The 57,671-nt window shown below is 55.5% G+C and carries 40 protein-coding genes, 1 rRNA gene and 1 pseudogene (1 of these 42 running past the window's edge); 15 read left to right on the top strand and 27 right to left on the bottom strand.

Annotated elements, in window-relative coordinates:
* Positions 1–1,274, top strand: partial view of a metallophosphoesterase gene (locus tag EQG79_RS15175; protein WP_129602335.1) — the 3' portion only. It extends 1,066 nt beyond the left edge of the window; only the last 1,274 of its 2,340 coding nucleotides appear in the window; the start codon falls outside the window, past its left edge; its stop codon occupies positions 1,272–1,274.
* 9 nt (positions 1,275–1,283) lie between these two features.
* On the top strand, positions 1,284–2,159 hold the full coding sequence (eboC, locus tag EQG79_RS15170) for a UbiA-like protein EboC (RefSeq protein WP_129602333.1): 876 nt from the start codon (positions 1,284–1,286) through the stop codon (positions 2,157–2,159).
* Positions 2,160–2,359: 200 nt separating this feature from the next.
* On the opposite strand, the gene EQG79_RS15165 is transcribed toward eboC, so the two are convergent.
* The 11 genes and pseudogenes from EQG79_RS15165 to EQG79_RS15120 all read right to left on the bottom strand — a co-directional run bounded on the left by EQG79_RS15165 (position 2,360) and on the right by EQG79_RS15120 (position 27,141).
* A complete protein-coding gene (locus EQG79_RS15165; protein ID WP_077921657.1) occupies positions 2,360–2,791 on the bottom strand; it encodes a BrxA/BrxB family bacilliredoxin in 432 nt (143 codons plus the stop codon).
* Between the two features lie 72 nt (positions 2,792–2,863).
* Positions 2,864–3,178, bottom strand: coding sequence for a DUF59 domain-containing protein (locus EQG79_RS15160; RefSeq protein ID WP_077921656.1), 315 nt, complete (start codon positions 3,176–3,178; stop codon positions 2,864–2,866).
* A gap of 11 nt (positions 3,179–3,189) precedes the next feature.
* Positions 3,190–3,618: a SufE family protein gene (locus EQG79_RS15155; RefSeq protein ID WP_129602331.1), complete on the bottom strand. Its 429-nt coding sequence runs from the start codon at positions 3,616–3,618 to the stop codon at positions 3,190–3,192.
* A 3-nt stretch (positions 3,619–3,621) separates the two neighbouring features.
* Complete coding sequence (locus tag EQG79_RS31635) at positions 3,622–3,765, bottom strand: hypothetical protein (RefSeq protein WP_394343315.1); 144 nt, start codon at positions 3,763–3,765, stop codon at positions 3,622–3,624.
* A 59-nt stretch (positions 3,766–3,824) separates the two neighbouring features.
* Complete coding sequence (locus EQG79_RS15145) at positions 3,825–4,031, bottom strand: hypothetical protein (protein ID WP_129602327.1); 207 nt, start codon at positions 4,029–4,031, stop codon at positions 3,825–3,827.
* 18 nt (positions 4,032–4,049) lie between these two features.
* Positions 4,050–5,288 carry a cysteine desulfurase gene (locus tag EQG79_RS15140; RefSeq protein WP_077921653.1) on the bottom strand — a complete coding sequence of 413 codons (1,239 nt, stop codon included), beginning with the start codon at positions 5,286–5,288 and terminating at the stop codon, positions 4,050–4,052.
* Positions 5,289–5,422: 134 nt separating this feature from the next.
* Complete coding sequence (gene sufD, locus EQG79_RS15135; RefSeq protein ID WP_077921652.1) at positions 5,423–6,748, bottom strand: Fe-S cluster assembly protein SufD; 1,326 nt, start codon at positions 6,746–6,748, stop codon at positions 5,423–5,425.
* Between the two features lie 70 nt (positions 6,749–6,818).
* Positions 6,819–7,577, bottom strand: a complete 759-nt coding sequence (gene sufC / locus EQG79_RS15130) for a Fe-S cluster assembly ATPase SufC (RefSeq protein ID WP_077921651.1) — start codon at positions 7,575–7,577, stop codon at positions 6,819–6,821.
* Positions 7,578–8,016: 439 nt separating this feature from the next.
* A complete protein-coding gene (locus tag EQG79_RS31025) occupies positions 8,017–10,233 on the bottom strand; it encodes a putative Ig domain-containing protein (protein WP_165358908.1) in 2,217 nt (738 codons plus the stop codon).
* Between the two features lie 54 nt (positions 10,234–10,287).
* Positions 10,288–11,094: pseudogene (locus tag EQG79_RS31630) on the bottom strand (immunoglobulin domain-containing protein); the annotation flags it as partial.
* Positions 11,095–12,609: 1,515 nt separating this feature from the next.
* A complete protein-coding gene (locus EQG79_RS15120; protein ID WP_165358907.1) occupies positions 12,610–27,141 on the bottom strand; it encodes an SdrD B-like domain-containing protein in 14,532 nt (4,843 codons plus the stop codon).
* 1,024 nt (positions 27,142–28,165) lie between these two features.
* On the opposite strand from EQG79_RS15120, the gene EQG79_RS15115 reads away from it, so the two are divergent.
* Positions 28,166–28,867, top strand: coding sequence for a LytR/AlgR family response regulator transcription factor (locus EQG79_RS15115; protein ID WP_077921649.1), 702 nt, complete (start codon positions 28,166–28,168; stop codon positions 28,865–28,867).
* 361 nt (positions 28,868–29,228) lie between these two features.
* On the opposite strand, the gene EQG79_RS15110 is transcribed toward EQG79_RS15115, so the two are convergent.
* From EQG79_RS15110 to EQG79_RS15080, 7 genes are all read right to left on the bottom strand, one after another.
* Entirely contained in the window at positions 29,229–29,921 is a 693-nt protein-coding gene (locus EQG79_RS15110; RefSeq protein WP_077921648.1) for a hypothetical protein, read from the bottom strand.
* A 79-nt stretch (positions 29,922–30,000) separates the two neighbouring features.
* Positions 30,001–31,077: an aminotransferase class V-fold PLP-dependent enzyme gene (locus tag EQG79_RS15105; RefSeq protein WP_077921647.1), complete on the bottom strand. Its 1,077-nt coding sequence runs from the start codon at positions 31,075–31,077 to the stop codon at positions 30,001–30,003.
* Positions 31,078–31,184: 107 nt separating this feature from the next.
* Positions 31,185–33,119 (bottom strand): phosphoglycerate dehydrogenase, encoded by a 1,935-nt coding sequence (gene serA, locus EQG79_RS15100; protein WP_077921646.1) that lies wholly within the window; start codon positions 33,117–33,119, stop codon positions 31,185–31,187.
* Positions 33,120–33,122: 3 nt separating this feature from the next.
* Complete coding sequence (locus EQG79_RS15095; RefSeq protein WP_077921645.1) at positions 33,123–33,494, bottom strand: HepT-like ribonuclease domain-containing protein; 372 nt, start codon at positions 33,492–33,494, stop codon at positions 33,123–33,125.
* Positions 33,487–33,774, bottom strand: coding sequence for a nucleotidyltransferase family protein (locus EQG79_RS15090; RefSeq protein ID WP_077921643.1), 288 nt, complete (start codon positions 33,772–33,774; stop codon positions 33,487–33,489). The genes EQG79_RS15095 and EQG79_RS15090 overlap by 8 nt, the downstream gene beginning before the upstream one ends.
* Positions 33,775–33,781: 7 nt before the next feature.
* On the bottom strand, positions 33,782–34,771 hold the full coding sequence (locus EQG79_RS15085; protein WP_077921641.1) for a YheT family hydrolase: 990 nt from the start codon (positions 34,769–34,771) through the stop codon (positions 33,782–33,784).
* Between the two features lie 290 nt (positions 34,772–35,061).
* Complete coding sequence (locus EQG79_RS15080; protein WP_077921639.1) at positions 35,062–36,867, bottom strand: acyl-CoA dehydrogenase; 1,806 nt, start codon at positions 36,865–36,867, stop codon at positions 35,062–35,064.
* Between the two features lie 151 nt (positions 36,868–37,018).
* Between EQG79_RS15080 and EQG79_RS15075 the strand changes: the two genes are divergently transcribed.
* Together EQG79_RS15075 and EQG79_RS15070 are read left to right on the top strand one after the other, a co-directional pair.
* Positions 37,019–37,552: a DUF2911 domain-containing protein gene (locus tag EQG79_RS15075; RefSeq protein WP_129602321.1), complete on the top strand. Its 534-nt coding sequence runs from the start codon at positions 37,019–37,021 to the stop codon at positions 37,550–37,552.
* A 216-nt stretch (positions 37,553–37,768) separates the two neighbouring features.
* Complete coding sequence (locus tag EQG79_RS15070) at positions 37,769–38,635, top strand: hypothetical protein (protein WP_129602319.1); 867 nt, start codon at positions 37,769–37,771, stop codon at positions 38,633–38,635.
* 5 nt (positions 38,636–38,640) lie between these two features.
* Here EQG79_RS15070 and EQG79_RS15065 read toward each other — a convergent pair whose 3' ends face one another.
* Complete coding sequence (locus EQG79_RS15065; protein WP_129602317.1) at positions 38,641–39,546, bottom strand: SDR family oxidoreductase; 906 nt, start codon at positions 39,544–39,546, stop codon at positions 38,641–38,643.
* 111 nt (positions 39,547–39,657) lie between these two features.
* Here EQG79_RS15065 and EQG79_RS15060 point away from each other — a divergent pair, with 111 nt between their 5' ends.
* Positions 39,658–41,616: a sialate O-acetylesterase gene (locus tag EQG79_RS15060; RefSeq protein WP_129602315.1), complete on the top strand. Its 1,959-nt coding sequence runs from the start codon at positions 39,658–39,660 to the stop codon at positions 41,614–41,616.
* Between the two features lie 75 nt (positions 41,617–41,691).
* On the opposite strand, the gene EQG79_RS15055 is transcribed toward EQG79_RS15060, so the two are convergent.
* The 3 genes from EQG79_RS15055 to yidD all read right to left on the bottom strand — a co-directional run bounded on the left by EQG79_RS15055 (position 41,692) and on the right by yidD (position 42,852).
* Positions 41,692–42,093, bottom strand: coding sequence for a DUF4174 domain-containing protein (locus EQG79_RS15055; RefSeq protein ID WP_236648752.1), 402 nt, complete (start codon positions 42,091–42,093; stop codon positions 41,692–41,694).
* Positions 42,094–42,161: 68 nt separating this feature from the next.
* Entirely contained in the window at positions 42,162–42,539 is a 378-nt protein-coding gene (locus EQG79_RS15050; RefSeq protein ID WP_077921631.1) for a co-chaperone GroES, read from the bottom strand.
* Positions 42,540–42,642: 103 nt separating this feature from the next.
* A complete protein-coding gene (gene yidD, locus EQG79_RS15045) occupies positions 42,643–42,852 on the bottom strand; it encodes a membrane protein insertion efficiency factor YidD (protein ID WP_206445598.1) in 210 nt (69 codons plus the stop codon).
* A 98-nt stretch (positions 42,853–42,950) separates the two neighbouring features.
* On the opposite strand from yidD, the gene lgt reads away from it, so the two are divergent.
* Positions 42,951–43,784: a prolipoprotein diacylglyceryl transferase gene (gene lgt / locus EQG79_RS15040; RefSeq protein ID WP_129602311.1), complete on the top strand. Its 834-nt coding sequence runs from the start codon at positions 42,951–42,953 to the stop codon at positions 43,782–43,784.
* 166 nt (positions 43,785–43,950) lie between these two features.
* A complete protein-coding gene (locus EQG79_RS15035) occupies positions 43,951–44,568 on the top strand; it encodes a transposase (RefSeq protein ID WP_129602309.1) in 618 nt (205 codons plus the stop codon).
* 107 nt (positions 44,569–44,675) lie between these two features.
* On the opposite strand, the gene EQG79_RS15030 is transcribed toward EQG79_RS15035, so the two are convergent.
* Both EQG79_RS15030 and EQG79_RS15025 read right to left on the bottom strand, forming a co-directional pair.
* Positions 44,676–45,611 (bottom strand): carbohydrate kinase family protein, encoded by a 936-nt coding sequence (locus EQG79_RS15030; RefSeq protein ID WP_077921624.1) that lies wholly within the window; start codon positions 45,609–45,611, stop codon positions 44,676–44,678.
* Positions 45,612–45,680: 69 nt separating this feature from the next.
* The gene (locus EQG79_RS15025; RefSeq protein WP_077921623.1) at positions 45,681–47,066 is read right to left on the bottom strand and encodes an MFS transporter; all 1,386 of its coding nucleotides are present in this window, start codon (positions 47,064–47,066) and stop codon (positions 45,681–45,683) included.
* 122 nt (positions 47,067–47,188) lie between these two features.
* Between EQG79_RS15025 and EQG79_RS15020 the strand changes: the two genes are divergently transcribed.
* Entirely contained in the window at positions 47,189–48,625 is a 1,437-nt protein-coding gene (locus tag EQG79_RS15020) for a BamA/TamA family outer membrane protein (RefSeq protein ID WP_129602307.1), read from the top strand.
* A gap of 244 nt (positions 48,626–48,869) precedes the next feature.
* On the top strand, positions 48,870–50,834 hold the full coding sequence (locus EQG79_RS15015) for an SPFH domain-containing protein (protein WP_129602305.1): 1,965 nt from the start codon (positions 48,870–48,872) through the stop codon (positions 50,832–50,834).
* 54 nt (positions 50,835–50,888) lie between these two features.
* Here EQG79_RS15015 and EQG79_RS15010 read toward each other — a convergent pair whose 3' ends face one another.
* On the bottom strand, positions 50,889–51,344 hold the full coding sequence (locus EQG79_RS15010) for a DUF2147 domain-containing protein (RefSeq protein ID WP_077921618.1): 456 nt from the start codon (positions 51,342–51,344) through the stop codon (positions 50,889–50,891).
* A 126-nt stretch (positions 51,345–51,470) separates the two neighbouring features.
* On the opposite strand from EQG79_RS15010, the gene EQG79_RS15005 reads away from it, so the two are divergent.
* Positions 51,471–52,064 (top strand): hypothetical protein, encoded by a 594-nt coding sequence (locus EQG79_RS15005; RefSeq protein WP_077921616.1) that lies wholly within the window; start codon positions 51,471–51,473, stop codon positions 52,062–52,064.
* A 70-nt stretch (positions 52,065–52,134) separates the two neighbouring features.
* Here EQG79_RS15005 and EQG79_RS15000 read toward each other — a convergent pair whose 3' ends face one another.
* Together EQG79_RS15000 and EQG79_RS14995 are read right to left on the bottom strand one after the other, a co-directional pair.
* Positions 52,135–53,205, bottom strand: coding sequence for a branched-chain amino acid aminotransferase (locus tag EQG79_RS15000; protein ID WP_077921614.1), 1,071 nt, complete (start codon positions 53,203–53,205; stop codon positions 52,135–52,137).
* 105 nt (positions 53,206–53,310) lie between these two features.
* The gene (locus tag EQG79_RS14995; protein ID WP_129602303.1) at positions 53,311–53,862 is read right to left on the bottom strand and encodes a cob(I)yrinic acid a,c-diamide adenosyltransferase; all 552 of its coding nucleotides are present in this window, start codon (positions 53,860–53,862) and stop codon (positions 53,311–53,313) included.
* A 150-nt stretch (positions 53,863–54,012) separates the two neighbouring features.
* Here EQG79_RS14995 and EQG79_RS14990 point away from each other — a divergent pair, with 150 nt between their 5' ends.
* From EQG79_RS14990 to EQG79_RS14975, 4 genes are all read left to right on the top strand, one after another.
* Positions 54,013–54,522 carry a hypothetical protein gene (locus EQG79_RS14990; protein ID WP_077921610.1) on the top strand — a complete coding sequence of 170 codons (510 nt, stop codon included), beginning with the start codon at positions 54,013–54,015 and terminating at the stop codon, positions 54,520–54,522.
* Positions 54,515–55,729 carry an S-adenosylmethionine:tRNA ribosyltransferase-isomerase gene (locus EQG79_RS14985; RefSeq protein ID WP_129602301.1) on the top strand — a complete coding sequence of 405 codons (1,215 nt, stop codon included), beginning with the start codon at positions 54,515–54,517 and terminating at the stop codon, positions 55,727–55,729. The genes EQG79_RS14990 and EQG79_RS14985 overlap by 8 nt, the downstream gene beginning before the upstream one ends.
* 94 nt (positions 55,730–55,823) lie before the next feature.
* Entirely contained in the window at positions 55,824–57,122 is a 1,299-nt protein-coding gene (gene tyrS, locus EQG79_RS14980; protein WP_077921606.1) for a tyrosine--tRNA ligase, read from the top strand.
* A 434-nt stretch (positions 57,123–57,556) separates the two neighbouring features.
* Positions 57,557–57,671, top strand: a 16S ribosomal RNA gene (locus EQG79_RS14975); the annotation flags it as partial.

The raw sequence follows: 57,671 nt of genomic DNA, 5'->3' as shown, positions 1-57,671 counted from the left end.
ACGATGGCTCGCCTGCTTCCTGCCCGATTCTGACCAAAGGCATAGGAACGGTCTATGTCGTCAACGGTTCGGGGGGCGCGCAGGGTGGCGTATCGCCCGATTACCCGCACAAAGGAATGGTAGCTGGCTACCGGGGCGATACCTGGGGTGGGTCTATGCTGCTCGACCTGAACGACAATCGGCTCGATGCGCAGTTCATAGCGTACGACGGTTCGGTGCAGGATAAATTCACCATTCTGAAGCAGGTGAATAAAACCGCCACGCTGACCACCGAGTTTGCCGATACGCTCCAGCTGGCGGCTTCATGGCCCGGCGATTCGCCGGGAGCTTATCGATGGACCAGTGGACAAACGAGCCGGAGTATTCGCTACGTAGCCGATAGAGCCGGTACGTTTCCGCTCACGGTCAGCGACGACAAACAATGCCTGGCCGATCAGTTTACCATAACGGTGCCACAGCCGCCCCGGCTTACCGCGGTCCTGTCCGGAATAACCACGGCCTGTGTAGGCACTGTTCTGCCCGTGACCGCAACGCCCGAGAATACGACCAAGGCGAACGGCTGGCAGTACGATGTGCTGCTTTCCGACGCGGCCGGGAATTTTGCGGCTGAACAGGTGGTTGGATCGGGAACCCTCAACGCGCTTCGGGCTACCCTGCCGACATCGCTACCGGCCGGGGCGGGCTATCGGCTCCGGGTGCGGCCGCGCGGCATTTCCTACGCTACGCTGATTGCCAGTCCGGCCTTCGCCGTGCGGAGCCAGCCAACCGTCAGTCTGGGCGGTTCGGCCACGGTTCTGGCTGGCGAACCGGCTTCACTCACCCTTGCTTTTACCGGCGATGCGCCCTGGCGAGGGGTGCTGTCGGATGGCACCGCCTTCACGGCTACAACCAGCCCGTTTCTGGTGTCGGTAAAACCGATGCAGTCGAACACCTATACGGTCAGATCTGTCGAAAATGTCTGTGGAGCCGGTACAGCGGCTGGTCAGGCCACGATTACGGTATTACTGCCAACGGCCACGCAATCGGTGATCGACAGTCGTTTACGGGTTTATCCTAATCCGGTTCAGGACCGTGTGATCGTAGAATGGCTGCCGGGCCGGCAACAGGATGTAACTTTGAGCCTGATTGACGGGCAGGGGCGCGTCGTATATCAGAAACGAGTTGGCCAGGCGGCTTCGTTTACTGAATCAGTTCTTCTACCGGCGGCAGGGGTTTATCTGCTATCGGTACAGGCTGGTCAGGAAGTACGTACCCAAAAGGTCGTTAAACAGTAAAGACTATCGATGTTTCGCGCTTTTTTGAGCCTTACCCGTCCAGCCAATCTGGTTACGGCTATCGCGGATGTGCTGGCTGGTATGGCCATTGCCGGTTATTTTCTGACCTCGGCGCCTGACCCGGCTCCGGTTGGCTGGCTTTGTCTGGCCACGCTGGGCCTGTATGGGGGAGGAGTTGTTTTTAACGACGTTTTCGATGCCGAGCTGGATGCCGTTGAACGTCCCGAGCGGGCCATTCCGAGTGGGCTGGTCAGCAAGTCGGCGGCTACGGGATTGGGAGCTGCGCTGCTGGGGCTGGGGATCGTTACTGCGTTCCTGGCCAATCAAACGGCCGGATTGATCGCCGTTGGCATAGCGGTAGCCTCGCTGGTTTACGATCGGTTCGGGAAACACCATACGCTGCTGGGTCCGTTGAATATGGGGCTCTGCCGCGGATTGAACCTGCTGCTGGGCGTAAGTATCTTCCCTGAGCAGCTGGGCCCCTGGGCCTGGGTCGGTCTGGTACCGGTAGCTTATATTGCCGCTATCACCATGATCAGCCGGGGTGAAGTTCATGGCGGCAAGTCCGGAACGATGCGGGCGGCCGGGTTGCTCTATGCACTGGTTATTGGCTGCGTTGCTGCGCTGGCGCAACAGCGCGGCCAGTTAGGTACGGCCCTGCCGTTTCTGCTGTTGTTCGGGTACTATATTTTCCCGCCCTTATGGCGAGCCGTCCGGAACCCGATAGGCCCCAATATCGGTATGGCCGTCAGGGCCGGGGTGCTATCGCTGATTGTCATGAATGCGGCCTGGGTGGCGGCTTTCGCATCGTTTCCGCTGGCCATGCTGGTGTTCTGCCTGCTGCCGCTTTCCCGCCTGCTGGCTAAGGTGTTTGCGGTGACCTAGGCGTTTTCGTCCACCCCTGTTCGTGGTCGCAGACCCTAACAGTGGGTGGGCGAAAACGCCTAGGTCACAGCGACGGATTGTCTCCCGGTTGACGTCACTACCATCCCCAAACCATCAGACGCAAAAACTCCGGTTTGGGAAGCAGAGCCAGCAGGCACAGTCGCTTCCAAAACCGGAGTTTATAGTATTGTAACCTATGCTTAGGCGTTGGCCGGTGTGCAGAATTCTTCCAGCGCCATTTCGAGGTGCTGCGCAATCATTTGCGCTGACCGGCCTTCGATGTGGTGCCGCTCGATGAAATGTACCAGTTCGCCATCTTTGAAGATACCGATCGCGGGCGACGATGGCGGGTAGGGGAGCAGGTACTCCCGCATCCGGGCGGTAGCATCAACATCGCCACCGGCAAAAACGGTTACCAGCTGATCCGGTTTTACGGTGCTGGCGGCCAGGGCTGCTTTAACGCCGGGACGAGCCGCACCCGCTGCGCATCCGCATACCGAGTTAACGACCACCAGCATGGTCCCCTGTTGATTGGTCAAAGCCGCGTCAACGTCGGCAGCAGTCGTCAGCTCCTGAAACCCAACGCTGGTCAGGTCTTCCCGCATGGGAACAAGCAAATGAGGAGGATACATAAGTAAGTGTACAGTTTTAGTTTACAGTTTTGTTAACAGCTACGGCCCGAAGCGCCATGGTTGGTCGTTGGTTTACATAAAGCCCAGTTCCAGCTTCGCTACTTCAGACATTAGCTCGGTAGAGTAAGGCGGATCAAAGGTAAGCTCAACGCTCACATCGTTTACACCCGGCACTGACCGAACTTTTTCTTCTATCTCGCCCGGTATAGACCCGGCCGATGGGCACGAGGGCGAGGTCAGCGTCATCAGGATATAGACGTTGTTGACCGGAAATATCTTGATATCGTAGATGAGTCCCAGCTCGTATACATCGACCGGAATTTCGGGGTCGTATACGCCTTTGAGGGCCAGGATGATCTGTTCTTTCAGTGCTGCTTCGTCGTTCATGGGTTTACCCGTCAGGCGGTTTGGTTCGCGTAGGTACGTCCGTATGCTTTCATGCGCTCGATCATGGAGGCCAGCCCGCCCGCCCGTAATGAGGTGATCAGGTTGCCCATACCGACGCGCGGAATAAAGTAAAGGTCGGCATTGGCCACATCTTCGGGTTTTTCGCCTGAGAGTACCCGGATCAGCAGGCCAACCAGCCCTTTCGATATCTGGGCCGTTGGTTCGCTGTCGCCGTAAAAATAAAGTCGGTTGTCTTTTAGTTCGGCATCGACCCACACCTTCGACTGACAGCCCATGATCCGGTTCTCATCCGTTCTGGCCGATTCGGGCATGGGTGGCAGCTTTTTGCCGAGGTCAATGATGTATTGTGTCTTGTCCAGCTGGTCATCGAACAAGTCAAATTCTTCGATAATCTCGTCCTGTTTCTCGTTGATGGTCATTGGTTACAGTTTTCCTAATGGTTGCAGCATTGAACGTATACTAACAACAGTAATTGCTTTGTTTTGAAACGTATATACAATTCGATACTGACCTGCACATATCTCCCGAATGAATGAACTATTAAATTCAGGTACAATCCGGCCCATCTCGGGAAACCTGATTAGCCTGTCTGACTTACGCTCAACCTCATCGGCCCATACGAGTGTTACTTCTTCCATGAACGGATTTCCTGCATAGCTTCTTTATGCGGAGTAGTCTGACCACGTTCTGCCTGACTAATTCCGTTCATCACACTCTGAATAAACAGAATGTGTTCTATTAACGCATCCGCTGACACGTGCTCTGGTAAGTCTTTAAAACTGTCCAGAACCTGAGTCTTACTCAGCAAGGTTCCGGTTGCGGCTGTTGTCATATGACTGGCATTTAATGATCACAACATCATTTTCTGTACCCGGCGCAGACCCACGATGAGCCGGTCAACTTCGTCTTTCGTGTTGTAAACGGCAAACGAGGCCCGCGTAGTTCCGGCAATGCCGAAACGCTGCATCAGGGGCTGGGTACAGTGGTGACCCGTCCGAACGGCAATGCCCTGCTGGTCCAGAATGACGCCCGTATCCTGGTGGTGAATGCCATCCATTACCCATGACACGACGCCGATTTTTTCTTTGGCCTGACCAATGATGCGCAGCCCGTCGAGTTCACTCAGCTGCTCGGTAGCGTACTGAAGCAACTCGTGTTCATGGGCCGCAATGTTCTCTTTGCCTAAGCCTGCCATATACTCCAGCGCCGTTTTTACCGCAATCACATCGGCAATGTTGGGCGTACCGGCCTCGAACTTGTAGGGAATTTCGTTGTAGGTAGTTTTGGCGAAGGTAACTTCCTTGATCATTTCGCCCCCGCCCCGGTAGGGTGGCATGGCGTCGAGGAGGGCTTTTTTGCCGTACAGTACCCCCATGCCGGTCGGACCGTACAGCTTGTGGGCCGAAAAAACGTAAAAATCGGCGTCGAGCGCCTGCACGTCGAGATCGATATGCGACGAAGCCTGCGCGCCGTCAATCAGCACGACGGCGCCAACCTGGTGGGCCATGTCGATGATGGTTTTGACGGGGTTGATCGTTCCCAGTGAGTTGGACACGTGTACGCAGGAAACGAATTTGGTACGCGCCGAGAGCAGCTTCTCGTACTCCTCCAGAATCAGTTCGCCGTTATCATCGACCGGGATCACTTTCAGCACGCAACCGCGCTCTTCGCAGAGCATCTGCCAGGGTACAATATTGGAGTGGTGCTCCATGGTCGAGATGATGATTTCATCCCCTTCGCCCAGAAACCGGCGGCCATAAGTCTGGGCAACCAGATTGATGCCGTCGGTAGTGCCGTAGGTAAAGATGATCTCTTCCCAATGTCTGGCATTCAGAAACTGCTGGATAGCCCGGCGCGACGCTTCAAAAGCGGCCGTAGCCTGCTCGGCCAGGTGATGAATACCCCGGTGAATATTGGCATTGTAGCCTTCGTAATACTGGGTCAGGGCATCGATGACCGGCCGCGGTTTCTGGTTGGTTGCCGCGTTATCGAAATACACCAGCGGCCGACCGTTGACCTGTTGATCGAGGATCGGAAAGTCCTGCCGGATTTGCTGAATATCGAGGGTTGTAACGGGAGCCGATTGCATAAGCATTGCAAGATGGGTTGTACTAAAACAACAAGCCAGATGGGGGAAAGGTGCTTTAAAAATGATGAATGATGAACGATGACTGATTTTTATCAAACCGTTCACCATTCATCATTCACCACTGGCTAATACGCTTACTTTCCCAGCTTCTGGGTTACCACGTTTTCGAGGTACTCGCGGATGGGTTGAATTTTAATCTGGCTCAGCACATCCTGCGAGAATGCGTAGAGCAGCAGGGTGCGGGCTTCATCTTTCGGAATACCCCGCGAGCGCATGTAGAACAGGGCTTCGTCGTTCAGCTGGCCGGTCGTGGTGCCGTGTGAGCACTTTACGTCGTCGGCAAAAATTTCGAGCTGCGGCTTCGTATTCATCGATGCGCCCGGTGCCAGCACTACGTTCTTACACGACTGGTAGGCATTGGTCTTCTGGGCGTCGGGCCGAACGTAGATTTTTCCGTTGAAGACACCCGTACCATTATCGTCCAGAATACCTTTGTAAAGCTCGCTGCTGTATGAATTGGGCATGGCGTGATCAACCAGCGTATGGTTGTCGACATGCTGTTTTCCGTTTGGCATGTACAGGCCGTACATAAAGGCTTCGGCATGCTGGCCGTTGAGCACGATGTTCAGGTTGTTCCGAACAAAGTTGCCATTGAGGGTAACAGTAGCCGAATAAAAGTGGGTATTGTCGGTCTGGTTAACCTGGGTGGTACCGATATGATACGACTGCTCGGTTTCGTTCTGCACTTTGTAGTATTGCATCCGGGCGTCGCGCTCGAGCACGATTTCCGTCACTACGTTGACAAAGCTGGCCCGATCGCCCAGGGTCCGGTACGACTCGGCCACGGTGACCTCGGCATTTCGGCCTACCAGAATAAGGTTTCGGGGCTGAGACGCAATATTCTTCTGGCGCCCATCGGTAATGAAGCGCAAAATAATGGGCTGCTCAACGGTAGTATTGTCCGGAATCCGGATAACGGCTCCATCGGTGGCCAGGGCCGTGTTCAGTGCCGTAAAGGCGTTGTCCTGATAATCGGCATAGCGGGCGAAGTGGGAGCCAATAAAATCGGCGTCGGCCTTTAACGCATCGGCTAGGCTGGAGATCTGAACCTGACTGGCGGGGCTAACGATCCGCGACAGTTCCGGATGGTACTTGCCGTTGACGAAGTACAGAATATTGCCATCGAGATTGGGAATTTCCAGCGAAGCCAGATCGTCGCTGGTGATGGGGCTCTGTTCATCAAGCTCGAAAGCCTCTTTAAACAGCCCGCTCACGTTCGAGTATTTCCATTCTTCGTGCCGGATTGTCGGAAAGCCCAGCAGGTCGAACTGTTTCAGCGCAGCCCGCCGAACCTGGTGCACGGGGGTCCGGGACTCGCCGTTCATGCGCTCTTCGTTAGTCTGAAAAGCCGCCAGCAGCTGGTCTTTAAACTGATTGTATGATGAGAAAGAAGGATTCATTGTGTTAATGATGAATGATGAACGACGAATGACAGATGACAGCTAGGCATCATTGATCATTGATCATGGATCATTGGTTTACTTCAGCTTCGGCTTTGATCCAGTCGTATCCTTTTTCTTCCAGTTCCAGCGCCAGTTCTTTGGGGCCCGACTTCACGATGCGTCCTTTGTAGAGTACGTGCACGTAATCAGGTACGATATAATCGAGCAGACGCTGGTAGTGGGTGACGACGATGGTTGACCGCTCGGGCGACCGCAGCTGGTTAACCCCCTCGGCCACAATACGGAGCGCATCGATATCCAGACCCGAATCGGTTTCGTCCAGAATAGCCAGTTTGGGTTCCAGCATGGCCATCTGAAAAATCTCGTTCCGTTTCTTTTCACCACCCGAGAACCCTTCGTTAAGCGACCGGCTCAGCAGCGACTGATCGATGTTGACCAGTTTCATTTTTTCCTTCATCAGCTTCAGAAACTGAACGGCATCGAGCTGATCCTGACCCCGATGTTTCCGAATTTCGTTCATGGCTGTTTTCAGGAAGTTGGTCGTGCTGACGCCCGGAATCTCAACCGGGTACTGAAATGCCAGAAATATACCTTCGGCAGCCCGCTCTTCGGGGGCCATTTCCAGGAGGTCCTGCCCTTCAAAAAGTACGCTGCCACCTGTTACTTCATACTCTTCACGGCCAGCCAATACCGAAGCCAGCGTACTCTTACCGGCGCCGTTGGGTCCCATAATGGCGTGAACCTCACCGGGATTGACCTGCAGACTTAATCCTTTTAATATTTCTTTTTCGCCAATCCTGGCATGTAAATTACTGATGGATAACATAATAGGTTGGTTCGTGTCAGCTCAGATGAAGCCGCAAAGTTAACAGACTGATTGGTATCTGTCCTGGTAGCTTAACAAAATCAGGGAGTTAAAAGTTGACGCTCCGCTCAGATAGCCCCAAAAGATCAGGGTCATATCTGATCTGACTGTATTCTGGTAGTGACAAAGAGCTGTTAAACGAGATACAGGTACGCATCAGCCCTAATTTCCCGGTTAGTGTTTGAGGGCGGTAATAGTTTTAAAACTCCCTCCATGTGTTGACGTCCAGTAAGACGTTGTCGGATAGGTTGTAGTCCTGCACCTTCTTGATAAACCCTTGAAGAGAGAGCGTAGGTTGTCAAACAGTCACTACTTTAAAAATTAAATACGAAAAGCGGTGTCAGGTTCTCCCAGCACCGCTTTTCGTATTAGCGAGTATACATGTATTTGGCCTAATTCTTTACCTATCTCCAATGCGGGCCCCTCGCTTGGTTTGTTTGATCACAAACGGGCTGCACACATCCGGTGGGCAAGTACAAGCTGTACTGCTTAGCTGCACCGTCACGTCCTGATAACAACCCGACCCGTTGTAGACCCGCACCGTGTACGAGGCCGACGAAACCGGATTGGCCAGGGTGTTGACGATCACCCCGCTGGCCGGAATCCCCTTAGCCGCCCCCGACAGCGACGCGGCCGGGTTGAAGCTCGCCCCCGCCGAGTACTGGTAGGTATAAGCCGGCTGGAAGCCCCTCAGCACGATCTGGCCGTTGGCCTGGGCCGTGGCGCCCACACAGGTGGCGGGCAGAGCCACGGCCTGGAAGGTGGGCAGCGTATCCTCTTCCACGATGAAGGGGCAGCAGCTGAAGTCAGGACACTGGCCAGCGGTGTTATCGACGGCCAGGCTGTAGCTGCCGGGGCTGCTCACATCCAGGACGTTGGTGGTGGCCCCCGCCATGACCAGGCCATCTTTGTACCACTGGTAGCTGGCCCGGCCCGGGGCTACCGTCAGCCGGAAGGTGTAAACTTCACCCACACACACCTTCACCGGTACGCTGGTACAGACCGTAGCGGTGTCACCAGGTATGGAGGTCTGGTTGTAGAGGATGCCACTGCTGTCGACGCGGGCCTGTAGCGTGAGGCTCAGGCTCTGTCCGGCGCTGATGGCGGCTACTGACCAGTAGCTGACCGGAACACCCGGGGTGAAGCTCGTACCCGTCGGCACGGAGGCCGATCCAGCGACGTAGCTCAGGCCTGTTGTAGTGGAGTCCTTGACCACCACGTTGGTGGCGGTGGTTGGTCCTACGTTGCTCAGCACCAGGGTGTAGGTCAGCACATCGCCTAGTTTGGCCCGGCTGGCGCTGACATACTTGTCGACCACTAACCGCGTACCCGCAGGCTGGGAGCAGGAGCCTGGGGCGGTGTAGGTGGCACTGGCACTGGCGCAGCCGCTGAGGGTAGCCACCAGGTTATGGGTTGTCCCATCGGAGGGCAGTCCCGTCAGGCTGAAGGGCAGGCTGGTGGTGGCGCTGGTGGCCGTCAGGGTAGTGCTGCGCAGGCCGTCGGAGACAGTGATCGTACCTCCGCTGGTGTTGTTGAGGATGCGCAGGCTACCGTTGAGGGTATAGGTGTTGGTAGCGGTCTGGCACAGGCCTGGGGAGACAGTCATGGTGAGAGCACAGACGGGGTTTGGCTCGACGTCGAGGACGGTGAGGGGCAGGGTAGCCGAGCAGCCGTTGGTGTCGGTGACGCGGAGGCTGATGGTGAAGCTGCCGGTGGCGGTGGGTGTTCCGGCGATGCGTCCCGTTGCAGCATCGAGGCTGAGTCCTGTGGGGAGCTGTCCGGCTGCGAGGGTGAAGGCATATGGGAGTGTGCCGCCGGTAGCGGTGATGGTCTGGCTGTAAGCCGTACCGACGCGGGCGTTGGGCAGGCTGGAGGTAATAACCTCTACGTTACAATCAGGCGTGCAGTCGCTCGGATTGATAGTTACCTGCTCATCTGTGTAGCAGTCATTGGTCGCATTATATACACGTACTGTATATGCCTGGGGCATAGTTGGGTTATCCAGATTATTCACAATTACCCCGCCCGGAGGAATGACCGTCGGCGTCGACGGTATCCCTACATCGAAGGTATCACCTTCAGAATACTGGTAACGAGCGCCTTCAGGAAAGTCGGAAAGAATAATTTGAGCATCGTCATTGATTACTGTTCCTGTCGAGTCGCATGTTGCTTCAACGCCTATTGCTGTCAAGGTGGGAGTATCGTTGACCGTGAGCCTGATGTTGATCTTCTCGACAGAGGTACAGCCAGTGGTGCGGTCGAAGGTCTCGACCTGGAAAGTGCCGGGTCCGGTGGGGGTGAAAGCAGTGGTGTCCGAAGCCACGGGGTTGCCCTCCGCATCGTACCAGTTGGCGGCCTGCCCGGCTCCTACACTGACGGTGAGGGTGGGCAGGGGGTCGCTGGCGCAGATCGTCTGGTCCCCGCCCGAGGTGGGCGGGTTGAGCGGTGGGCAACTGCAGTCCTTTTGAGCAGTGACTGTCGTCGTACACCCATTTAATGTGGCAATTAAGGTAACAGTTTCTCCATTGGGAATGTCCGTTATTGTGTTGCCCAATACCGTTCCTTTGTCAGTCGTAACTGTACCATTGCTGGTAAAATTTACTGAATAGGTTGTCAAATCTGCCGAGCAATTTGTTGCGGTAACTGCTAACGTAGGTTTGGGTCGAATTGTAGCCGTAACGGCATCACGACTACTTGTGCAGCCCGTTGACAGTCTACAGTTTACATAATAGGTGGAAGTGGTTGTTAGATTAGAAATCGAATAGATAGCTCCTGTCTTCAATACAGTACCTCCGGATGGTGCCGAATACCAGGTAAGCGTACCGCTGGTACAGCCGGTTGCTGTGAGGCTTACAGGACCGGGACCGCATCGAGCTATGTCAGTACCCGTTGGAGTTGCCGGGATTGGATTGATAATTGCCTGGGCTGGATCGCGATTACTCTCACAAGTTCCGACTTTGCAGCTTACATAGTAGGTCGAGGTGGCAGCTATGGATGGTGTGGTAAAGGTGGAACCTGTCGCCACGGGTGAGCCACCACTGGCCGCTGAATACCAGTTGTAAGTCCCGGAGCAACCACTAGCTGTCAGGGTAACCGGGCCGCTTCCGCAACGCGCAACATTGTTGGCAACCGGAGTGGCGGGTGTTGGACAACCGCAGCAACCCAAAACGACAATATCGTCTAAATCCCAGATTTCCTGGCTGGCACTACTGTTCGTACTTTGATAAGCTGTAATCTGAAATTCATACGTTACCGCCGAAGACCCATCTGTCGTTTGTGTCGGAAACCCATCGGTTCCGGAACTGTACTGTACCCAGGCTGAGCTGGCGGGGGGGGTTCTGTAATCCGTCCAGGGCTGTTTATTCGTATTTTTTTGAGCTCCTGTCCAGATAATACTTCCATTTTTCAACAACCGAACCCGATAAAATTCGGGTTGATTATTTGCTACGAAGCTACCCCCTGATTTGGTGCGATCCATCGTGATTTGCCAGAACGACAAACCATATAAGTTAAAGGGTTTACCAGCCGGTACGTTAATCCGTAAGGTCATGTATCGCGAAAAGGCAGTGGCTCTATCCCAGGTGCCGGTACATATTGACTTTGGTGCTGAACGCACCGGACCATAATCTCCACTAATATCAGAGGGGTTCGAAGTGCTGTTGTATATCGAGTTGGACCCTCCATCATTTCGGAAAAGAGTCAACGTAGCGCAGCCGGAATAAGCCCCGCCTGTTGGGGCTATATTCGACGTAATCTGCTCGTCACTGGCGTTACTAAAATTCCAGACTCCCAGCTGGGTAGTGGGGGCGCATGTCTGTCCTGAACTTATCAAACTGCTCAGTAACAGCGAAAAACAAATTAGTGCTCCGCTTTTTGCTGTTAAGGATGGCTTGGGAGATGGGATCCGTTTATAGGTTGACAGACTTAATTTTAAAAGAAGTTCGTCGGTAAAATTTTCCGTTCTCATCATGTAGGGGTTCGTATAGTTGGGGTAAGCAAACGCCTTCTCTGACTACTATTCGTTTTCTGATAGGCAGTTCATTCAATTGACGAGGGTAAACCGTTTGGTTTCAGAAAGCTTCCAGACTCAAAGGCTAAAAGTCGATCTGAAAAGCAAAATCTCCCAGGCTGGACACCCGTTCGTCAGAGATAGGTCAGGCCAGAAAAAGTATTTCCTTTTGGGTGATTCAGACTCGAAAAGAATTAGGAAGACAAGCAAATCGGTCAGCACTAGCTGGTCGCTATGGCTAATCAGACTGCGCTGAGAATACAGGCGGCCTGCCTATACCACACAAGATGACTTGATGGGTGGCTTACAAAAGGCAGAAGTACCTTTCAATATCTTCAGGAATACAATCTGGCGACAGATCAGTCCGTTGATCCCGGGAGGTGGAGAAGGCGTTACTGAGCCAGCGAATACATACTAATACCAACTGCCATGTCAACAGAATAAAAAACGGATAATAACCGTACCGCCACTGTCTAAAGCAGAAGGTGAAATTTGATGAACTACTGTGTAGCGGGGTAGCGCGGGTAAACAGTACTAGCATAATCTGTAGCTGATCTGGTTCGATATCCTTAACCAGCACATAAGACAGGCGAAGACAACAAACGGCACATCAACAGATACAAATGCTTTGCTTATTTCTGCAGGAAAGATATTGTCGGGGACAAACGGCTAATATTGGGGGGTAATCCGCGGGGGTGATGAAAGGCAACCAGAAGATTTATTTGTGGCTTTCCTTAGATGAAAATTCGCAAAAAGTGCGCCAAACTATTATTTTATCAAGCCGGTCCAGCCTAGTCTCTATGTTCTCTAAAGACTGTTATGAACCAGGCCTCTACTCTTAAAATGAATATAGAAATAAATTGAACCAGGCGCAGGATCTCCTGATACAAAGAATGCTTAGATGGCTTCCGGTACAAAATAAAAAACCCGTAACTACGAATTAGCCACGGGTTTTTTATCAGATGAATCAGATTCTCGATTCGCTTACTTATCTCCAATACGGGCCCCTCGCTTGGTTTGTTTGATCACAAACGGGGTGCACACATCCGGTGGACAAGTACAAGCTGTACTGCTTAGCTGCACCGTCACGTCCTGATAACAACCCGACCCGTTGTAGACCCGCACCGTGTACGAGGCCGACGAAACCGGATTGGCCAGGGTGTTGACGATCACCCCGCTGGCCGGAATCCCCTTAGCCGCCCCCGACAGCGACGCGGCCGGGTTGAAGCTCGCCCCCGCCGAGTACTGGTAGGTATAAGCCGGCTGGAAGCCCCTCAGCACGATCTGGCCGTTGGCCTGGGCCGTGGCGCCCACACAGGTGGCGGGCAGAGCCACGGCCTGGAAGGTGGGCAGCGTATCCTCTTCCACGATGAAGGGGCAGCAGCTGAAGTCAGGACACTGGCCAGCGGTGTTATCGACGGCCAGGCTGTAGCTGCCGGGGCTGCTCACATCCAGGACGTTGGTGGTGGCCCCCGCCATGACCAGGCCATCTTTGTACCACTGGTAGCTGGCCCGGCCCGGGGCTACCGTCAGCCGGAAGGTGTAAACTTCACCCACACACACCTTCACCGGTACGCTGGTACAGACCGTAGCGGTGTCACCAGGTATGGAGGTCTGGTTGTAGAGGATGCCACTGCTGTCGACGCGGGCCTGTAGCGTGAGGCTCAGGCTCTGTCCGGCGCTGATGGCGGCTACTGACCAGTAGCTGACCGGAACACCCGGGGTGAAGCTCGTACCCGTCGGCACGGAGGCCGATCCAGCGACGTAGCTCAGGCCTGTTGTAGTGGAGTCCTTGACCACCACGTTGGTGGCGGTGGTTGGTCCTACGTTGCTCAGCACCAGGGTGTAGGTCAGCACATCGCCTAGTTTGGCCCGGCTGGCGCTGACATACTTGTCGACCACTAACCGCGTACCCGCAGGCTGGGAGCAGGAGCCTGGGGCGGTGTAGGTGGCACTGGCACTGGCGCAGCCGCTGAGGGTAGCCACCAGGTTATGGGTTGTCCCATCGGAGGGCAGTCCCGTCAGGCTGAAGGGCAGGCTGGTGGTGGCGCTGGTGGCCGTCAGGGTAGTGCTGCGCAGGCCGTCGGAGACAGTGATCGTACCTCCGCTGGTGTTGTTGAGGATGCGCAGGCTACCGTTGAGGGTATAGGTGTTGGTCGCGGTCTGGCAGAGTCCCGGGGATACGGTCAGGCTCAGCGAGCAGACCGTGCAGGCGACCGGCGCGGTGTAAACCGTGCTGGCCGAGAGGCCGTTGAGGCTGGCCACCAGCGTGTGGCTGGCCGCGTCGCTGAGACCCGTCACACTCACCGTGGCCGTGGCCTGCCCCGCCGTCACGCTCACCGTGCCGATGCTGACACCGTTGTCGGTGATGGTCAGCGTACCGGCACTGGCACCCGTCAGGCTGACCGTAGCGGTGGCCGTGTAGTTGTTGGTGGCCGAGTTACACACCGGACCACTCGTCAGGGTGATGCTCATGGCCGGTACCACGTAGAAGCCTGCGTCCAGAGTCGGGTTGGTCTCCCCCGAAGTCAGGCTCACTACCTGAGTAATGCCGCCCACTGGATCGCTATCGGTCGCGTCGTTGCCCGCGTTAGGCGTGGTGGCCGTGTAGCCCGTCGGGCTGGTGAAGCTCACCGAGTAGGGCACCCCTGGGGTCAGACCCGTGAAGCTGTAGAGGCCGCTGGCATCGGTGGTGGTGGAGGCCACCAGGGTGCCGTTGCTGAGCAGGGTGACCGTCACGTTTGGCAGGCCGGGCTCGCCACTGTCCTGCTGGCCGTCTTTGTTGACATCGACAAAGACCTTGTCGCCCAGCGACGCGGGCTTGTAGTAGCCCATGTCGACGGTGGTGTTGTTCTCGTTAGCCGTCAGGTTGTAGACCCCCGTCAGGCCGGTGGCGGGTGCCCCATCCGAGTCGAGGGCGTCATCACTGCCCGTGTTCTGGCTGGTGGCCGTGAAGCCGGCCGGGGCGGTGAAGCTGACGCTGTAGGGCACCCCCGGGGTCAGGCCGGTGAAGCTGTAGAGCCCACTGGCGTTGGTGGTGGTGGAGGCCACCAGCGTACCCGAGGAGAGCAGGCTGACGGTCACGCCGGGGATGGGCTTGTCGGCGGGGTCCTGCAGACCATTGGCGTTGACATCCTCGAAGACATAGTCGCCCAGACTGGCTTTGGGTGCCACTGTACACGAAGCCGGTGCGGTGTAGGTCACACTGGCCATGCTACAGGCCGTCGCACTGCTCATGACCATGACGGTGTGCACCGCCCCGTCTGAGTTGAGCCCGGCCAGCGTATAGCTCACCGGCCCGTCACCGGTCAGCGTTACTATCGTCTGTGCCGTTCCATCGGTGATGGTCAGCGATTGGGTGGTGGCGTTGTTGACCGCCGTGTTGGTGGCCGATACGCTACCCGTTACGGTGTAGGTGTTGGTGGTCGTGTTGCAGCTGCCGGGGGTGGCCGTGGCCGTCAGGGAGCAGACCGGTGCGTTGCCCACGGTGATGGTCAGGGGCTGGCTGTCCGAGCAGGACTTGGCATCACTCACGGTGATGGTGAAGCTGCTGGTCGTAGCACTGGTGGGTGTGCCGCTGATCTCACCCGTGGTGGGGTTGAGCGTCAGGCCCGCTGGCAGGCTACCCACTGCTGTAAAGCTGTAGGGGGCGGAGCCGCCCGCGGCCGTCAGGGTCTGGCTGTAGGTGGTGCCGACCTGCCCGTTGGCCAGGGCCGTGGTGGTCAGGCTGGTCGAGCAGACCGTGCAGGCGGCTGGCGCGGTGTAGACCGTGCTGGCCGAGAGGCCGTTGAGGCTGGCCACCAGCGTGTGGCTGGCCGCGTCGCTGAGACCCGTCACACTCACCGTGGCCGTGGCCTGCCCCGCCGTCACACTCACCGTGCCGATGCTGACACCGTTGTCGGTGATGGTCAGCGTACCCGCCGTGGCGCCCGTCAGGCTAACTATGGCGGTGGCCGTGTAGTTGTTGGTGGCTGAGTTACACACCGGACCACTCGTCAGGGTGATGCTCATGGCCGGTACCACGTAGAAGCCCGCGTCCAGGGTGGGGTTGGTCTCCCCCGAAGTCAGGCTCACTACCTGAGTAATGCCGCCCACCGGATCGGAGTCGGTCGCGTCGTTACCCGAGTTGGGTGTGGTGGCCGTGTAGCCCGTCGGGCTGGTGAAGCTCACCGAGTAGGGCAGGCCCGGGGTCAGACCCGTGAAGCTGTAGAGGCCGCTGGCATCGGTGGTGGTGGAGGCCACCAGAGTGCCGTTGCTGAGCAGGGTGACCGTCACGTTTGGCAGGCCGGGCTCGCCACTGTCCTGTTGACCGTCTTTGTTGACATCGACAAAGACCTTGTCGCCCAGCGACGCGGGCTTGTAGTAGCCCATGTCGACGGTGGTGTTGTTCTCGTTAGCCGTCAGGTTGTAGACCCCCGTCAGGCCGGTGGCGGGTGCCCCATCCGAGTCGAGGGCGTCATCACTGCCCGTGTTCTGGCTGGTGGCCGTGAAGCCGGCCGGGGCGGTGAAGCTGACGCTGTAGGGCACCCCTGGGGTCAGGCCGGTGAAGCTGTAGAGCCCACTGGCGTTGGTGGTGGTGGAGGCCACCAGCGTACCCGAGGAGAGCAGGCTGACGGTCACGCCGGGGATGGGCTTGTCGGTGGGTTCCTGAATACCGTTGGCGTTGACATCCTCGAAGACATAGTCGCCCAGGCTGGCCGTCAGCACGTAGAAGCCCGCGTCCAGGGTGGGGTTGGTCTCCCCCGAAGTCAGGCTCACTACCTGAGTAATGCCGCCCACCGGATCGGAGTCGGTCGCGTCGTTACCCGCGTTAGGCGTGGTGGCCGTGTAGCCCGTCGGGCTGGTGAAGCTGACGCTGTAGGGCAGGCCCGGGGTCAGACCCGTGAAGCTGTAGAGGCCGCTGGCATCGGTGGTGGTGGAGGCCACCAGAGTGCCGTTGCTGAGCAGGGTGACCGTCACGTTTGGCAGGCCGGGCTCGCCACTGTCCTGCTGGCCGTCTTTGTTGACATCGACAAAGACCTTGTCGCCCAGCGACGCGGGCTTGTAGTAGCCCATGTCGACGGTGGTGTTGTTCTCGTTAGCCGTCAGGTTGTAGACCCCCGTCAGGCCGGTGGCGGGTGCACCATCCGAGTCGAGGGCGTCATCACTGCCCGTGTTCTGGCTGGTGGCCGTGAAGCCGGCCGGGGCGGTGAAGCTAACGCTGTAGGGCACCCCTGGGGTCAGGCCGGTGAAGCTGTAGAGTCCACTGGCGTTGGTGGTGGTGGAGGCCACCAGCGTACCCGAGGAGAGCAGGCTGACGGTCACGCCGGGGATGGGCTTGTCGGTGGGTTCCTGCAGACCATTGGCGTTGACATCCTCAAAGACATAGTCGCCCAGACTGGCTTTGGGTGCCACTGTACACGAAGCCGGTGCGGTGTAGGTCACACTGGCCATGCCGCAGGCGGTGGCCGAGGAGAGAACTGTCACCGTGTGAACGGCTCCGTCTGAGTTGAGCCCGGCCAGCGTATAGCTCACCGGCCCGTCACCGGTCAGCGTTACCACCGTCTGTGCCGTTCCATCGGTGATGGTCAGCGATTGAGTGGTGGCGTTGTTGACCGCCGTGTTGGTGGCCGATACGCTACCCGTTACGGTGTAGGTGTTGGTGGCCGTGTTGCAGCTGCCGGGGGTGGCCGTGGCCGTCAGGGAGCAGACCGGTGCGTTGCCCACGGTGATGGTCAGGGGCTGGCTGTCCGAGCAGGACTTGGCATCACTCACGGTGATGGTGAAGCTGCTGGTCGTAGCACTGGTGGGCGTGCCGCTGATCTCGCCCGTGGTGGGGTTGAGCGTCAGGCCCGCTGGCAGGTTACCCACTGCTGTAAAGCTGTAGGGGGCGGTGCCGCCCGCGGCCGTCAGGGTCTGGCTGTAGGCGGTGCCGACCTGCCCGTTGGCCAGGGCCGTGGTGGTCAGGCTGGTCGAGCAGACCGTGCAGGCAGCTGGCGCGGTGTAGACCGTGCTGGCAGCCAGGCCATTATTCAGCGTAGCTACTACTGTGTGGCTGCTGGCGTTGCTGATGCCCGATACCGAGAAGCTGGCTGTGGTCTGACCCGCCGAGACGGTGATGGTGGTCAGGCTAGTGCCGTTGTCGGTGATGGTCAGCGTACCGGCACTGGCGTTGGTCAGTGAGACGGTACCTGTAGCAGTGTAGTTGTTGGTCAGGCTGTTACAAACCGGCGTGCCGACTACCACACTCAGGCCCACTGTACACGAAGCCGGGGCCGAATAAATAGCACTGGTCGTGCCACAACCGGCCAGACTCACCGTGACCGTGTGGCTGGTGCCATCCGATACCAAGCCCGTCAGTGAATAAGCAATACTAGTCGTCGTAGCTGATACCGGCAGGCTTACTGTCTTGCTACCGTCGGAAACAATCACGACGTTACCGGAAGGGTTACTCAGGCTGATGCTGCCCGATACCGAATATTGGTTAGTTGCCGAGTTACAAACTGTAGGCGTTGCTGTAGCCGTCAGGCCGCAGGGGCAGCTCACCGTTGTTGTTGCGGTAGTTGAACAGCCTGTAGCATCGGTCACCGTCAGCGAGTATATCCCGTTCATAGCCTGTGTTAGCACACCGTTGGCCTGGGCGTCAACCACGTTGACCTTCCAGCCCATGTTGTCGTGTACATCGCAGTTATAATAAATCAAGTCGGGGGTAGCGGCCGTTGGTGTAAAGGTCAGTGAACCAGATGTTACACCCACAGTGATATTCTGGCTGGTATTGGCAAAGCCCCCCACCGGACTAGTCGTAAAGACGAACGGATGGCCTGGAGTATTAACGGTAAAGGTATAGGTAACACCCCGTACCAAGGTCAGTTCTTTACCCTGAATACCGTCAATGGCCAACCCCATCGTCGATCCTACGCCGAAATAGGGATGAGTAGCGTCTTTAGTAACGACCGCGACACCCATTGTTGGTCCGGCGTAGCTGTAGCTGAATGGGCTTGTTCCGCCCGTAACGGTTGGAGTAATGGTAGCACCGGTGCTGGTGCAAACGGCATTAGCCACCGCCGTCAGCGAGCAGACCGTGCAGGCGGCTGGCGCGGTGTAGACCGTGCTGGCCGAGAGGCCGTTGAGGCTGGCCACCAGCGTGTGGCTGGCCGCGTCGCTGAGACCCGTCACACTCACCGTGGCCGTGGCCTGCCCCGCCGTCACGCTCACCGTGCCGATGCTGACACCGTTGTCGGTGATGGTCAGCGTACCGGCACTGGCACCCGTCAGGCTAACCGTGGCGGTGGCCGTGTAGTTGTTGGTGGCCGAGTTACACACCGGCGCGCTGGTGAGCGTCACACTCATGGCCGGTACCACGTAGAAGCCTGCATCCAGGGTGGGATTGTTTTCGCCCGAGGTCAGACTCACCGGTGCGGTGAGGCCGTTGACCGGATCGCTGTCGGTCGCGTCGTTACCCGCGTTAGGCGTGGTGGCCGTGTAGCCCGTCGGGCTGGTGAAGCTCACCGAGTAGGGCAGGCCCGGGGTCAGACCCGTGAAGCTGTAGAGGCCGCTGGCATCGGTGGTGGTGGAGGCCACCAGAGTGCCGTTGCTGAGCAGGGTGACCGTCACGTTTGGCAGGCCGGGCTCGCCACTGTCCTGTTGACCGTCTTTGTTGACATCGACAAAGACCTTGTCGCCCAGCGACGCGGGCTTGTAGTAGCCCATGTCGACGGTGGTGTTGTTCTCGTTAGCCGTCAGGTTGTAGACCCCCGTCAGGCCGGTGGCGGGTGCACCATCCGAGTCGAGGGCGTCATCACTGCCCGTGTTCTGGCTGGTGGCCGTGAAGCCGGCCGGGGCGGTGAAGCTGACGCTGTAGGGCAGGCCCGGTGTCAGGCCGGTGAAGCTGTAGAGGCCGCTGGCGTTGGTGGTGGTGGAGGCCACCAGCGTACCGCTGTTGAGCAGGCTGACGGTCACGCCGGGGATGGGCTTGTCGGCGGGTTCCTGCAGGCCGTTGGCGTTGACATCCTCGAAGACAAAGTTGCCCAGGCTGGCCGTCAGCACGTAGAAGCCTGCATCCAGAGTCGTGTTGGTCTCCCCCGAGGTCAGACTCACTGGTGCGGTGAGGCCGTTGACCGGATCGGAGTCGGTCGCGTCGTTGCCCGCGTTGGGCGTGGTGGCCGTGTAGCCCGTCGGGCTGGTGAAGCTCACCGAGTAGGGCACCCCTGGGGTCAGGCCGGTGAAGCTGTAGAGGCCGCTGGCATCAGTGGTGGTGGAGGCCACCAGGGTGCCGTTGCTGAGCAGGGTGACCGTCACGTTTGGCAGGCCGGGCTCGCCACTGTCCTGCTGGCCGTCTTTGTTGACATCGACAAAGACCTTGTCGCCCAGCGAGGCCGGGCGGTAGTAGCCCATGTCGACGGTGAGGTTGTTTTCGTTGGCCGTCAGGTTGTAGACCCCCGTCAGGCCGGTGGCGGGTGCACCATCCGAGTCGAGGGCGTCATCGCTGCCCGTGTTCTGGCTGGTGGCCGTGAAGCCGGCCGGGGCGGTGAAGCTGACGCTGTAGGGCACCCCTGGGGTCAGGCCGGTGAAGCTGTAGAGTCCACTGGCGTTGGTGGTGGTGGAGGCCACCAGCGTACCCGAGGAGAGCAGGCTGACGGTCACGCCGGGGATGGGCTTGTCGGTGGGTTCCTGAATACCGTTGGCGTTGACATCCTCGAAGACAAAGTTGCCCAGGCTGGCAGTGGCCTGCACTGTCACACTCGCCGTGGCCGTGGCTGTACAGCCCGATCCATTGCTGACAACCACCGTATAGGTATACGTACCCGCCGTAGCTGGTGCGCTTACTGTACGGCTGGCGACCGTAGTGGCGGTGGGGCTACTGATGCCTGAACCGCTCCAGGTATAGGTCGTACTGCCAGGGGTAGTGTTGCTGGCCGAGACACCTAGTGTAATGGTTGCATTGGCAGTTACAAGGTTGGGCGCGGCCGTAGCCGATACACTGGTGGGCGTTACGCACGGACACGTATTCGTTACCGCAATAACGGCGCTGCCTGAATAACAATCGGCGGGAGACGGTGCTTTTTCAAATAAGTAATAGGTGCCTACACCCACGACCAGGTTGGTCACCTGCGTGCCGGAAGCCCGGTTGGGCGTGGTGTACCACTCCAGCGTATAACCCGTCTGCGAAGGGTTACCCTGCGCCGTAGCCAGGTCAAACGTCTTCGTTACGCAGTCGACCGAGGCCGAAGCGGCAATAACGGGGGTTTGCGGATTACCCACATTCACCGTTACCTGCACGGTGTCCTGGCAACCAAGGTTGTCGGCCAGTACCACAAAATAATCAGTCGTCGAAGCCGGCGTGACGGCCGTCGGGGTCGATACCGCTACCCCGCCCGGATACTGGTCGCGATACCACTGCTGCCCCGTGAAGGTAGAGTAGTTCGGAATCAGTGCCGTGAGGTTTACCGCCGTGACAGGGGCGCAGACCGTGGCCGTGCTGACATCCGAAAGACTCGGACCAGGGTTCACAACCACCGTTACCTGCTCGTCGGCCTGGCATCCGGTGGCGGTCTCCGTATAGACCAGCTGATAGGTAGTTGTTACCGCCGGGCTAACGATAGGTCGCGATGACGATGCGTTCGTAATGGTATTACTGAGCGTTGTTGGATTTACCGCTGCCCACGAATAATTATACGTCGTTGGCGCATTGGTAACCCCAAGCTGAACGGAACTTCCTTTACAAATCGTCTGTGGCAAACCTGTTAGGTTCGTCTGGAAATTAGGCACCTTCACCACTACATCATCGGTAATGGAGCAGCTACCATTGGTAGCCGTCAGCCGGTAGACGTACGTACCGGGTACTGCCGAGGATTGATTGAACGAGGCCACGGCTCCGCTGGTGGTGCTGAGGTAGCCCAGCATCTGCGCCGACGTCATGGGCGAGGCAATGGCCGTTGGCGATGAAGGGGTTGTCGTGCTGGCTGAATAGGCTAGTGCCGTCCAGGTAATTGTTCCTGAGCCGGACGACCCTAGCTGAACGGCCGGGCTGCCCGGACACCAGCTTTTATCGGCACCGGCATTGAGCGCAAGGCCTGCCGGCGGATTGACCGTCACCGAAGCTGTTTGAATACAGCCCGATGCGCTGTTCCGGCGCGATACCGTGTAGGTTGTCGGAGCCGTGATCAGGCCAACCCAGGGCCGGGCTGTATTACCTCCGCTATAGGCGGTAGTCAGGCCGCTATTGGTAAAGAGTCCTGTGCTGGGCGTCCATGTATAGCTATAGCCAGTTAAGGCTGTCTCGCCAATCTGAAGATACGGTGAGGTACAGTTGGCCGTCAGCGGACCACCCAGATTAATGGCTGGGTTGCTATCATTGATGGTAAACGTAGCGGTTACGGAGCCGCAGGTCCCTTTTGTTTTGGTCAGCAGGAACACCACCGGCCCGGCAAAGTTGGCAGGCAGGGTCACCGTTGGCCGCAGGGCCGTGGTGGAGCTCAACCAGGACACATCGGCCGTACCACTCTGAACGGTCCACAGGTAGGTAGACCCCGCATCGGAATCAAAAAAGGGTCCTATAGCAAACGACGAGCCGGCACAGGCACTATAGCTGGCGCTGGCCAGGGCAGCAGGGGCCGTCGTGGTGGTATTCACATTCACCGAATGAACAGCCTGACAGCCAGACTCTACGTCCGTTATCGTCAGGGTATAGCTCAGTGTAGCCGGTGGCGTCGGTACGTTCGGTACGGCCAGATAGGGCTGGGCTACCGTACTGTTGGGCGTTCCAACGGGGAAGTTCAACCCGGCCGTCGGATTCCACGAGTAGGTAATAGCCGTATTGGAGGCCGGTGAGCCAAGTTGCACCAGCGAACCGGGGCAAATATTGTTCTGAACGCTTCCGGCATTGGCAGTCAGCACATTTACTTTCACGTTCAGCGTATCTTTTGCAATACAGCCGGTGGCGGGGTCCTGCACCTGCACGATATAAGCGGTAGTACCGGCCGGATTCACCGTTGGGAACGGCGAGGTCGTGTTGGTCATGCTGGCCGGTGTGGAGCCATTCAGCCCCGTCCAGGTCCAGTTGAAGGCCGAGTTGGGTGCCTGCGTATAATCCAGGCCGGAAAGCGTATAGGGTCCCGCGTTCCCTGCGGTACCAAACCGAACCCCCGGAGAAGCAATGCTACAGATACTGACATCTTTAACGCCGATAACGGGTAAGGCGTTGCGGCCGGAGAATACCTGAAGCCGGGCAAAACACGATACCGGGCCATTGCCTAAATCGATGGTTTGCGTTACTTCATACACCACCACGTTGTTGCCCGACCATCCCCAGGTGGCATCGTCGAAATCGACAATGACCGAGGTGGGGTGAGGACCGCTGGCCGAAATAGCGGCTCCTTTTACGCCGTTGTTGCTGACAAAAAGTCCTCGGGGAGCCGTATTGGCGGGCTGGATGGTGCCATTTACGCTGTATGTACGCCAGGTATAGGTAGCACCCTGGAGGGGCGACACACTCATAAGAGTGGTTGGTGTGCTACAGGCTCCGTTCGTTCCTTTCAGCGAAGCCGTCGGAATGGGGCAGGCAGGTCCCTGACCACAGCAGGGTATGTACACCCGTACCGTATCGACCGTATAACAGGTATTCGGGAAGGGCAGATAAGAAGCCCGTAATTCATAATCGATGTAGTAGCCCGTGCTGCCGTTTGCCGAGCAAAGCGGGAATTTGGCGTTCAGGAACTTGTTGGTACCAACCTGTTGTCCGAGCGCATCCATACCAAAGGCCGCATTGGCTTTCAGTGACGACAGGCCCGCACTGAAATCTGTGCCAATAGCCGTCCACTGAAAATATTGTCCGGTGGTTTCGGGGGCACCCACGGCATCACGTGTGCCGGTTGTACAACCATCGCCAATGAGGTCGTTACCGGCCGATGCAAAGCCAAGCGCTACATCGGTTACAGTCTTCGTTGTTTCGTAAATACAGCCATCGCTCAAACGCAGAGCCGTAAAGGTATAGGTTGTCGTACCGATCGGGAAGCCGCCACTGATTACCCCTGGGTCGAAGGTAGGATTAAAGGCCTGGGCATTGTCCAGGCTCGTTGCCGGTACCCACTGGAATGCATAGCCCGATGGAGCCGTACCGGTCATTCCGATACTGACGGGGGCGTCGTCCTGGCAAACGGTCAGGCTGGACAAGGTCGTTAAGGCGGTACTATGCGGAGTAGCCGCCGTTACCGTTACTGTGGTACCGGGTGCGCAGAAGGCCGCATCGGTTTTCACCTTCACCTGAAGGGTATAAACACCGGCTGTGGTCACTACCGGATTAGCCAAACTGGAAGTAAATCCACCGGGGCCTGTCCAGCTGTAATCAAAGTCCGGATTTACCGCCGGTGGCCCAAGTACTGCGGTGGTCGATGTGCCGGGGCAGAGCGCTACCGATGCAGCGGTACCGGCGCTGGCAACTTTTGGCGCAATGGCCACGAAGGTTTCGCGCCGGCAGCCTCCGGCATCAATAACAACCAGCCGGTAAAATCCGCTGCCTGTTACGCCCGACCCGATGGAAGCCGCAAAACTCGAAGCCGCAACGCCCGAACCGCTGGCCGGACTGATGGTGGTGCTGCTCACGGGTGCGTAGCCATCGTACCACTGCCACGATACATTACCCGATGCTCCCGACAGTGTAATGCCCATGTTGGTGGTCGTGCCGGGGCAATAGTAAACCGGCTTGGTAGGGGCATTGATGCTGAGGTTGAACGTACCGGTAATGGTTGCTGTGGCCAGATTGGAAATGCTGAGCGTATCGCAGCAGAAGCCGATAATCAGACGGCGGTAATCTACCGTACCGGCGGCTGGCTCCGGTGAGGGCTTATACACATCATACGTACCGTTGCCGACGTTTGTCCAGGCACCGCCGTTGATGCGCTTCTGCCACTGGTAGCTAAACGCGGGCGACTTTGGCGTTGGGTGTGCAGATAAGGCACCATCGATGAGGATATTGGGCAGGTTGTCTGTAGCCGATGAGCCACTACCGCTCTGGTAGGTGGGCGTAGCGCCCAGAATAGGCCCATCATTGGGGTTCTGCCAGATGGCCCCGCCTATGCAGAAGGTATTGTTGCCAGCCGCAAAATTCGGGATGGTGTTATTGTTGGGTACTGGCTCATGAAATACCAGCAGGGCGACATCAGTCCCCCCCCCGTAGGTAGGCTGAAAAACCGATTTCTGGCTATTTGTAGCCTGGTCCCGATAGGTGGGCGTGATGGGGGTTTTATTTTGACTTGAAGCCTCTATGGTTATATAGGCTTCACATTTGTCGTTGACAAACAGAGCAATACCGTTCGTTGAAATATCTTTGGATAAGGCCGTACCATACAGTACGCTGGCACCCGAAGGCGAAAGGACATAATATTCGGGATGACGCTCACTGCTGGTAATTGGCAAAATTGCGCCCGGCGTTACAGGGTGATACTGATTCAAATAAAAATTACCCCCCCAGGTAACAAAGTGAATATTCCCCTTTTTGTCAATGGCTATTTCAGGGTCCTCAAAGTTATCGACCGGCATCGCCCCCGGCATCAGGGTGACGAAGTTGTATTTGGGGCTAAGGTCATACGGTATCTTAACGATGTACGTCCCGTAGAAGTCACCCAGCCGAAGCGAAGACGAGATGGGTGTTATTTCGTTGAACGCGTCGGTATTCGACACCTTCTGCAACAGCCCTGTGTTGTTATTGATTTCATAATATACCGAACTTGTTACATATACGTTGCCCTGCGCATCGGTTGCAATTTCGGTTGCAAATGGACCAAATGTAGATGCTGTACTAATGATTGGATTTATGTAAGAGCCGTATAAAAATGTACCGGATGGCGAGTACTTAGCCACGTAACGATAGTCATTATTGGTTGTCGGTACGGTGGGTTGAACCGCATTCGAAGAAATAAGCGGATTCTGGGTTGATTCTGTTATACCAACCGCCCAGAGATTGCCATCTTTATCACCGGCTATATCAGTAAATCCATAACCATTCGAAGGCACAGACATTGCCAGGCCAGCAGCCCCGGCCACATTGGTGTTTATACCAAAAATTACGCTACTCCCCGAGGTGCTACCAGCCGTAAGCGGAAACCCGGTACTTCCGTAAGAAGCATAGTACACCGTTCCGTTGTTCAGTACCAGAGTATTCGCCGAGTTACTCTGATCGCCATCAGCACCAGAGCTGCCCAGATATGTACTATACTTGAGTGTAGTGCCGGTGCTGTTCAACCGAAGTACAAACAGATCGAACCCTCCGTTGTGGGTAGCGTCGTAGGCAGCGGTGCTGCCGTTGGTCGGGAAGTTGGGGGAGTTCGTTACCCCGGCCAGATACACATCCCCTGCGGCATCGGCCGAAACAGCAAAGCCCTTATCAATACCGCTACCGCCCAGGTAGGTACTCCATACTATACTCGTTCCGTCTTTCTCGATGCAGGTAACATAGGCATCCTGCCCTCCGCCATATACCCTACCCAGGGTATTGGGGAAGTTAGTCGATCCCGTATAGCCTGAGACGTAGATACGGCCGGTGGTCGGGTGTACGTAAATACTAAGGGAAATGTCCAAGTTGGTTCCACCCAGAAACGAGCTCCACTTCAGGGCGATGGGGTCGATCACCAGCGCTACGGCCGGGTCATATGCTTCCAACTGGAAGCTTACCTCACCGTCTTTCACTACATAGGCAGCCGCCACCTCGACACGCTTACCATTAATCGTCTGGTAGGTGTACGGCTTTCCTTTCTGGAGCGTACCAAACGGTGTCGTAAAGGCGAGTTCGCCCTTGTCGGTCACGTGCAGGTCGGTCACGCCCGCCATGCGGAAGCGGATCTGAGCGGGGTCAGCACCGGGCTGCACCACAAAGTCGTATTTTAGGGTACCGTTGTCTCCTTCGTAGAAATCGGCCCGAATACCCGTCCAGATGTTTTCGTAGTTGAGTTTCTGGAAGTAGGTCACATCAGAAAAGGCACCCTCGCTGGTGATGTAGTTTACCGTACCATGCTTGCCACCCACGCGCCCGGCGGGCAGTAAGGCCACCTCCGGATTGGGGTTCACAAACTGAATTGCGTAGCCAGCCTGCGTACTGTCTTTGGTCCTGGCACTCCGCACCACCGACCGAATTTCAGTCGGCGTGAAGAAGTAAGTGGCCTGCGCATCGTTTGCCCGGTAGCGCACCGATGAGTTGGCTACCTGCCCCTGGTTTTGTTCAAATTTAAGCAGGGCGCGTTCGCGGGTCATCGTTTTACCGACCCGCTGCCGGGTTGCGTCGCTCGGCTGGTTGGCCAGTGGCTTCAGCCCGGTTTGATTTCGAGCCAGCAGCGGTGCGTTTGACGTCGTTGTATGAAGTTGGGCCTGTAGTTGCTCCGGTATGAGCAGCGCACAGAACGCAATAAATAAAGGCAGTGAAAGCCGCCAGCTGACCCTATGCAGTCTGAAAAAACTCAGACTATGGCCAGTGTTTTTCAGTCGTTGGGTAGCCAGATTATGCTGGCTGTTTCTACAGCCTACCAGCATCAGCAGCCAGCCGAGCATTGATAGTAGCACCCGGTTTAGGGATTGCCCTACGTTTATTATGCTGAAGCCCGGCGAAAGCCACCGCCAGAACAGAACAATGAATCTGGTAAAATTTCGCATAGTTATTGAGATGTTGAATCGGGGGGTATAGCGTAATGAAGGCCGAGTATCCGCATGCAGTCGGGGTAGGCGACCTGGTTGCCCTGGGGGACTTTCTATAGCCCTATGGGATGAATTAGCTGGATATCGCCAGGTGGCTGGTTGGGGCTTGGAATAAGAAACCGGCGGTGCCGAATGCGTAGACAATAGCTTCATGTAGCCAAAAAGATTTGTGCATCACGGATGGAAGTCCCGCGGCAGACTGACTGCCACTAATGCAAGCAAAAATGAAGGCACTCGCTGCAGTTTGCAGGAATGTGGTGATGAACAGCAAAAAATGGTGGACAATCGTAGGTCGAGATAAGACAAGACCGTAGAATCTGGTCAATGAATGGAGTAGGCAAGTCGATTTGCAAAGGATTTGCCAAAACCGAAGGGCTGGAAGCTCCCGTACCTGACGAATCAGGTCAATGAATAGGTTTACTTTTTTTACAGAAGCGCTGTATCACGTATATACGTAAGCGGTATAGAGAAAGCTCTCCGTTTCATTCGGGCAGGCACGCGCACTCTATGATATTTGTTTATCGACAATAAGCTATTGGAGGCTTTAATCCCTATAAACTATGCTTTCTCCCTAAGCCTTCCCGCAGTACTTTCAGTCTCTTTCTCGAAGCTACCAGCTTTTTTTCGGGAGTAGAGCGGCAGTAAAACCGATTGCTGAAAACAGGCTTTCAATAAAGTTGCTGAAGGATAAGTGACAAAATATCAAGACAGGTGTCTTATAGCGTATGCTTCCGATTGACTGTAATTTCCTGCAAAAGAGTACGTATGAGCAGGTGCCAGGCCGTATCGATGGTTATTTCGCCAACCGGGAGTGATCGGCGTTACGATTTACTGTTCCTTTCTGAGAATCAATACGTAGGGGTGTTAATTCTTTTTCTATATGAAAGCGTCCAGATCGGCTTCCATTCTGTTGGTTGAAGATGATATCGTTGAGGGTATCTGGCTCAGGCAAACCGTAGAAGCTATGGGATTCTCGTCCCCTTTTCTTGTACACTCTACCGACCTGGCAAAGGAGGTGATCAGGCACCATCAGCCCCAGCTCATTATCTGCGATCTGTTTTTCGACAAGTTGCCGAAAGGGCTAATGTTGTTGCAGGAGTTTGCCGAACGGGGCAGTCAGTTTATCATGATTACCAGTTCCATCGACGGATCGTTTTATGAAAAGACCCGGTCTATTGGAGTTGGCGCTCATCTCGTCAAACCGTTTCATCCGATCACACTTCAATCAACGATAGACACTGTATTGACAAGCCTGCCGCAACTCCCATCGACGGAGAAAACGCATCTGTTTATCCGAGGAGCACAAAACAAACAAGTGCGGGTAGATTTTCAGGATATCATGTATCTGTATTCAGAAAGAAACTACACCTTTATTAAGACTATACACGGACGACATACCATCAAGCGGTCACTCAGTAAAATGCTCGGTGGGTTGGACTCCCGCTTCATACGGGTACATAATAGCTACGCTGTTAATATAGATTATCTCAAATCAGTGGCTGCATCGACCCTGCTTGTTGATAAAGACGTTGTGCCGATTGGCCGGTCGTATCGGAAAAACCTGAGCGGTCTGATCAAATAAATTCCTGTATTTGATAGAATCCCGATATGAATACCGGCGCCTATTGGATTTAGTGACGCCGGCATAAATGTCGGGGCTATTCATGAATCCAACCAATTGGGATCTGGATCGATATATGATAAATGACAAGCCCCGGCATTCATGCCGGGGCGTTTTTATAGGCAAATGAATTCTCCGGTATGAATACCGGAGCTATTCATAAATATAACAAGTTGAGATCTGGACCGTTGGCCAGCAAATGAGTAGCCCCGGTCTATGTACCGGGGCTACTCATCAATCTAAACAACCGAAATCTGGACCGATATCAGATGAATAAATAACCCCGGTATTTATGCCGGGGTCTTGTTGTAAAAATTGATTTCTACCGATTGCGCTGGCCGCGGCCGCCGAACTGGCCAAGATAATAGTTGACGCCAACCTTAAGCCGACCGCCCCGTCCCTGGCTGGCGGTAGGGTCGATCCGGTTGTAGAAGTTGCCTTCGTACGAAATTTCGGCCCCCAGTCGGCGGAGGATCCAGGCCATAGCGCCGATCTCCAGACCGACGCTGGTGTAGCGCGATTTTTCATTGGCACCAATCGTTTCTGAAAACTCCCGGCCGCTGTTCAGGCTGGCGCCGATAAAGCTGCTGATGCGGGTGCGGAATGGATAATAGCGGGTAAACAGACCGAACTGGCGGGCCCGGTATTGATTACCAACCAGCCGCTCATTATCGTACCGAAGACCAGCCGCAAAGCCAGGCTGAAAGAAATAGCCCGCACGGGTATTGATGGATAGATAAACCTGCTCGTTGGCAACACCGAAGGCCAGCCCTCCACCCACGAAGGCATTACCCGGCTGAAACCAACTGAGCTGATTTCGCTGCTGATACGATATAGAACGATCAACCTCTTCGCTTACCTTTTCTTCTACCTCGGCCGCTTTCTGCCGGGCCTCCTGTTTGGTCTCGTCGTTGATCAGAGGCCGGTTCCGACCCGTCGAGTCGGCGTTGTTCTGTGCATAAGCCGCTACTGACAGACCAACTAGCAGGGTTGTTGTTTGAAGTAAATTTTTCATCGTCGTTGAGTGCTTAATCATGCCGAAAGAGACATCGACTAATTAACCGCCAACCTACGATAAGGTTTGCTATAGCGTGTTACCGGGCTAACTGCCTCAGTAACTGCTCTACCTGCTCAGCCGACGTAGCCGGGAAGTTGGCAATGCGGATTTGTGAGTCTTTTAATTTACCGTAGCCGCTGCCTACCACCATGTTGGCCATCCGGGCCGAGGCAATCACATCGGCCGACGACCGCCGGGTGTTGGCCACAATCACGGTCTGCGAGCGGTGACGCTCTTCTTTGACGAAAGGCTCGAACGCTTCGGAACCTTCAAGAAATTTATAAATAGCTTTGGCCTTCTCTTCGGTCTGCCGCCGAATGTTGGCGATGCCGATCTGGTTGAAGTCTTCCGCCAGTTTCCCCAGAATATAGATGAACAGTACGTTGGGGGTGGCGGGGGTCTCGAATGTCTGGGCGTTTTTCCAGAGGGTAGGCAGCGTATGATGCGCCCCAATGGTCAGCGAATCATATTGCTGAAGCCGCTCGGCTTTTTCGAGGCAGGCTTCGCTGGCGATCCAGACGCCCAGACCGGCGGGCATACCAAAAGCTTTCTGCACCGAGAAAAAGGCCGAATCGATCAGGCCAAAGTCCAGGTCGGGATACGGGGCTGACGAGACCATATCGACGCAGAACAGCTTTTTCGGGTATTTCCGCTTTAGCTTGTGCATGTCGGCCGGTTTCATCTGCACCCCCGACGAGGTTTCGTTATGGGTCAGGCAAACCACTTCGGCGTATTCGGGTACGTCGATGTCGGCAGCGTCGAACCCCTGACCAAACGGCTTTTCGAACAGGTGCGCAAACTTGTGGAGGCTCTGGGCGTAGTCGTAAAACTTGCGCGAGAAAGAGCCGTTGACGGCGTGAAAGCTTTCGTGCTCCACGCAGTTAAGTAGTATCCGTTCCCATACTTCCGACGCCGAACCGGTAAAGAAAATCCGGTGGGTGGCCGGAATATTCAGCAACAGCCGCAGCTGCTCGTCGGTATGTCGGTAGATATCCTGAAATCGGCGGCTTCGGTGCGAGATAGACCCAATCTGCTCGTCGAGGGCGGTTTGCAGATGCGTATAAAACGAAGGATATAACTCGGCCGGGCCGGGGGTAAAGTAGGTGTTTTTCATGAGAGCAGAGATTGAGTGAATTAGTGATTGAGTGAATGAGCGAGTCAAAAAAAGTAGTTTATCCGAACCAGTTTGCCCAATCACTAATCCACTCAATCACTCATTAACTAATATAAAAGTCTGAACTTGATGGTGTTGTCGATCCCTTTCAATTCCTGTACCACGTCGTCGGCATACTCTTTGGCTACGTCGGTAATCACATAGCCGATCTGCTCGTTGGTCTTCAGATACTGGCCGTGAATGTTGATGTGGTACTTGGCAAAAATGGTGTTCATTTTGGCCAGAATACCCGGTACGTTCGCGTGAATATGCAGCAGCCGGTGAGCGCCCTTCAGCAGCGGCAGCTGCAGTTCGGGAAAGTTGACGCTGCCGTAGGTGCTGCCGTTGTTGATGTATTCGAGCAGTTTGCCCGGTACAAAGCTGCCAATATTGGCCTGAGCTTCTTCCGTGCTGCCGCCAACGTGGGGCGACAGGATTACGTTGGGCAGACCGCGCAGAGCGTTGACGAACTCTTCGTTGTTGGTTTTAGGTTCCTGCGGAAATACGTCGAGGCCTGCGCCAACCACTTTGCCGCGCTCGATGGCATCGACCAGGGCCGGAATATCGACGATGTGGCCGCGCGACAGGTTCAGGAAAATAACCCCGGTTTTCATCAGCGCAAACTCCCGGTAGCTGATCAGGTTCTTGTTTTCCTTGCGGCCGTCGGTATGCAGGCTGATGATGTCGGCAATGGCCAGCAGCTCGTCCAGCGATTTGCATTTGCGGGCATTACCCAGCGCCAGCTTGTCAACGGCATCGTAGAAATACACTTCCATACCCAGCGCTTCGGCCACGACCGATAGCTGCGTACCAATGTTGCCGTAGCCAACCAGTCCGAGTTTTTTACCCCGTACTTCAAAACTGTTCTTGGCCGACTTGTCCCAGACGCCCTGGTGCATGGCGTTGCTCTTGGGCACGATACCCCGGATCAGCATAATGATTTCGCCGATGGCCAGCTCTACTACCGAGCGGGTGTTGCTATAGGGTGCGTTGAAGACGGCAATGCCTTTTTCGGTGCAGGCATCGAGATCGATCTGGTTGGTACCGATGCAGAACGCGCCAACGGTCATCAGCTTGTTGGCGTGCTCCAGAACCCGGCGTGTAACCATGGTCTTGGAACGGATACCCAGGATCGACACATCGCGGATGGCCTCGATCAGTTCATCTTCGTCCAGCGCGCCTTTGTGAATCTCGACGTTGAAACCTTCTTCCTCGAACAGTTGAACCGCCACCGGGTGAACGTTTTCCAGCAGCAGAACCTTGATCCGGCTCTTGGGGTACGACTGGCTCCGGCTGAGGTGATTGTGGTACAGAAATTCGTCGAGCGACGGGGCAATGTGGTCGGCTTTCTCCACAACGCGCGGCCGCATAACATTCTCCGTGAAAGCGTAGAACCGGTTGGCCAGCCCCGATGCCTTGATCTCATAATCGGTATAGCCGTCGCCGATGACGTACACTTCGCCGTCGAGGTTGAGCTGCCGGATCACCTGCGATTTGCCGCCGTTGGCCGACAGCGGGTTTTCCGGATCGAAACCGATAATCTCGCCGGTTTCGCCGAACACGAAGGTATTGGCAAAAACATGTTCGGCTCGTACGCCAAGCGACGTTACGATGGGGACAATGAACTCCCGGAATCCGTTCGAGACGATATAAATATGCTCGGCATGTTCGGTCAGGAAAGGGGCGTTGCGCTGAAACGAATCCGAAATCTTGCCCATGAGCGTTTCGACCAGGGCCGGCAGATGATCGCGGTGGGCGTGAAGAAGCTTCAGGCGCAGCTCGAGCGATTCGGTGAAAGAAATTTCGCCGGACATCCCCCGGTCGGTAATGGCCTGGATCTGGGCCAGCACATCATCGCGGTCGGGACGGCCAATGAGCGATATCTCGCCCAGTACGTCCAGAGCCTCTACCTTGGTGAAGGTGCTGTCGAAATCGATGATGTAATACGTCTGTTCGGCGGGCAGGCCGGCCGTGCGGTCAACGCTGGGGTCTTTGGTGAGCATGGTCTATGCAGGTTCATTTTCCAGATCATCTGGAAACTCATTCGTGAAGATGGCTTCAATAGCCAATTGCAGGGGCGGTAAATGCGTAATGACGATGCGCCATACTATTTCGTAATCGACTCCGAAATAGTCGTGAACAAGAATGTGTCGTGAACGGATAATCTTCAGCCATTCTATTTGCGGATGTGTTTCCCGAAAGTCTACAGGAACCCGGTTCGCTGCTTCTCCCAACACTTGTACATTTCTAATAACAGCATCATGTGTTTTTCTGTCGTCGACGAACTGCTCGAATGAATAGCCATCTATAAACGATCGGATTGCCTCAATCGCATCAAGCATATCGTATAACAAGTAACGAACAGATCGTTTAGACATACTGCAATTGCGGTTGTATATACGACATGAGCGAGGGCTTCACCGCTTTCCGGGTAACGATGTCTATCTTTTTGTGGAGGAGATTTTCCAGCTCGATCGTTAAGTCGATAAATTCAAAACCAACAGGTCTGCTAAACTCGACCATGATATCGATATCACTTTCTTCAGAAGCTGTTCCATCGGCATACGAACCGAACAGGGCTATTGACGTTAGAGGATACGTCGTGAATAGCCGCTCTTTGTGGGTTTTCAGCACTTGCTTGATGTGTTGTGCGTCCATGGTTTTGCTAGTCAGAATCCTGTAAAAACGCCACGGTCCGCTTTTCGGACCAGTACGTACCGTTAATGCCGCCCTGCCGGGGTGGAAACCCGCAGTGGCCCCCTGCTTCCGGGAACTCCATCCAGACGGTAGGTAGTTCCCGCGCCAGGGCTTCGGGGAAGCACTCGGGCGATAGAAACGGGTCGTTCTTTGCGTTCACAATCAGCGTCGGAATGCAGATAGCCGGCACGTACTGAAGTGAACTGCTGCGGGTATAATAGTCGGTTACGTCGCGAAAGCCATTCTGCGGAGCCGTAAACAAATTATCAAACTCCCGTACACTGCGGGATCTGATAACGGCATCGGTCGGAAAAACGCCCGGCATCAGCGCGGCTTTTTGCAATACTTTTCGTTTGAGGGTTCGGTTGAACCGGTAGTTATAGACCCGGCTGTCCCATTGTTCGAGCCGCCGGGCTGATCCCATCAGGTCGAGCGGAACCGAGAAAACGACAGCTCGCTGCACAACCGGATTCAGCGCTCTGCTTTGTTCGCCGAGGTATTTTAATGTCACGCTCCCCCCCGCGCTGAAACCCATCAGATGAATCGCAGCGTATCCTTTTGCGGTGGCGTAGTTGAGTACAAAATGCAGGTCGGTGGTTTCGCCGATATGGTAGAACCGCTGCTGCCGGTTCAGCTCACCACTACAGGAGCGGTAATGCCAGGCCAGGCAGTCGAACCCGTTTCGGGTCAGGTGCTGCACCATACCCGCCAGATACTGACTTGACGAGCTGCCTTCCAGGCCGTGCGAAAGAAGTACCAGCGGAGGCAGCAAGTCGGATTGCGGTCTGTTCGTAGCGAAGGCCCAGTCCAAATCCAGAAAGTCCTGATCCGGGGTATCGATCCGCTCACGGACGTAAGGGACCGTGACCTTGCGGAACAGCGAGGGAATGATGGTTTGCAGGTGACCACTCCACAGACGTGCGGGCGGTACATAACTCGACTGGGCAATCAGCGGCATTGGCAAACGCGGGTGATTGAAGCCGCAAAGGTAGCATTTAATTCAGGAGTGGACAGCCTGATTGCTAACGTAATAAATGATTGACACCTAAAAAGAGTCAATCAGACAGCTCTGAAAATGCCAAAAGAACCCTTACCTACAGGTTCTTTTGGCATATTAGTCGGTCGATACGCCCTGCTGATGGACCATTCAGCGGCTGTACAAAGGGGCGTGACTTACAGCTAAATCCAGCTAAAAACAGAGGTGACCTATTTCAGACTGGCCGAAGAGGTATGGCTGACGATTGCGCGTTACAGCGCCAGTTCTTTCTCCGAAACGATCGTTAAGACTTCGGGGTCTTTGAGTCGCTGCGCCAGTCCCAGCGTTTTGGGAACCTCGTAATGGAAATAGAATTTCATCGTATGAATCTTGCCTTCGTAAAAAGCCAGATCGTCGCCCTCCGGATTCTTGGTAAGCAGAGCCTGTCTGGCCACTACGGCCTGCTTGAGCCACTGCCAGGCTACTACTACAATGCCGAATAACTCCAGAAACAGGGTAGCATCGGCCAGGTAGCGTTCGGTATCGCCTTTCATGGCGTGGGGCATCAGGCTCACGAAAACATCCTGCGTCCGTTTCAGCTCACCGGCGAGTTGGTCGCCGTAGGGCTTTAGGTCATCGAACAGGCTGGCGTCGGCAATAACCTTGCTGATCTCGGCGAAGAGCAACTGCGGAGCCTTTCCCCCCTTCATGGTCATTTTACGACCCAGCAAATCCTGCGCCTGAATACCCGTTGTTCCTTCGTAGATGGGTGTAATGCGGATATCGCGGTACAGTTGCTCTACCGGGAAATCTTCTGTGAATCCGTACCCGCCAAAGGTCTGCAAGCTTTGGCTAACCGACTGCACGCCCATCTCGGACGGAAAGGATTTGGCGACCGGCATGAGCAGATCGAGCAGCAGGAACGCATTTTCCTTTTCTTCGCCTTCGGCCACCCGGCTGATGTCATAGAGCCGGGCTGCTTCGAGCAGCAGCGACAACGACCCTTCGGTTACCGACTTCTGGAAAAGCAGCATCCGGCGTACGTCTGGGTGGTTGATGATAGGGGTCTGGGGTGCGTCGAGCCGGTTTTTTTCGTTCAGCCGACGGCTTTGCGGACGTTCTTTGGCGTACTGGAGGGCTGCGTAATAAGCCGCCGTTGCAATAGCCGCTGCTGTCATGCCAACGCCGATACGGGCTTCGTTCATCATCTGGAACATATAAGGCAGTCCCTGATGCGGCTCGCCAACCAGGTACCCCAGGGTGTTGTCGTTAGAGCCCATGGTAAGGTGCATGGCCGGTACGCCTTTCTGCCCCATCTTATGGTAAACCCCCGTTGACTGCACATCGTTATCGACGAAAGCGCCGGTCTCGTCGGGGCGGTACTTCGGAACTACAAACAGGGAGATGCCCTTCGTCCCCTTGGGCGCACCGTCGATGCGGGCCAGCATCAGATGGATGATATTTTCGGCGGCATCGTGGTCGCCAGCCGATATAAACACCTTTTGTCCCTTGATCTTGTACGTACCGTCGGGCTGTGGGGTGGCCGAAGTCGTCACATCGGACAGCGATGAACCGGCCTGGGGTTCGGTTAGTGCCATAGTACCCTGCCATTTGCCGGCCAGCATCTGGGGAACGTAGAACTCGTTCAGTGCCGGCGAGCCAAACGACGTAATCAGGTGAGCGGCTCCCGAGGTCAATCCGGAGTACATCATGCCGTTGTTGGCAGCCATCAGGATGAATCCTACCAGCGAGCTGATCATCTGTGGCAACTGCTGACCGCCCTGTTCGAAGGAGAAACCAGCGCCGATCAGCCCTGCCTCGCCCATAGCATGCATGAACTCTTTTACCTTTGGGTGAACGGTTACCTGCCCGTTCTTCAGCTCAGGCTGGTTCTGATCTACCTCTTTCAGGTAGGGGTACATCAGGGTATCGGCAATATAGGTGGCCGAGTCGATAACGAGATTGAATGTTTCACGATCGTGCGCACTGAAATACTCGTATTGAGTTAACTCGTCAGCGTTGAAGACCTCATGGAGCAAAAAATGCAGGTTACGTTTGCTGAAATAAGTAGTTGCCATGCCAAAAGAGAGTTGAAATTGGTATGCGTGCATACTGTTTATGGGGTAAAAATACCAAGTTTTGCGGTAATCCTCATACCGATGCCCAAAAACTATCGTTTACTTTGTGCAGTTTACATTGCAGTACATTAAACCAACCAACATGTCACACATGAAAAATTTAATTGTTGCCTGCGCGCTTCTGTTTGCCGCCGTTTTTCAGGTCCAGGCGCAGGATAAAAAACCACCCGCAAGCCCCAAAATAACGGCTGAAAGTCCGGACAAAAACATTACCGTTGTATATGGCCAGCCTTCTAAAAAGGGTCGGGTAATCTTCGGCGCAGACGGCTCGAACAGCCTGGAAAAATACGGCAAAGTATGGCGCACGGGCGCTAACAATGCCACGGAGGTGACGTTCAAAAACGATGTCATGTTTGGCGGTAAAATGGTGAAGGCGGGCACGTACACCCTGTTTACCATTCCGGGCGAAAAAGAGTGGAGCGTTATCCTGAACAGCACGCTGGGTCAGTGGGGCGCTTACGAATACGAAAAGACCAAAGCCACTGATGTCGCTTCGGTAAAAGTGCCGGTGTCGTCCACCAAGACGCCCATCGAGAAGCTAACCATTACGCCTTCTAATAGCAGCATTACAATTGCCTGGGACAACGTAACCGTATCGGTACCGGTCATGAAACACGGTAGTTAAGCCGTGGCCGACGGGGTGATAATTCCGTAGAAACTACTCAAGCGAACCCCGTTCCGAAACGAGCGGGGTTCGCTACGTTTAGGGGGGAAATTGCTTGAAAAACTGAGCAGTGGATAAATAGGTAGCTTTTTTTGCGACATATGCATAAAAAGTAGCGTAAATAGTTAACAAACAATCCTTTATCGTGTTACTTTGCGAAACGCTAACCACAACCGCATGATGAAACGCTACTTAATGTATATACTGTTCGGTCTGGCCGTATTACCCGCCTACAGCCAGGGCATTACGGATTACTACCGGTTGCCGGATCGCGTTCATCAGTATGACCGGCTTCTGCTGAAATACGGCGGCCCAACGGTGCGTGACCGCTGGTACGTCGCCCTCGACGGGTTTCTGACAACCAACCGCGCTCAACTCGATAATTCGTTTGGTGGCCTGATCGAAAGTGATCGCATTATCCGGGCTGGCATGGGCGGAGCTATTGGCTGGTCGCATCGGGAGCGCTGGGCTGTTGAAGCTGGCTACGCCCGCATGCCTATTCAGACGCAGGTATCGATCAGCAACGCATCTTACCCGATCAACTTTCGTTATCAGACCATTGGTGACGCCTTTATGCTGCGCGGCAAACGGCGCGTGCTGTCAACCAGCGGCCCCTGGCTTCGTTCTGGCTTCTGGCTGAGCGGAGGAATCTGGGTGCTGCCTAACAGTGGCCAGCAGGAAGGCCGTTTTTCGTTGTTGGGATACCGGTACCGGGGCCGCAGCGAAACGCCCGACACCCTGCGCCTGGTTAGCAATACCAATGCCGCCAGCCGCCCAACCGCCGTTGCCGAACTGGGGGCCGAGTATAACGTTCGGCTCAGCAACAGCCTGGACCTGGGTTTTTCGGTTCGCAAACGCTGGGGTTTAAATCCGGCCCTGACAACGGATGTTCGTTATACGGTTAACCAGTCGGCTCCTCAGGAGGCTCAGCTGATCAGCCGGGGATCCGGTATGAACTACGGCCTTACCCTGCGGTACACGCTCGCTATCCGGCGCACGGTACCCGACGTGCTCGATGTACAGGGCAAGCCACGAATTCGCTGAACGTATCAGAGCCAGACCGACCGATAGGCGTCGGCAAACTGCCTGAACGTGATGGGAGGGCGACCCAGCAACTGGGCCGTTTCTTCGGTAAGCCGCGCTGCCTTGCCCAGTTTCGAAACCGTATAGAGCGCCGTCATCACGAGCGTAAAGCCCAGCGGGTTCTTCTCTCTCCTCCACTTTTGCCAGATAAACCGGATAATCGACGGGTTGCGATAGGTGATTCTGTGCCCTACTACCCGGCTCAATATCCCGGCTATTTCATCATAAGTCAGCGCTTCGGAGCCGGTGAGCTCATAACCCCTGTTTTGGTAGGCCTGGGTCGGGTTCGTCAGCACCAGCTCCGCCACGGCGGCAATATCCCGCACGTCCACAAAACTGGTACGCCCCCGACCGGCCGGTATGAAAATCTCGTGGCGGTCCTTGATCTCGTCACGATGGGTAGTGCTCAGGTTCTGCATAAAAAAGCTGGGTCGCAGAAAGGTAAAAGGTAGACCAGCCTCTACAATAAGTCGCTCGATTTTGTGGTGGGGCGTGACCGGATTATTCTCAACCCCCTGCAGCGACAGAAACACCACATGGCGTACGCCGGCCTGCTTCATGGCCTGTACAAACGGGGCAAAATACCGATCGACATCAGCTAGTTGAGGGGGCCTGACAAGGAGTACGCGACTAACGCCGGCCAGAGCAGCCGCAAACGTACCGGGGTCGGTAAAATCAAGGCGAACAAACCCGTCGGGCTGTACAGCCGTATCGGTTTCCGTGTCGACGCGACTACGCCCGCCCGCTACCACGTCGCGCGTGGTCCGATCGGGACGCAGCATCAGAAGGCGAAGGGTCTCCAAACCGACATTCCCACTGGCTCCGGTGATCAGGATTCGTTCGGCCGGCGTCTGATTCGTTGTTTCAGTCATTGCGTTTCGTTGAAATTACTGAACAAGCGGCTTGTCTGGTGAGGATAAAAGCGTCAGTTTCGCTTTTCTGTCCGGGAGCTGCACGATTATATCTATAAAATGCTGAAACGAATGAAAGGTTTTAAAGGTGGCCTGACAATACTGGCCTGGCTACTTGTGCAGGTAACCTTTGCGGAGGTTCGCTTACCAGCCGTATTTGGTTCACATATGGTTTTGCAACGTCGAAAGCCCGTACCGGTCTGGGGAACGGCAACCTCGGGCGAGAAAATTACGGTTACGCTGGCTAGTCAGACAAAAACCGTAAAGGCGGGAAAAGATGGGCGCTGGCGTACTACGCTGGATCCGATGGAAGCGGGCGGGCCGTACCAGCTGGTGGTGAAAGGGCCTACAAATACGGTTGCGTTTGATGATGTGCTGCTGGGCGAAGTATGGGTCTGCTCGGGCCAGTCGAACATGGAATGGCCACTTCGCATGGCCGCCAACGGCGAAAAAGAAATCCGAACGGCCAACTTCCCGCAAATCAGGCAGCTGGGTGTCAAAAAGGCAATGAGCCTGACGCCCAAGGCTGATCTGGAAGCCGAATGGACGGTGTGCAGCCCGGAAACGGTGCCAAACTATACGGCTGTGGGCTACTTTTTTGCCAAGCAGCTGCAGAAAGAGCTAAACGTACCCATTGGGTTGATTAATACATCCTGGGGCGGTACCCATTCCGAAACCTGGACCAGCCGGGCCGCATTTGAGCAGGACAGCAGCCTGCGAGTGATCGCTTCCAGGCTGCCGGCCACCTACGAAGAAGTAACCCAACGGGGACGAGACCGGCTTCTTAAGCTGATTCAGGACCGGCAGGGGGGCTTGCCAACGGCCGCTGACGAGCAAATCTGGGCCAAACCCGATCTGGATGCTTCGTCCTGGAAGTCGATGAACGTTCCGGCCGACTGGGCAGGGCGGGGGTTACCGGTACTCGACGGCGTAGTCTGGTTTCGGCGTGAGGTGATCGTTCCGGAGGGGACTCCGCTGGCAAAAGCAACCCTGCGTTTCGGCTCGGTCGACGACCGCGATTCTACCTACGTGAACGGCCAGCTGGTTGGCAGCAGTAAAGGCCTGGACCCGCGCGCCTATGTACTTCCCGAGGGTTTGCTGAAGCCGGGGCGTAACGTTATTGCCGTGCGGGTCGTTGACGAGGGCGGAGCGGGTGGCTTTATGGGTGATCCCGAGAAAATGCGGCTCTCTATCGGCAATACGGATCTGCCGTTACAGGGCGCCTGGCAATATCGGGTGGCTCATGTGTTTGCGTCGTCGTATAAACCCGGCCCGAACTCACACGCGACCCAGCTTTTCAATGCCATGCTGAACCCACTCATTCCGTACGCCATTCAGGGGGTTATCTGGTACCAGGGCGAGTCGAACGCGGGGCGGGCCTATGAATACCGAAAGTCGTTTCCGCTGATGATACGCGACTGGCGACAACACTGGGGCGATGAGTTTCCGTTCCTGTTCGTTCAGTTGGCCAGCTTCAACTCGGCCAACGGTAACAGTCGGCAGGGCAGCACCTGGGCCGAACTGCGCGAGGCACAAACCATGGCGCTGAAGCTACCCAAAACCGGGATGGCGGTCACGTCTGACATCGGCGACCGGGATGATATTCACCCCCGTAATAAACTGGATGTAGGCCTCCGCCTGGCGGCTGAAGCGATGCGGGTAGCGTACGGAGATGCTCGTGCTGTATCGCAGGGACCGATGGTCGAGGGGATGACCGTAGCCGGAAATCGGGCTGAACTAACCTTCCAGAATACGGGCGCTGGCCTGATGGCAAAGGATCGGTACGGGTATGTTCGTGGATTTGAAGTGGCCGGTGCCGATCAGAAGTTCTACTATGCCAAAGCGGAGATAAAGGGTAACGCAGTTATCGTTCAGAGCGATTCGGTAGCGGTGCCCGTCGCCGTTCGGTACGGCTGGGCCGATGACAACGGCGATGTCAATCTCTACAATCGGGAGGGCTTCCCGGCCGTGCCTTTCCGCACCGACACCTGGAAAGGTGTTACCGAAGCGGCAAAGTTCGAGAATCAGTAGGAGAGTTTAAGGGAGGGTGGCTGACCCACATGAATCTCACGTGTCAGCCACCCTGAATAGACAATCGGCTGGTTGTTAAGGTTTCTTCGCTTCCTGCCTGCGCATCGGCATGCTGTCGATGAGGTTGAAAAGCTCTTCGGCCGGAACGGGCTTTTTGTAGGTCTGCTTAATGCCACCATCTTTCCCGATCAGCCAGCCCATGTAATCTTCGTGGGGAACGAGTTTAAACTCGCTCTGCATCAGAAATTGCCGATCCGGCTCCTGAAGATCGGAGGCTATCAGGACAATGACGTCCAGATCCCGTTCGGCCATGGCTTCTTTATGTTCGTGCAGGGCCTCCTGCTGGTCAATCAGGTAGTGCTGGCCGGGGCTACCGCTGCTGGCATCGCGCCCATACAGCAACAACACACGCCGGTGGTCTTTCTTTTCGTTCAGTATCGCCTTAAGCGACTTCCGTTGATTCGCTACGCTTTCCATAACAAGGGTTAGCACTATTAGCAGTGCTGTCAGACTCACTAACCAGCGGTTTTGCATAGTGTTTGGCGCTACAGTAAATCTTCAGATCGTTCCAGCATCAGGATGGAGGACTGGGGCACAATGACATACTGCTCGCCTTCGTACTGTAACTCAACGGCGTTGCGTTGCAGGTATAGTGCTATATCGCCCTCCTGAGCCTGAAGCGGCATGTACTTTACTTTTTCTTCGGTCTGTTTCCAGGGTTCATCGTCTGTCGGAGCCGGAATGGGATAGCCGGGCCCTACCTTAATAACGTAACCCGACTGAACCTGTTCTTTTTCCTGAACGGTTGGCGGCAGGTAAAGCCCACTGGCGGTGCGATCGCTGGGGTCTTTCGGTTTGATCAGCACCCGATCACCGACTACAATCAGGCGCTTGAGTTTATTGTCGGCAGTGATTCCAATCATCGCATCATTCGTTGCTACATGTGTGAAAAATAGGGGAACAACAATCAGGCAATTCAGATCAACCGTGTCAAAATGACAGCCCGCTGCGTCAATGTGGCGACCGTCAGGGCACCGGATCATGTCCGTGTCCCCCCCAGGGATGACACCGACCGATGCGCTGAATACCTAACCAGCCCCCCCGAACAGGCCCGTGTTTCTGAATGGCCTCAATCATGTATTGCGAACAGGTGGGGGTGTAGCGGCAGGCGTTGGGGAAGTAGGGCGATACCATGGCCTGGTAAACCTTTACCGATCCGATCAGAATACGTTTCATCATTGATTCGTTAACAGCAAAACGGGCAAAAACTTTCCGGCAATCTGTATCTTTGCCCACCGTCGCTTGTGTCAGGCCGGCTTTGACTTCAATTCGTTATGCTCCAATACGTTATTTGGGACGTTGACCCCGAACTATTTCACATCGGTTCTTTTTCGGTGCGCTGGTATGGCCTGTTGTTTGCCCTGGGTTTCCTGATCGGGATGCAGATCATGACCTACATCTTCAAAAAAGAAAACAAGCCCGTAACGGATACCGACACGCTGCTGATTTACATGGTCGTTTCAACCATTCTGGGCGCCCGGCTTGGTCATTTCCTTTTCTATGAACCCGAAATCCTGCTGAAAAATCCACTCGAAGTCATTTTGCCGCCCTACCGCGGTCTGGCCAGTCACGGCGCTGCGGTCGGTATTCTGACCGGACTGTGGCTCTACTCGCGTCGGAAAAATAGCCAGGCTACCGGACAGACGTTTTTCTGGGTGACGGACCGGATCGCCATTACCGTGGCGCTGGCGGGCGCCTGCATTCGTTTCGGAAACCTGATGAACTCCGAGATCGTAGGTCGGCCAACGGATGTGCCCTGGGCGTTTATCTTCATGAACAATGCCGAATACGAAAAGATACCGCGGCATCCGGCTCAGCTATACGAGTCGATTTCGTGTCTGATTCTCTTCTTCATCCTGCTCTGGTTCTGGAACCGGAACAAAGAGCGGACGCCGAGAGGCAGTCTGCTGGGTATTTTTCTGATCTGGGTATTTACGCTCCGTTTTTTCTACGAATACCTGAAAGAAAACCAGGTGGCTTTCGAGAACAACATGGCCCTGAACATGGGTCAGATTCTGAGCATTCCGGTGGTCCTGCTGGGTGTCTACTTCCTGTTCAGGAGCTACCAGCAAAAGACTACTCATCGCGATACGGTCAGTGTAAAATAGAATCGTCGACAGGAAGATATACGCAAGAAAGAGGGCCTCAGGGCCCTTTTTTGTTGATTCGCGCAAACGGATCTTACGTTTACTAAAAAGTATGTAAGCACCGATTCTGGGTTCCGGTATATTGCTGACCGATAATTTGTTCATTGATTCCTAAATCTGATTGTCCATGAAAATCAACTCGTACGCAGGGCTGGCCGTACTGGTGCTGGCCGTTTCGCTGACCGGATGCGGTAACAAGGAAGAAGAAAAGAAAGACGAAGCCTCCGTATCGGCCATGGGCACGATGGACGCTATGAAAGAAATGGCAGCACAGGCCGAAGAAATGGGGAAAAACGGACCCGTAGAAACGGTTGATTTCCGCTCGCTGAAAGAGTTGCTTCCCGAAGAGGCCGACGGACTGACCCGTAAAGAAGCAACCGGTGAGAAAAACGGAGCCGCTGGCTTCACGGTCTCGACGGCAAATGGAAAATACGCCAATAGCGACGAGAGCGAAACGATCGAGATAAGCCTGGTCGATGGCGGTGGCTCCGCCATGATGATGGGTTTGGCCGCCTGGTCGATGATTGAGGTCGATAAGGAAACCGAAAATGGCTACGAGAAAACCAGCACGATGGGTGGCAATAAAACGTACGAGAAGTACGACAATGCCGATAAGTCGGGCGAAATAGCGATGCTGGTCAACAAACGATTTATCGTCACGGCCAAAGGCCGGGGCGTCAGCATGGAGAAGCTCAAAGCCACGCTGGACGACGTCGACCTCGCCAAACTGGCGTCGTTGAAATAACCCGAAAAGCCTGAAAAGCGAAGGGGCCTGCGACCAGTGCCCCTTTTTTCGTTGGTATGGAATGCTGGACCTGGATCGAGGCAGGCTAAGCCCAAAAGCGCAGTTGGTTAGTAAAGATCCTCCCGGTTGATGTGTTCGGGAAGGGGACCCTGCCGCGTCAGTTTCATTTTGGCGAGGGCCGCTCCTACGTGGGCGCAGTTGGCGGGAGCATAGCCGTCGAGGTAAGCGGTCAGGAAACCGGCCCAGTATGCATCTCCGGCGCCCGTAGCATCGACTACATCGACCTTACGACCGGGGACTCTGGCCTGCTTGGCACCTTTGTCATACGAGACCAGACTGCCATCGGCACCCAGGGTCAGGCAGACTAACGACGCGCCCATCCGGTGAAAATCAGTCAGTACCGTCTCGGGCGACTGAGGTCCTCCATAAAGCCGGGTTACGTCGTCTTCGCTGACCTTTACCAGCGGACCAGTTTTGAAATAGTCGGTCAGGATGCGCCAGGCCTGATCGCGGTCGGGCCAGATGGAGGGGGCGTAGTTGGCGTCGATACTAACCTGACAACCAGCCGCATGGGCTCGCCGAGCCGCATCGACGATAGCATCCTGGGCAGGTTGGCGACTGAGCGCAAAGCAGGTAGTATGAAAAATGTCGGCCTGGGCCAGCAACGAGTCGGGAAGTTGAGCAGGCTGTATACACCGATCGGCCATGCGGTAGGCTACAAAGTCGGGTGTTCCTGCCGTACGGGATACCACAACGATACTCGACGGTTCGAACGGATCGGCAACAACGTACTGCGTATCTACGCCCGCTTCGGTTACTTCCCGCGTCAGATACCGGCCAATGTTATCATTGCCAACGCAGGCAACCAGCGCCACTTTATTACCAAGCCGGGCCATGTTGGCAGCCATATTGGCCGGACTTCCACCCTGGTACCGTCTGAAATCCTGGGTATCGAGCAGGCTGGTTGATACATGGTGACCAATAAAGTCGGCCAGCAGTTCACCGACAGAAAGCAAAGCGTAGGGACGGGGTGGGGTAGTCATGTAACAAACGGATTGCGGCCAGGAAGCGCTCCCGGCCGCAATCGCAAATGTAAAGAAGAGTTTGAAAAATCAATGCCCGCCGGGGCCAAGTGGGAACGCAGCTTGTTCGCTGGCGCGGGTTTCTTTTACCAGAAAACAGGCGCCTGCCCCGCACAACAGCAGTACGCCCGCCAGTGCCAGTGCGTTACGCGGGTCACTGCCCAGTAGCGGCCCGTAGATAAACTTAACCGTGACGTTGTTGATGATCTGGGGCACTACGATGAACCCGTTGAAGATACCCATATAAACACCCATGCGCTGTTTGGGAACGGAGTTAGCCAACAGCACGTAAGGCATCGACAGAATAGAGCCCCAGGCCAGTCCCACGAGCGCCATACCAAAGGCGAAGATCATTTTGTCTTCTGATAACAACATTGACAGAAAACCCAGCCCACCAATGCTCAGGAAGAGCGCATGGGTGGCCCGCCGACCTATCCTGTCCGCAATGGCCGGAAGCAGGAATGAGATCGTGAAGCAGCCTACGTTGAAAATAGCGAAGCAAAGGCTACCCCACTGCGTACCTTCGGCGAAGCCCAGCGGATTGGTTTTGGCGTCGGGCGCGTTGAAGGCGTGGCGCGCAATAGCCAGCGACAGAAACTGCCACATGAGCGGCAGCGCATACCAGGTGAAGAACTTAACCCACCACAGCTGGCGCATGGTTTTGGGCATATCGCGCAACGCGTGAGCCAGCTCCGTGAACATCCCGCTGATGCCTGCCCCTTCCTGCTTTTGCTTTTCGAACTCCGCCATATCGTCGGGCGGGTACTCGTCGGTGGTGTAGATCGTCCAGATTACAGCTGCAATAACCGCAATGCCACCGATGTAAAACGAGTATTTTACGAAGTCCGGAATGCTGCCCCCATTGCTGGTCTGCATCAGGGTAATGCCGAAAATGGGCAGAATATACGGCATGAGGTTGGCCAGGGTCTGTCCGAAACCGACAAAAAAGCTCTGCATCGCAAAGCCGAGCCCCCGTTGGTCCTCGTTGAGCTTATCGCCGATAAACGCCCGAAACGGCTCCTGCGTGATGTTGAGGCCGGTGTCCAGAATCCACATCAGGCTGGCCGCCATCCACAAAGCCGATGAATTAGGCATCAGAAACAGGGCCAGGCTCGTTACAATAGCACCGATCAGGAAGAAGGGTTTCCGGCGGCCCCAGCGTGGCGACCAGGTTCTGTCGCTGATCGACCCGATGATGGGCTGAACGATCAGGCCGGTTACAGGACCAGCCAGCCACAGGATCGGAATGTTGGCTTCGTCGGCGTTCAGGTACCGGAAAATAGGGCTCATGTTTGCCTGTTGCAGCCCAAAGCCATACTGTATGCCGAAAAAGCCGAAACTCATGTTCCAGATTTGCCAAAAAGTTAGCCGGGGTTTTGTAGCCTGTGTCGACCGCTGGATTTTTTCGGTTTCCATTTACAATGCAGGATTTGAAGTAAGCGTCGTAGTTTTAATGAATGGGCAACAATTATACGCAGGGTTTTGCAGGATAGGCAGATAATCTTGTCTTATTTTTTTGAATTGATGTACTTTTGATAATGATTCCGAATGTGTGGCTGCCTGTTGTCCTGATGCTGACGGGGTTCCTTCTGATCGGGCAGATGGCCCTGGCTAAACCAGCTACCGACTCAACCCGATCCGTAGTTGTACAGTCGATCGTGCTACAGGGAAACGAGCGTACCCGAGATCGGATCATACGACGTGAAATGACGCTGCACGTTGGCGACACCCTCCAGCTGTCCAGCCTGCCCGGCCGTATTGCCTGGGACCAGCGTAATATCAACAACACGAACCTGTTCATCACGGTCGATATACAGACCCGGCTCACCCCCTCGGCCGACACGACCCAGCCTGCCCGACTCGACCTGACGGTAGTCATGAAAGAGCGCTGGTATCTCATTGCCTACCCGGTCTTCGATATTGCCGACCGAAATTTCAACGAGTGGTGGTACGACCGGGGGCGCGATTTTCGGCGGGTTATTTACGGCGGTCGGCTCAGCTACCGTAACGTGACGGGCAACAACGACCGGCTACAGCTCATTCTGGAGCGCGGCTTTCTGTCCCGAACGGTATTATCCTACGCCATGCCCTACGTTGACCGGGCGCAGAAAATAGGCCTTCGCCTGGACCTCAGCTACCAGACAAACAAGGAAATACCGTATCGGACACTGGCCGATAAGTGGGTGTACACCCGTTCGGAAGACGTCTTGCGCGAAAGGGCTTTTGCTGCCCTTGTGATGACCTACCGGCGTGGTCTTTACCATTACCATACCATCGAGACGCGCTACACACGCAATACCATCAGCGATACCGTGGCCCGGCTCAATCCCGACTACTACCTCGATGGTAGCACGCATCAGCGTTTCCTCAACATGAGCTACAATTACCGCTACGACCGGCGCGACAATGTAGCCTATCCACTGCGGGGAACGCTGTTTACCGCGTCTATCGGTGCAAGCGGGCTGCTGCCCAACGATAATTTTCACTACCTCGAAACGCTGGGTTCGCTTACGCACTACTGGCCGATGGGGGGGAAGTTCTATGCCGCAACCAACCTCCGCGGGCGCTCGGCATGGCCCAACCGGCAGCCCTACGCGGTACTGCGCGGACTCGGCAGCGCCTACGATATGGTACGTGGGTATGAGTTGTATGTGGTTGATGGCCAGCGGTTCGGTATATGGCGCAACAGCTTTCGGTACCAGCTGTTCAACACGGTGAAACAGCTGAACTGGTTGCACATCAGGCAGTTCAATACGCTGCCCATTGCCGCTTACGTTACGGCCTTTGCCGATGCGGGCTATGTCAGCAGTACGGTGGCTGAACAATACCAGAGCCAGCTGGCCAACCGCATGCTGTTCGGTACGGGTATGAGCCTCGATATTGTTACCTATTACAACATGGTCCTGCGGTTTAGCGGCACCCTTAATGCGCAGGGCAGAACCGGGTTCTTCTTCAACCTGGCGCAGGAGCTGTAGGCATTCCATTCATCCAGGTCCCTATCCAGTCCGGCCATGTCGCGGCCGATCATCCAGTTTGCCTGTGCCTGATTAGGTGGTATAGATACCTTTACGGAGTCAAATCGACACTCATTTCTGACTCCCATGTAGACGCCCCGTCTTCATTTCTGCCGCCCGTACCTGTCTGGCCAGGGCGATCGAAGCGCCTGATTCGCTTCCTGTTCTCCGTTTATTTCTTAACCAGTTAACACATCATTGATCGATGGAATTTCTACCGTTTTTAGCCGGCTGGAGCTGGCTGGTTGTGCTTGTTATAGCCGTTGTGCTGTACAAGTGGGTACTGCGCTTTCTGTTCGGGATGGTCATTGTGCCCGAAAACCGGATTGGTCTCGTAACCAAAAAATACGTGCTGGTCGGTAACGACCGTGGGCTGCCCGATGGTCGGATCATTGCCACCAAAGGCGAGGCTGGCTACCAGGCCCAAACGCTGGCGCCTGGTCTGTACTGGTGGCTCTGGCCCTGGCAGTACGGGATCGACATGCAGCCATTTACGGCGGTGCCGGAAGGGAAAATTGGCCTGGTTCTGTCAAACGACGGGGCCGAGCTGCCAACGGGAAACATCCTGGCCCGCCGTGTGGATTCTGACAACTTCCAGGATACAGAGCGATTTTTGTCGGGCGGAGGGCAAAAGGGGCGGCAAACGTCGGTGCTGACGCCCGGTACCTACCGGATCAACACGTATGCATTTACGGTTACGATTGCCGACATGACCGTCATCCGGGAAAATATGGTCGGTATCATAACCACCCTCGATGGCGCTCCGCTGCAACCGGGCCAGATTGCCGGCCGGAATATTGAGGGACATAACAACTTCCAGAACATCGACTCATTCCTGCAAAGCGGTGGTAACCGGGGGCTTCAGCCGCAAGTGGTTCTGGCTGGTTCGTATTACATCAACCCCTGGGCGGTGCAGATCGAAGAAATTCCCATGACCGAAGTGCCCATTGGCCATGTAGGCGTGGTCATTTCATACATCGGCGAAGACGGCGAAGACCTCACCGGCGCTGCGTTTAAGCACGGCAATATTGTTCGGAAAGGATTCCGGGGGGTCTGGATGGAGCCACTGGGACCGGGCAAGTACCCGATCAATACCTATACCATGAAGGTAGAAGGGGTGCCAACCACGAACCTGGTGCTGAACTGGGCTAACGCCCGCTCGGAGTCGCACAACCTCGACCGCAACCTGTCGACTATTACGGTACGGTCGAAAGACGGGTTCCCGTTCAACCTCGACGTGGCGCAGATCATTCATATTCCGGCCAATGAAGCGCCGAAAGTGATTGCCCGCTTTGGCAGTATGAATAACCTCGTATCGCAGGTGCTGGAGCCGACCATTGGCAACTACTTCCGCAACTCGGCTCAGGATTCGGATGTAATTGCGTTCCTGAGCACCCGGAAAGAACGACAGGAAGCCGCCCGCGATCATATCAAGCAGGTACTGGAAATCTACAACGTCAACGCCGTCGATACGCTCATCGGTGATATTGTGCCGCCCGACAGCCTGATGAAAACGCTGACCGACCGTAAAATCGCGCAGGAAGAAGAAAAGACCTACGAAACACAGCGGATGGCGCAGGAAAAACGGCAGGGTATGGAGCGGGAAACCGCCCTGGCCGACATTCAGCGCGAGGTCGTAAAGGCGCAGCAAAGTGTTGAAATTGCGCAGCGTACGGCCGATGCCGCCGTTAAGAAGTCAGAAGGGGAGGCCCGTAGTCTTAAGCTGCAGGTTGGGGCCGAGTCGGAAGCCACCAAGATCCGGGCCGAAGCCAATGCCGAAGCCCGGCGCCGTCAGGCCGCGGCCGATGCCGAAGCGACCAAACTAACCGCCGATGCCGAAGCCGAACGCATTGCCAAAACCGGTACCGCCGAAGCCGAAAAAATTCTGGCCATTGGCCGGTCAACGGCCGAAGCCTACGAACTACAGGTTCGGGCCATGGGCGACGAGAACTTCACCCGCTTCAAGATTACGGAAGAGATCGGCAAAGGCCAGATTCGTATCATACCTGACATTGTTATCAACGGTAGTGGCTCCGGCACCGACGGCTCGCTGAACGGGCTCATGGGCCTGAAACTCCTCGAACAGATCGAAGAACGTAAAACCGGTACGCCCACCCGCATTGTCGACGTCGTTCCTAACCAGGATGTAGCAGATAAACCGGGCGAGTAAACCCGGGTGAAGGCACGGCCACTGTTGATACACAACCGGCGGTGGCCGTGTTTTTTAGGGAACCCGCGTCCAGGTAATGGTTTTGCCCAAAAACCGCATGCCCATCATGTAGCCATGTACTTCCATCGTATTGGCATCGCGAAGGGTTAGTTCGCAGCCGTACGTTTTGCCATCTTCGGGGTTATAGATCTGGCCATCGCCCCAGACATTGTTGCCTTTGTAAAGCAGGTTGGTCATGATCGGCAGGTTCAGCAGCGGCCGATGCCGAAGATGAACCTGCGGGTTGAGCTTATCGAGTTTAGGTTTGCTGGTCGAGACGTCGGTAGGCTCGAGCATCCAGACCAGTTTGCCGAAGTAGCGGTCTCCGTGTTTGTAGATCAGAACCTGGTTTTTCTTTTTAGAACTGAGCCAGCGCCCGACCACCGCATCCGGGTTATCGGCCGGGGCGGCAAACGCCAGAGCAGGAATGACCAGAAGAACGAATAGAAACCGTAAGCGTACTGTGTTCATGAACCGGCGTCGAGTAAAAATGGGTGACTGACTACTAAACGAAAAAAAAAGGACACTTGCTATACAGAGGCCCATTACCGGGTTCGTGGACGTACCTTTGTGTCGATCAATTAATAGTCCAGTCGAATGATCCGGTTTATTCTTCATATTGGCATAGCCACACTGTTTGCCACCTTACAAGCCTGCAATAACGGGCAGAAAACCACCAGCCAGCCGGCCGATTCGGCAACGGCCGGTCAAACCCAGCCCAATCCGGCTGTCGATTACGCGGCCGAACCCATAACGGGTCGACTGGCCAGCCTTGGCCTCACCCGCGACAGCCACTGGCGGGGCATCAGCCTCGGTGACGATTTTTCCTCGGTGAAAACGACCGAGAAAGGCGAAGCGTTTGAGAACGACGCCCGACACGTAGGGTACACGGTCGAGTTTCCGAGTCTGGAAAGTATGGATGTGCTGTACTACCAGCAGAATGGAAAGGTGTCGACCATTACCGTCGACCTGTTCCTGAACAACCGCGTATCGGTTGATGGGTATAGCAAAGAGCTGACTACGTACTTCACAGCCCGCTACGGGGCGGCCAGACTAAGCAACGGCAGCACGAACTGGAACGGGCCGACTGGCGAGCAGGTCTCCCTCCGCGATGTCTCGAAAGGCAAAGATTTTGGCCTCAAAATTACCATAGCCCCCGCCGGGCAAACCCCGGTGTCGGCCAGGAGATAGGTATAGCTACAAATAAGCCGGCCCCGCTCTACACAGTGTAAAGCGGGGCCAATTTGTTTATACAGGCTGACTAAATCTTATGCACCCAGCCAAACTCATCAGCTATTTTGCCGGTGCGAATATCGGTCAGGTGGTTCTTCACCCGAACGGCAAACGAATCTTCGGGAGCGAACTCGGGCAGCATATGGTCTTTGCCGTTGTAGCCGATCAGGGCGTAGGGCGATACGACCACAGCGGTTCCTGCCCCGAACGCTTCGGTGAGCCGACCGGTTTCAATCCCATTAATTACCTCGTCGATCGACACGGGCCGTTCTTCGACGGTGATACCCCACGAGCGGGCAATCTGCAAAATGGTATCGCGCGTAACCCCTTTCAGGATCGAGTCTGAGGTGGCAGGGGTTACCAGTTTGCCATCGATCATGAACATGATATTCATGGTGCCTGACTCTTCGATGTATTTATGCTCGCGGGCGTCGGTCCAGATCAGCTGATCGTAGCCCTGTTGTTGAGCCAGGAGCGTGGGGTATAACGAACCGGCATAGTTACCGGCGCATTTGGCGTAGCCAACACCGCCCGGTGCCGACCGGATGTATTCCGTCTCTACCTTCAGCTTGGGCGGGGTCGTGTAGTACGCACCAACGGGGCAGGTGAAAATGCAGAACCGGTACGTTTTAGACGGAGCCACACCCAGGAACGTGTCGGTAGCAAACATATACGGCCGGATGTAGAGCGAACTATCGGGCTGGGAGGGTACCCAGTCGGCATCGACGCGTAAAAGTGCTTCCAGACCGCCCATGAATACTTCTTCGGTCAGGGTTGCCATACACATGCGTCGGGCCGATTCGTTCATCCGTTCGAAGTTGGCGTAGGGCCGGAACATCAGCACCTCGCCCGCTTCGTTCTTGTACGCTTTCATACCCTCAAAAATCGACTGACCGTAATGAAGCGACGATAGAGCCGGGCTTAGCGTGAAATTGTCGAAGGGCACAATCATCTGATTCTGCCACTGACCATCTATGAAGTCGGCCACGAACATGTGATCCGAGAAATGTTTACCGAAGGGCAGGTGATTGAAATCCACCTCCTGAATGCGAGAGCGTTCCGCTTTCCGCAATTCAATCTGCAAGACGTCCGTCGTCATAATCAGCGTGTTGGTTAATGAGTTAGAAGACGAATTGTCTTCTGCGACAAAGCTAAAAAATTAGATTGAGGAAAGTTAGTTGTTAAGACAACTTTCTTTTCCTGTTTATTTCCGGGGTTTCCAGGCTACTTCTTCCGCTCCCAATTCTTGTGCCATTTTCCGGCTTAGTACGAAGAGGTAATCAGACAGGCGGTTGAGGTATTGAATAACCAGTGGATCAACGGGGCTGCTATCGTTCAGCGCAATGGTCAGCCGTTCGGCGCGTCGGCAAACGGTTCGGGCCAGGTGGCAGAACGATACCCCTTCGTGACCGCCCGGCAACACGAACGCCCGCAACTCAGGCAGCTCGGCATCCATCGCATCCATGGCCTCTTCGAGGAGCGTAACATCGTTGGGCACGATGGCTGGCATGGCCTGCTTCGGTGCTTTTTCCGGATCGGTGGCCAGCTCGGCTCCAATCGTGAACAGTCGGTCCTGTATTTCTTTCAGAAGGTCTTTCCGGAGCGCATTAACGGCCTGATCGCGCACAAGGCCAATCCAGGCATTCAATTCATCGACAGTACCATAGGCATCGATTCGTAAATCGGCTTTGCTCACCCGCCGGCCACCAATCAGGGCCGTCTGCCCTTTGTCCCCTGTTTTCGTGTAAATCTTCATACAGTTCTATAAACCAAATTCTTCCACAAACGGCTAAGCTAACGGATTTACTCCGTCCGGGCCGTACCTTTGCGCCCTGATTTTATAGAGCTGGCCAAATCTGCATAGATCATTCACTGGCTGGCTCGTTCACTCATCTGTACTTTAGTAATGAAAGCCGGTACTTTTTTCGTCCGCGTCTGGCGCATCCTGTCCATTCTCGGTTTGTTGTTTGCGCTGTTCAACAGCTATATATCGTATCCTGCCGAAGTGGCCGTTCGTTTCGATGAATTAGGAACGGCTGTTCAGTACCTGGACCGGGAAACGCTGTTCTACATAGCCGTTGCTATTTTCCTGATCAACAATACGCTGATCAACGCGGTGGCCCGCCTGTTTCCGCGCGTACCCGCCAGCAAATTGCCCATTCCCAACCAGGCTCTCTGGGCCGCCCACCGAGATCAGCTCAATGAGGTTGTTGTCAACTGGTTTTACGCCCTTATGGCGGCTATCAATACCATACTGGGCTTGTCGCTGCTCGTCATATCCCTGCTCAACCGGTCTGACCGGGGTCAACTGGCCATGGACTACGCGTGGCTGATGCCACTGAGCACCGTTATTTTGATCGTTGTGCTGGCTGCCTTGCCGGTCCGTCTGTTCATGAAACCCACCGCCGATGACTGAAAATAACCCCTTGTCGTTGAGCCAGTTTCAGTATGATCTGCCCGACGACCGAATTGCCCGCTTCCCGCTGGCCCGGCGCGACGAGTCGAAACTGCTCGTCTACCGGTCAGGTCAGATCAGCCACGCTACATTCAGGGATTTGACCGACTGGCTGCCCGCCGACAGTTTTCTGGTATTTAACAACACGAAAGTCATACCGGCCCGGCTGCACTTTACCCGACAAACGGGGGCTGTGATCGAACTGTTTCTGCTGAACCCATTTCCAGCCGATCAGCCCATTACCGCTGCCATGGAAGCAACCGGCTCGGCCGTGTGGCAGGGAATGATCGGTAACCGGAAACGCTGGAAACCCGACGAAGCTCTCGAGGCCGATATACCAACTCCGTCGGGCCCGGTCAGGCTTACCGCAACCTGGCATGACGCCGGTCAGTCGGCCGTTCAACTGAGCTGGCAGCCGGCCGAACTTACGTTTGCCCAGCTGATCCAGTACGCGGGCGATATACCGCTGCCGCCTTACCTGAAGCGAGACAGCATCGAGGCCGATCGGGTAACCTACCAGACCATCTATTCCGAGAAAGAAGGGGCTGTTGCCGCCCCCACCGCCGGACTCCATTTTACCCCGGCGGTGTTCGACGCTCTGGCCCGGCGGGGTATTGAGCACGATTACCTGACCCTGCACGTAGGAGCGGGTACGTTCCAGCCTATCAAGGTAGCCGACGTACGCCAGCACCATATGCATACCGAACAGGTAGTATACACGCGAACTATCGTCCAGAAAGTCCTGGCTCATCGCGACCATCTGATTCCGGTTGGCACTACCTCTATGCGATCGCTCGAGAGTCTGTACTGGATGGGTGTTCAGCTCCTGCGGAACGAGTCCGATCCGTTTCGGCTCGATCAGCAGTATGCATACAGCCTACCCGTGGCCGACCATCCGCCGGTGGCCGATGCGCTCGAAGCCGTGCTGGACTGTATGATCCGTACAAACCAGGAAAGTATTGTCGCGCACACGGGCATCTACATCACCCCTGGCTACGAGATGAAACTTTGTAAAGGCATTATCACCAACTTTCACCAGCCCGGTTCGACGCTTATCCTACTGATCTCCGCGCTGATTGGTGATGACTGGCGTTCCGTATATACGGAAGCTCTGGCCAACGAGTACCGCTTTCTGAGCTATGGCGACTCATCGCTGCTGTTGCCATAAACCACTAATTTTGCAAACCTAAAAGGAACGAGACCAAGGAAGAGGAGGATTCGATCGCCTTCCATCCGCTCGTCTACTCATTCGCTGATTGTTTATGAATTTTATTGAAGAACTGCGCTGGCGTGGCATGCTCAATGATATGACGCCCGGCACCGAAGAGCAACTTAGTAAGGAAATGACCGCTGGCTACATTGGCTTCGACCCAACGGCGGCTTCCTTACACATCGGAAACCTGGCCACCATCATGCTCCTTGTCCATTTCCAGCGGGCCGGGCATAAACCGTTTGCGTTGGTGGGGGGGGCTACCGGTATGATCGGCGACCCTTCGGGCAAATCGGCCGAGCGCGAGTTCCTGGCCGAGGATACACTCCGACGCAATCAGGAAGGCATCCGGAATCAACTGACCAAGTTCCTCGACTTCGATAGTGGAGCGAACTCGGCCGAAATGGTCAATAACTACGACTGGTTCAGGGAAATTTCCTTCCTTGGCTTTCTGCGCGAAGCCGGGAAGCACCTGACCGTAAATTATATGATGGCGAAAGACTCGGTAAAGAAGCGGCTGGAGACCGGCCTTTCCTTCACCGAGTTTTCGTACCAGCTCTTACAGGGCTACGATTACTACTGGCTGTATAAGAACAAAGGGATTCGTTTGCAGATGGGCGGGTCAGACCAGTGGGGAAACATAACCACCGGCACTGAACTGATCCGGCGTAAGGAAAGCGATGCCGGCAACCCATCCGATGATCAGGCATTTGCCCTAACCACGCCACTCGTCACCAAAGCCGACGGAACCAAATTTGGCAAGTCGGAGAGCGGTAACGTCTGGCTCGACCCTGCGCTCACCTCACCGTACCAGTTCTACCAGTTCTGGCTCAATGCCGCCGATGCCGACTGTGCCCGGCTGATCCGGGTTTTCACCCTGCTCTCCCGCGAAGAGATCGAGGAGTTGGAACGTCAGCATGCCGAAGCCCCGCACCTGCGGATACTACAGAAAGCCATTGCTAAGGACGTAACGATTCGGGTACACTCACAGGCTGGTTACGAACTGGCCGTTAAAGCGTCGGAGGTGTTGTTTGGCAAGGCCACGCTCGATACACTACGTTCTATCCAGGTCGATGAATTTGACGTCATCTTCGAAGGGGTGCCCCAAACGGAGGTATCGCAGGAAGAGCTGAGCAATACCAAAGACATTACCGACCTGTTATCGGTAGCCAGTCGGGGCGAAGTCTATGCATCGAAAGGCGAAGCACGTCGGGCTATTTCCCAGAATGCAGTCAGCATTAACAAAACAAAACTGGCCGATCCGGGTGCTCCGGTGCCTGCCGAGTGGCTTCAGGACCGGTATTTACTGGTTTCGAAAGGCAAGAAGAACCACCTGCTAAAAAAAGTTTAAACTTTTTTCGTCGGATAAGTGGCTGAGGTTGGGCCACTTATCCGATGGGCGGGGCCAGAGCTCCCAACTATTTTTCCGCCAGGGCTTGACAGAGGCCAAAAAGCGCCCTACCTTTGCAGTCCCAAATCGAGAGAAACAGGGCGCTGATCCAAAGCAACACGCTAACGGTCAGTGAGTTACGAGTAACAAACTGACAATCAATACCCAAAAATATTTTCAGTTTTTACTTGACAACCGGGAAAAAAGACGTACCTTTGCACTCCCAAACAACGAGACACGGAGCGGCCACCGAGCCAACCACTTCTCACCACGCTTCGGCCAACGGGCCAGGCGAACAGTTCTTTGACAAACGGGCAGCACATTATCATTCAGTCCTGCTCACTTCGGTGAGCCGGTTGAACAAGACAGTGAGTCACTGACTCACACAATTATTTACGATGGAGAGTTTGATCCTGGCTCAGGATGAACGCTAGCGGCAGGCCTAATACATGCAAGTCGAGCGGGTCGCAAGACCAGCGGCAAACGGGTGCGTAACGCGTAAGCAACCTG

The sequence above is a fragment of the Spirosoma sordidisoli genome (assembly GCF_004138325.1).
GTDB lineage: Bacteria > Bacteroidota > Bacteroidia > Cytophagales > Spirosomataceae > Spirosoma > Spirosoma sordidisoli.
Note: the sequence above shows the minus strand (reverse complement) of the source record. Positions and strands in the feature narration are given on the sequence as shown.

What these genes read in the sequence shown, in the direction of transcription:
- EQG79_RS15010 (WP_077921618.1), bottom strand. Translation starts at nt 51,344, where the DNA reads ATGAACACAGTACGCTTACGGTTTCTATTCGTTCTTCTGGTCATTCCT.
- EQG79_RS15145 (WP_129602327.1), bottom strand. Translation starts at nt 4,031, where the DNA reads ATGACAACAGCCGCAACCGGAACCTTGCTGAGTAAGACTCAGGTTCTG.
- EQG79_RS15070 (WP_129602319.1), top strand. Translation starts at nt 37,769, where the DNA reads ATGATGAAACGCTACTTAATGTATATACTGTTCGGTCTGGCCGTATTA.
- EQG79_RS15110 (WP_077921648.1), bottom strand. Translation starts at nt 29,921, where the DNA reads ATGAAAAATTTACTTCAAACAACAACCCTGCTAGTTGGTCTGTCAGTA.
- EQG79_RS14990 (WP_077921610.1), top strand. Translation starts at nt 54,013, where the DNA reads ATGAAAGCCGGTACTTTTTTCGTCCGCGTCTGGCGCATCCTGTCCATT.
- EQG79_RS15095 (WP_077921645.1), bottom strand. Translation starts at nt 33,494, where the DNA reads ATGTCTAAACGATCTGTTCGTTACTTGTTATACGATATGCTTGATGCG.
- EQG79_RS15065 (WP_129602317.1), bottom strand. Translation starts at nt 39,546, where the DNA reads ATGACTGAAACAACGAATCAGACGCCGGCCGAACGAATCCTGATCACC.
- EQG79_RS15020 (WP_129602307.1), top strand. Translation starts at nt 47,189, where the DNA reads ATGATTCCGAATGTGTGGCTGCCTGTTGTCCTGATGCTGACGGGGTTC.
- EQG79_RS15025 (WP_077921623.1), bottom strand. Translation starts at nt 47,066, where the DNA reads ATGGAAACCGAAAAAATCCAGCGGTCGACACAGGCTACAAAACCCCGG.
- EQG79_RS15155 (WP_129602331.1), bottom strand. Translation starts at nt 3,618, where the DNA reads ATGACCATCAACGAGAAACAGGACGAGATTATCGAAGAATTTGACTTG.
- EQG79_RS15060 (WP_129602315.1), top strand. Translation starts at nt 39,658, where the DNA reads ATGAAAGGTTTTAAAGGTGGCCTGACAATACTGGCCTGGCTACTTGTG.
- EQG79_RS15050 (WP_077921631.1), bottom strand. Translation starts at nt 42,539, where the DNA reads ATGATTGGAATCACTGCCGACAATAAACTCAAGCGCCTGATTGTAGTC.
- EQG79_RS15085 (WP_077921641.1), bottom strand. Translation starts at nt 34,771, where the DNA reads ATGCCGCTGATTGCCCAGTCGAGTTATGTACCGCCCGCACGTCTGTGG.
- EQG79_RS15030 (WP_077921624.1), bottom strand. Translation starts at nt 45,611, where the DNA reads ATGACTACCCCACCCCGTCCCTACGCTTTGCTTTCTGTCGGTGAACTG.
- EQG79_RS15160 (WP_077921656.1), bottom strand. Translation starts at nt 3,178, where the DNA reads ATGAACGACGAAGCAGCACTGAAAGAACAGATCATCCTGGCCCTCAAA.
- EQG79_RS31635 (WP_394343315.1), bottom strand. Translation starts at nt 3,765, where the DNA reads ATGGGCCGGATTGTACCTGAATTTAATAGTTCATTCATTCGGGAGATA.
- lgt (WP_129602311.1), top strand. Translation starts at nt 42,951, where the DNA reads ATGCTCCAATACGTTATTTGGGACGTTGACCCCGAACTATTTCACATC.
- EQG79_RS15140 (WP_077921653.1), bottom strand. Translation starts at nt 5,288, where the DNA reads ATGCAATCGGCTCCCGTTACAACCCTCGATATTCAGCAAATCCGGCAG.
- EQG79_RS14985 (WP_129602301.1), top strand. Translation starts at nt 54,515, where the DNA reads ATGACTGAAAATAACCCCTTGTCGTTGAGCCAGTTTCAGTATGATCTG.
- EQG79_RS15120 (WP_165358907.1), bottom strand. Translation starts at nt 27,141, where the DNA reads ATGCTCGGCTGGCTGCTGATGCTGGTAGGCTGTAGAAACAGCCAGCAT.
- EQG79_RS15165 (WP_077921657.1), bottom strand. Translation starts at nt 2,791, where the DNA reads ATGTATCCTCCTCATTTGCTTGTTCCCATGCGGGAAGACCTGACCAGC.
- EQG79_RS15080 (WP_077921639.1), bottom strand. Translation starts at nt 36,867, where the DNA reads ATGGCAACTACTTATTTCAGCAAACGTAACCTGCATTTTTTGCTCCAT.
- EQG79_RS15055 (WP_236648752.1), bottom strand. Translation starts at nt 42,093, where the DNA reads ATGGAAAGCGTAGCGAATCAACGGAAGTCGCTTAAGGCGATACTGAAC.
- EQG79_RS15005 (WP_077921616.1), top strand. Translation starts at nt 51,471, where the DNA reads ATGATCCGGTTTATTCTTCATATTGGCATAGCCACACTGTTTGCCACC.
- EQG79_RS15105 (WP_077921647.1), bottom strand. Translation starts at nt 31,077, where the DNA reads ATGAAAAACACCTACTTTACCCCCGGCCCGGCCGAGTTATATCCTTCG.
- EQG79_RS14995 (WP_129602303.1), bottom strand. Translation starts at nt 53,862, where the DNA reads ATGAAGATTTACACGAAAACAGGGGACAAAGGGCAGACGGCCCTGATT.
- EQG79_RS15000 (WP_077921614.1), bottom strand. Translation starts at nt 53,205, where the DNA reads ATGACGACGGACGTCTTGCAGATTGAATTGCGGAAAGCGGAACGCTCT.
- EQG79_RS15075 (WP_129602321.1), top strand. Translation starts at nt 37,019, where the DNA reads ATGAAAAATTTAATTGTTGCCTGCGCGCTTCTGTTTGCCGCCGTTTTT.
- EQG79_RS15015 (WP_129602305.1), top strand. Translation starts at nt 48,870, where the DNA reads ATGGAATTTCTACCGTTTTTAGCCGGCTGGAGCTGGCTGGTTGTGCTT.
- yidD (WP_206445598.1), bottom strand. Translation starts at nt 42,852, where the DNA reads ATGAAACGTATTCTGATCGGATCGGTAAAGGTTTACCAGGCCATGGTA.
- sufD (WP_077921652.1), bottom strand. Translation starts at nt 6,748, where the DNA reads ATGAATCCTTCTTTCTCATCATACAATCAGTTTAAAGACCAGCTGCTG.
- serA (WP_077921646.1), bottom strand. Translation starts at nt 33,119, where the DNA reads ATGCTCACCAAAGACCCCAGCGTTGACCGCACGGCCGGCCTGCCCGCC.
- EQG79_RS15035 (WP_129602309.1), top strand. Translation starts at nt 43,951, where the DNA reads ATGAAAATCAACTCGTACGCAGGGCTGGCCGTACTGGTGCTGGCCGTT.
- EQG79_RS15115 (WP_077921649.1), top strand. Translation starts at nt 28,166, where the DNA reads ATGAAAGCGTCCAGATCGGCTTCCATTCTGTTGGTTGAAGATGATATC.
- eboC (WP_129602333.1), top strand. Translation starts at nt 1,284, where the DNA reads ATGTTTCGCGCTTTTTTGAGCCTTACCCGTCCAGCCAATCTGGTTACG.
- sufC (WP_077921651.1), bottom strand. Translation starts at nt 7,577, where the DNA reads ATGTTATCCATCAGTAATTTACATGCCAGGATTGGCGAAAAAGAAATA.
- EQG79_RS15090 (WP_077921643.1), bottom strand. Translation starts at nt 33,774, where the DNA reads ATGGACGCACAACACATCAAGCAAGTGCTGAAAACCCACAAAGAGCGG.
- tyrS (WP_077921606.1), top strand. Translation starts at nt 55,824, where the DNA reads ATGAATTTTATTGAAGAACTGCGCTGGCGTGGCATGCTCAATGATATG.